Source organism: uncultured Aquabacterium sp. (assembly GCF_947366995.1).
Classification (GTDB): domain Bacteria; phylum Pseudomonadota; class Gammaproteobacteria; order Burkholderiales; family Burkholderiaceae_C; genus Aquabacterium.
The window spans coordinates 1-57,671 of sequence record NZ_CANBCC010000012.1 but is presented as its reverse complement, the minus strand read 5'-3'; the positions used below and the strand labels follow the sequence as shown (position 1 = coordinate 57,671).

At 67.6% G+C, this 57,671-nt stretch carries 43 protein-coding genes and 1 pseudogene (1 of these 44 running past the window's edge); 19 read left to right on the top strand and 25 right to left on the bottom strand.

Translation table 11 applies throughout. The features are described from left to right. On the top strand, positions 1-2,215 hold the 3' portion of the coding sequence (locus tag Q0Z44_RS05555) for an EAL domain-containing protein (RefSeq protein ID WP_298011149.1). The gene continues 134 nt to the left of window position 1, outside the view; only the last 2,215 of its 2,349 coding nucleotides appear in the window; its start codon lies off the left edge, out of view; its stop codon occupies positions 2,213-2,215. 74 nt (positions 2,216-2,289) lie between these two features. Next, positions 2,290-2,988 carry a DUF4197 domain-containing protein gene (locus Q0Z44_RS05550; protein WP_298011148.1) on the top strand — a complete coding sequence of 233 codons (699 nt, stop codon included), beginning with the start codon at positions 2,290-2,292 and terminating at the stop codon, positions 2,986-2,988. 13 nt (positions 2,989-3,001) lie between these two features. On the opposite strand, the gene Q0Z44_RS05545 is transcribed toward Q0Z44_RS05550, so the two are convergent. From Q0Z44_RS05545 to Q0Z44_RS05525, 5 genes are all read right to left on the bottom strand, one after another. Beyond that, on the bottom strand, positions 3,002-4,267 hold the full coding sequence (locus Q0Z44_RS05545; RefSeq protein ID WP_298011147.1) for an MFS transporter: 1,266 nt from the start codon (positions 4,265-4,267) through the stop codon (positions 3,002-3,004). 9 nt (positions 4,268-4,276) lie between these two features. Next, positions 4,277-4,627: a hypothetical protein gene (locus tag Q0Z44_RS05540; protein ID WP_298011146.1), complete on the bottom strand. Its 351-nt coding sequence runs from the start codon at positions 4,625-4,627 to the stop codon at positions 4,277-4,279. A gap of 67 nt (positions 4,628-4,694) precedes the next feature. Further along, on the bottom strand, positions 4,695-6,353 hold the full coding sequence (locus Q0Z44_RS05535) for a response regulator (RefSeq protein WP_298011145.1): 1,659 nt from the start codon (positions 6,351-6,353) through the stop codon (positions 4,695-4,697). 94 nt (positions 6,354-6,447) lie between these two features. After that, complete coding sequence (locus tag Q0Z44_RS05530; RefSeq protein ID WP_298011144.1) at positions 6,448-6,699, bottom strand: 4Fe-4S dicluster domain-containing protein; 252 nt, start codon at positions 6,697-6,699, stop codon at positions 6,448-6,450. 20 nt (positions 6,700-6,719) lie between these two features. Beyond that, positions 6,720-7,061 (bottom strand): zinc ribbon domain-containing protein YjdM, encoded by a 342-nt coding sequence (locus Q0Z44_RS05525; protein WP_298011143.1) that lies wholly within the window; start codon positions 7,059-7,061, stop codon positions 6,720-6,722. Between the two features lie 140 nt (positions 7,062-7,201). Here Q0Z44_RS05525 and Q0Z44_RS05520 point away from each other — a divergent pair, with 140 nt between their 5' ends. From Q0Z44_RS05520 to Q0Z44_RS05505, 4 genes are read left to right on the top strand one after another with little or no spacing between them, the layout of a single operon-like run. Beyond that, positions 7,202-8,032 carry a hypothetical protein gene (locus Q0Z44_RS05520; protein ID WP_298011142.1) on the top strand — a complete coding sequence of 277 codons (831 nt, stop codon included), beginning with the start codon at positions 7,202-7,204 and terminating at the stop codon, positions 8,030-8,032. A gap of 1 nt (position 8,033) precedes the next feature. After that, positions 8,034-9,596, top strand: a complete 1,563-nt coding sequence (locus tag Q0Z44_RS05515) for a hypothetical protein (protein ID WP_298011141.1) — start codon at positions 8,034-8,036, stop codon at positions 9,594-9,596. Beyond that, entirely contained in the window at positions 9,577-10,500 is a 924-nt protein-coding gene (locus tag Q0Z44_RS05510; RefSeq protein ID WP_298011140.1) for a glycerophosphodiester phosphodiesterase family protein, read from the top strand. The genes Q0Z44_RS05515 and Q0Z44_RS05510 overlap by 20 nt, the downstream gene beginning before the upstream one ends. Further along, positions 10,497-12,839: a hypothetical protein gene (locus tag Q0Z44_RS05505; RefSeq protein ID WP_298011139.1), complete on the top strand. Its 2,343-nt coding sequence runs from the start codon at positions 10,497-10,499 to the stop codon at positions 12,837-12,839. Before Q0Z44_RS05510 ends, Q0Z44_RS05505 begins: the two co-directional genes overlap by 4 nt. Before the next feature lie 4 nt (positions 12,840-12,843). On the opposite strand, the gene pbpC is transcribed toward Q0Z44_RS05505, so the two are convergent. Together pbpC and Q0Z44_RS05495 are read right to left on the bottom strand one after the other, a co-directional pair. Beyond that, a complete protein-coding gene (gene pbpC, locus Q0Z44_RS05500) occupies positions 12,844-15,084 on the bottom strand; it encodes a penicillin-binding protein 1C (protein ID WP_298011138.1) in 2,241 nt (746 codons plus the stop codon). Further along, positions 15,081-21,239, bottom strand: a complete 6,159-nt coding sequence (locus tag Q0Z44_RS05495; protein WP_298011137.1) for an MG2 domain-containing protein — start codon at positions 21,237-21,239, stop codon at positions 15,081-15,083. The genes pbpC and Q0Z44_RS05495 overlap by 4 nt, the downstream gene beginning before the upstream one ends. Positions 21,240-21,351: 112 nt before the next feature. Between Q0Z44_RS05495 and Q0Z44_RS05490 the strand changes: the two genes are divergently transcribed. Continuing rightward, positions 21,352-22,722 (top strand): TAXI family TRAP transporter solute-binding subunit, encoded by a 1,371-nt coding sequence (locus tag Q0Z44_RS05490; RefSeq protein WP_298011136.1) that lies wholly within the window; start codon positions 21,352-21,354, stop codon positions 22,720-22,722. A gap of 6 nt (positions 22,723-22,728) precedes the next feature. On the opposite strand, the gene Q0Z44_RS05485 is transcribed toward Q0Z44_RS05490, so the two are convergent. The 4 genes from Q0Z44_RS05485 to Q0Z44_RS05470 form a co-directional block, all read right to left on the bottom strand. Continuing rightward, positions 22,729-24,009 (bottom strand): ubiquitin-like protein, encoded by a 1,281-nt coding sequence (locus tag Q0Z44_RS05485; RefSeq protein WP_298011135.1) that lies wholly within the window; start codon positions 24,007-24,009, stop codon positions 22,729-22,731. An 89-nt stretch (positions 24,010-24,098) separates the two neighbouring features. Then, entirely contained in the window at positions 24,099-24,413 is a 315-nt protein-coding gene (locus Q0Z44_RS05480; RefSeq protein ID WP_298011134.1) for a 3'-5' exonuclease, read from the bottom strand. After that, on the bottom strand, positions 24,414-25,949 hold the full coding sequence (locus tag Q0Z44_RS05475) for an NERD domain-containing protein (RefSeq protein WP_298011133.1): 1,536 nt from the start codon (positions 25,947-25,949) through the stop codon (positions 24,414-24,416). 143 nt (positions 25,950-26,092) lie between these two features. Further along, the gene (locus tag Q0Z44_RS05470) at positions 26,093-27,193 is read right to left on the bottom strand and encodes a 6-carboxytetrahydropterin synthase (protein ID WP_298011132.1); all 1,101 of its coding nucleotides are present in this window, start codon (positions 27,191-27,193) and stop codon (positions 26,093-26,095) included. Between the two features lie 141 nt (positions 27,194-27,334). On the opposite strand from Q0Z44_RS05470, the gene Q0Z44_RS05465 reads away from it, so the two are divergent. Genes Q0Z44_RS05465 through Q0Z44_RS05455 form a run of 3 tightly spaced genes read left to right on the top strand, consistent with a single transcriptional unit; the run spans position 27,335 to position 29,655 of the window. After that, the gene (locus Q0Z44_RS05465; RefSeq protein ID WP_298011131.1) at positions 27,335-27,958 is read left to right on the top strand and encodes a class I SAM-dependent methyltransferase; all 624 of its coding nucleotides are present in this window, start codon (positions 27,335-27,337) and stop codon (positions 27,956-27,958) included. 9 nt (positions 27,959-27,967) lie between these two features. Further along, positions 27,968-28,888 carry a phosphorothioated DNA-binding restriction endonuclease gene (locus Q0Z44_RS05460; RefSeq protein ID WP_298011130.1) on the top strand — a complete coding sequence of 307 codons (921 nt, stop codon included), beginning with the start codon at positions 27,968-27,970 and terminating at the stop codon, positions 28,886-28,888. After that, the gene (locus Q0Z44_RS05455) at positions 28,885-29,655 is read left to right on the top strand and encodes an HNH endonuclease (RefSeq protein ID WP_298011129.1); all 771 of its coding nucleotides are present in this window, start codon (positions 28,885-28,887) and stop codon (positions 29,653-29,655) included. Before Q0Z44_RS05460 ends, Q0Z44_RS05455 begins: the two co-directional genes overlap by 4 nt. Positions 29,656-29,660: 5 nt before the next feature. Here Q0Z44_RS05455 and Q0Z44_RS05450 read toward each other — a convergent pair whose 3' ends face one another. Then, positions 29,661-31,436 carry an EAL domain-containing protein gene (locus Q0Z44_RS05450; protein ID WP_298011128.1) on the bottom strand — a complete coding sequence of 592 codons (1,776 nt, stop codon included), beginning with the start codon at positions 31,434-31,436 and terminating at the stop codon, positions 29,661-29,663. Positions 31,437-31,637: 201 nt separating this feature from the next. Here Q0Z44_RS05450 and Q0Z44_RS05445 point away from each other — a divergent pair, with 201 nt between their 5' ends. From Q0Z44_RS05445 to Q0Z44_RS05430, 4 genes are all read left to right on the top strand, one after another. Next, complete coding sequence (locus Q0Z44_RS05445; RefSeq protein ID WP_298011127.1) at positions 31,638-32,621, top strand: glycosyltransferase; 984 nt, start codon at positions 31,638-31,640, stop codon at positions 32,619-32,621. Positions 32,622-32,634: 13 nt separating this feature from the next. Then, positions 32,635-33,696: a radical SAM protein gene (locus Q0Z44_RS05440; protein WP_298011126.1), complete on the top strand. Its 1,062-nt coding sequence runs from the start codon at positions 32,635-32,637 to the stop codon at positions 33,694-33,696. A gap of 67 nt (positions 33,697-33,763) precedes the next feature. Beyond that, a complete protein-coding gene (locus Q0Z44_RS05435) occupies positions 33,764-34,702 on the top strand; it encodes a class I SAM-dependent methyltransferase (RefSeq protein WP_298011163.1) in 939 nt (312 codons plus the stop codon). Positions 34,703-34,827: 125 nt separating this feature from the next. Continuing rightward, on the top strand, positions 34,828-35,337 hold the full coding sequence (locus tag Q0Z44_RS05430) for a hypothetical protein (protein WP_298011125.1): 510 nt from the start codon (positions 34,828-34,830) through the stop codon (positions 35,335-35,337). Between the two features lie 3 nt (positions 35,338-35,340). Here Q0Z44_RS05430 and Q0Z44_RS05425 read toward each other — a convergent pair whose 3' ends face one another. Beyond that, complete coding sequence (locus tag Q0Z44_RS05425) at positions 35,341-35,805, bottom strand: Lrp/AsnC family transcriptional regulator (protein WP_342755639.1); 465 nt, start codon at positions 35,803-35,805, stop codon at positions 35,341-35,343. 143 nt (positions 35,806-35,948) lie between these two features. On the opposite strand from Q0Z44_RS05425, the gene leuA reads away from it, so the two are divergent. After that, positions 35,949-37,610, top strand: a complete 1,662-nt coding sequence (leuA, locus tag Q0Z44_RS05420; RefSeq protein WP_298011124.1) for a 2-isopropylmalate synthase — start codon at positions 35,949-35,951, stop codon at positions 37,608-37,610. A gap of 4 nt (positions 37,611-37,614) precedes the next feature. Here the strand turns inward: leuA and Q0Z44_RS05415 are convergent, their stop codons facing one another. The 5 genes from Q0Z44_RS05415 to Q0Z44_RS05395 form a co-directional block, all read right to left on the bottom strand. Next, on the bottom strand, positions 37,615-39,816 hold the full coding sequence (locus Q0Z44_RS05415; protein ID WP_298011123.1) for a hypothetical protein: 2,202 nt from the start codon (positions 39,814-39,816) through the stop codon (positions 37,615-37,617). Positions 39,817-39,959: 143 nt separating this feature from the next. Beyond that, positions 39,960-40,409 carry a hypothetical protein gene (locus Q0Z44_RS05410; RefSeq protein WP_298011122.1) on the bottom strand — a complete coding sequence of 150 codons (450 nt, stop codon included), beginning with the start codon at positions 40,407-40,409 and terminating at the stop codon, positions 39,960-39,962. After that, complete coding sequence (locus Q0Z44_RS05405) at positions 40,406-41,233, bottom strand: FAD:protein FMN transferase (RefSeq protein WP_298011121.1); 828 nt, start codon at positions 41,231-41,233, stop codon at positions 40,406-40,408. The genes Q0Z44_RS05410 and Q0Z44_RS05405 overlap by 4 nt, the downstream gene beginning before the upstream one ends. Then, entirely contained in the window at positions 41,230-41,769 is a 540-nt protein-coding gene (locus Q0Z44_RS05400) for an FMN-binding protein (protein WP_298011120.1), read from the bottom strand. The genes Q0Z44_RS05405 and Q0Z44_RS05400 overlap by 4 nt, the downstream gene beginning before the upstream one ends. Before the next feature lie 11 nt (positions 41,770-41,780). Then, the gene (locus Q0Z44_RS05395) at positions 41,781-42,671 is read right to left on the bottom strand and encodes a DUF6662 family protein (protein WP_298011119.1); all 891 of its coding nucleotides are present in this window, start codon (positions 42,669-42,671) and stop codon (positions 41,781-41,783) included. A 138-nt stretch (positions 42,672-42,809) separates the two neighbouring features. On the opposite strand from Q0Z44_RS05395, the gene yccS reads away from it, so the two are divergent. Beyond that, a complete protein-coding gene (yccS, locus tag Q0Z44_RS05390) occupies positions 42,810-44,987 on the top strand; it encodes a YccS family putative transporter (protein WP_298011118.1) in 2,178 nt (725 codons plus the stop codon). On the opposite strand, the gene Q0Z44_RS05385 is transcribed toward yccS, so the two are convergent. Beyond that, positions 44,975-47,173, bottom strand: a complete 2,199-nt coding sequence (locus Q0Z44_RS05385) for an AAA family ATPase (RefSeq protein ID WP_298011117.1) — start codon at positions 47,171-47,173, stop codon at positions 44,975-44,977. The genes yccS and Q0Z44_RS05385 overlap by 13 nt on opposite strands. A 79-nt stretch (positions 47,174-47,252) precedes the next feature. Between Q0Z44_RS05385 and Q0Z44_RS05380 the strand changes: the two genes are divergently transcribed. Genes Q0Z44_RS05380 through Q0Z44_RS05370 form a run of 3 tightly spaced genes read left to right on the top strand, consistent with a single transcriptional unit; the run spans position 47,253 to position 50,395 of the window. Continuing rightward, positions 47,253-47,840, top strand: a complete 588-nt coding sequence (locus tag Q0Z44_RS05380; protein WP_298011116.1) for a hypothetical protein — start codon at positions 47,253-47,255, stop codon at positions 47,838-47,840. 28 nt (positions 47,841-47,868) lie between these two features. Beyond that, complete coding sequence (locus Q0Z44_RS05375; protein WP_298011115.1) at positions 47,869-49,854, top strand: DUF2779 domain-containing protein; 1,986 nt, start codon at positions 47,869-47,871, stop codon at positions 49,852-49,854. Between the two features lie 10 nt (positions 49,855-49,864). Beyond that, positions 49,865-50,395: a hypothetical protein gene (locus Q0Z44_RS05370; RefSeq protein WP_298011114.1), complete on the top strand. Its 531-nt coding sequence runs from the start codon at positions 49,865-49,867 to the stop codon at positions 50,393-50,395. On the opposite strand, the gene Q0Z44_RS05365 is transcribed toward Q0Z44_RS05370, so the two are convergent. The 6 genes and pseudogenes from Q0Z44_RS05365 to Q0Z44_RS05340 form a co-directional block, all read right to left on the bottom strand. Beyond that, complete coding sequence (locus tag Q0Z44_RS05365) at positions 50,387-51,391, bottom strand: WYL domain-containing transcriptional regulator (RefSeq protein WP_298011113.1); 1,005 nt, start codon at positions 51,389-51,391, stop codon at positions 50,387-50,389. The two genes, Q0Z44_RS05370 and Q0Z44_RS05365, sit on opposite strands and share 9 nt — an antisense overlap. A 57-nt stretch (positions 51,392-51,448) precedes the next feature. Continuing rightward, positions 51,449-53,812, bottom strand: coding sequence for an ATP-binding protein (locus tag Q0Z44_RS05360; RefSeq protein ID WP_298011112.1), 2,364 nt, complete (start codon positions 53,810-53,812; stop codon positions 51,449-51,451). Beyond that, positions 53,740-54,069 carry a nucleotidyltransferase domain-containing protein gene (locus tag Q0Z44_RS05355; RefSeq protein WP_298011111.1) on the bottom strand — a complete coding sequence of 110 codons (330 nt, stop codon included), beginning with the start codon at positions 54,067-54,069 and terminating at the stop codon, positions 53,740-53,742. The genes Q0Z44_RS05360 and Q0Z44_RS05355 overlap by 73 nt, the downstream gene beginning before the upstream one ends. After that, positions 54,062-54,490 (bottom strand): nucleotidyltransferase substrate binding protein, encoded by a 429-nt coding sequence (locus Q0Z44_RS05350; RefSeq protein ID WP_298011110.1) that lies wholly within the window; start codon positions 54,488-54,490, stop codon positions 54,062-54,064. The genes Q0Z44_RS05355 and Q0Z44_RS05350 overlap by 8 nt, the downstream gene beginning before the upstream one ends. 173 nt (positions 54,491-54,663) lie before the next feature. Further along, positions 54,664-55,596: a hypothetical protein gene (locus tag Q0Z44_RS05345; protein ID WP_298011109.1), complete on the bottom strand. Its 933-nt coding sequence runs from the start codon at positions 55,594-55,596 to the stop codon at positions 54,664-54,666. Between the two features lie 783 nt (positions 55,597-56,379). Continuing rightward, a pseudogene (locus Q0Z44_RS05340) lies at positions 56,380-56,493 on the bottom strand (transposase domain-containing protein); the annotation flags it as partial. Positions 56,494-57,671 lie beyond the last annotated feature (1,178 nt).

The window sequence follows — 57,671 nt, the reverse complement described above, 5'->3', positions numbered from 1 at the left end:
GGCCCGCGAGCTCGACGCCCGCGCCCGCCTCGACACCACCGAGCGCACCAGCCGTCAGGTGTTCGACCGGCTGCTGGCCGGCAAGACCCTGCTGAGCGCCGTGCCGGTGGCTGCCTCGGGGGCCGCCCGGCCTCCGGAAGGGCTCACCTGGCTGCCGGGCCTGCGCCGTGTCTTCGTCCGCCTGTCGTGGCTGGACGAACACGGCGACACCCGCTGGTCGAGTGACCCGGACTTCGATCTGGGCCAGGCCTGGCAGTTGGCGCAGGCGGGTCCTTACAACCGCGCACCCATCCCCGAGCAGCGCGGTGACGACCGCATCGAGGTGCGGCTGCGGGTGGCCGAGACCGCCGGACAGACGCCGCGCGTGCTGATGGCCGTGAGCCACGGCGGCGTGCTGCGCTGGGTCGGTGAACTGCACGCCGCGCACCTGTGGGCGCCGGTGGTCGACGCGGGGGAGGATGGGCTCTGGCATGTGCGAGATGCCCGCGGCGTGCTGCTGGCCCGGCTGGGCGGTGGCGACGCGCTGGACCAGCCGGCCGCCGAGCGGCTGCATACCCGGAGCCGCCTCTACCTGGGCGCCGAGTTCGGTGCGGGCGACTGGGTGTTCGAGCAGGACAGCCCTCGCCCCGAGGTACGCTGGATGGGCCGGCCCCTCGGCATGTGGCTGGCCCTGGTGGCCGTGGCCACGCTGCTGGCCATTGCGCTGCTCACCCTGTGGCAGCTTCGACGCACGCTGCAACCCCTGGCCGCACTGACGGATGGCGCGCGCCGTCTGGCCGATGGCGCCACCCGCACCCGCGTGGCCATTTCCCGGCACGACGAGATCGGCACCCTCGCCCAGGCCTTCAACCACATGGCCGGTCGCATTGAAGACCGTGAGCAGCAACTCGTGCACCGGGCCGTGCATGACAGCCTGACCGGCCTGGCCAACCGCGACGGACTGCATGACCGGCTGGATGCGCTGCTGAGCGCCCCCGGCGTGGTGGCCAAAGTCGCAGTGCTGTTCCTCGACCTAGACCACTTCAAGGACGTCAACGACAGCCGCGGGCACGCCACTGGCGACATGGTGCTGCGCCTGGTGGCCCAGCGCCTGACGGACGCCATGCCGGTCGACGCCTTCGTGGCTCGCCAGGGCGGCGACGAGTTCGTCATCGTGCTGCCCGACGCCACCGAGCACACGGCCTGCATGGTGGCCGACACGGCGCTGGCTGCGGTCAACCAGCCCTGCGCGCTGCCCGATGGCGAACACCTGCTGGGCGCCAGCGTGGGCATCGCGCTGAGCCCGCAACATGGCCTCATGCGCGAGGAACTGCTGCGCTGCGCCGACATCGCGCTGTATGCCGCGAAGACCGGCGGACGCGGACAGCACAAGGTCTTCCACCGCCTGCTCGACATCGCTGCGCGCGAGCGGGTGCTCCTGCTGGGTCAACTGCGCCAGGCGCTGGTCCGCAACGAATTCGTTCTGCACTATCAGCCGCGCGTGCGCCCGGTCGACGGCGCCATCGACTCGGCCGAGGCGCTGATTCGCTGGCAGCACCCCGAGCACGGCCTGCTCAACCCAGGCGCCTTCATCGAGGCGGCGGAGGCCGGCGGGCTGATCGACGAGATCGGCCTGTGGGTGCTCGACGCCGCGTGCGCCCAGATCGCCGCGTGGCGCCGCCAGGGGCTGGCGCTGGGCCGTGTGTCGGTCAACGTGTCGCCGCGGCAGCTGGCCAGCGGCGAGCTGGTGGCCCACGTGCGCGACGCCCTGGCGCGCCACCAGGTGCCGCCGCAGGCGCTCGAACTGGAGGTGACCGAGAGCCTGCTGGTGGGCGACGCGCGCGCCGCGTGCGCCCAGCTCAGCGAACTGCGTAGCTGGGGCGTCACGGTGGCGCTCGACGACTTCGGCACCGGCTACTCGTCGATGGCCACGCTGCGGCAACTGCCCATCGACGTGATGAAGATCGACCGGGCTTTCGTGACCGACCTGGGCCACGACCCGGGCGCGATGGCCATCGCCTCGGCCATCGTGGCCATGGCGCGGTCGCTGAGGCTCCACCTCGTGGCCGAAGGCATTGAAACCCCGGCCCAGGCGGCCATCCTGCGCGACATGGGATGTGACGAACTGCAAGGCTTCTTCTACAGCCGCCCCCTGCCACCCGAGGCGTTCCACCTGCTGCCCCGGCACCTCGTACCGGAAGCCAGCCCATCCCAATGGGCAGGGCTGGCCCCGTGACCAGGCCATGCCGGCGCCCCCCATCCGGCCCGGCCCGCGCTAGAGTGGGCGGTTGACCCAGGAGGTTTGCCACCATGTCTCGTCGCACCTTTCTCGCCCGATCGGGCGTCGCCCTGCTCGTCCTGGCTGCCACCCGCCAGGCCCAGGCCCTTTCGCTGTCCGACCTGAGCAACCAGGACGCCAGCGCCGGCATCAAGGTTGCGCTAGAGCGCGGGGCCCTGGCCGCCGTGAGCCTGCTCGGCCAGACCGACGGCTTTCTGGGCAACCCCAAGGTCCGCATTCCGCTGCCCGGCTACCTGGAAGACGCCGCCCGGTTGCTGCGCATGACCGGCCAGGGCAAGCGCGTGGACGACCTCGTCACCACAATGAACCGCGCCGCCGAAACTGCCGTGCCGCTGGGCAAGGACCTGCTGGTGGGGGCCGTGAAGTCGATGAGCGTGAGCGACGCCCGGCAGATCCTGCGCGGCGGCGACAACGCCGTCACCACCTTCTTCGCCGAGAAAACGCGCATGCCGCTGGGCGAGAAGTTCCTGCCGGTGGTGACCCAGGCCACCAGCCAGGTGGGCCTGGCCAAGAGCTACAACCGGGTGGCGAGCAAGGTGTCGGCGGCCGGGCTGGTCAAGCCGGAAGAAGCCAGCATCGAGCAATACGTGACAGGCAAGACACTGGACGGCCTCTACACCTTGATCGGCGAAGAGGAACGCAAGATCCGCCAGGACCCGGTGGGCACTGGCAGCGCCCTGCTGCAGAAGGTGTTCGGCGCAACGAAGTGAGCCTGGGGCCCGATCACCACGCCTCGCGCACGCGGGGGGTGAGGGGGCGCACATCGAGCCAGCGCACCAGCGCCAGCAGGCCCAGCACCGACACCGCCCCGCCGGCTGCAAAGGCGGGCGCGTAGCCTGCCAGGTCGCCCACGAGGCCGCCAGCCACGCCGCCCACCGCAGCCAGCGACACCCCGACACTGCCCAGCAAGGTGTAGTCGGTGCCGGGGTGGGCCGGGTCGGCCGCATCCATCATCAGCGAGAACAGCGCCACGGTGACGACCGTGCCGACCACGCCCTCGGCCACCGTGGCCCACCACAACAGCGGCACCCCGCCCGCACCCAGCGCCGCCGCCACATACAGGCCGTACACCGCCGCCTGAAGCAGCCCGCTGCCCAGCAGCGCCGTGCGCCGCCCCACGCGCAGCAGCAGCGCCCCGCCCAGCGCCGCGCCCAACAGGCTGGTGCCCGAGCCAACCGTGCCCTTGAGCAGCGCCAGGTCGGCCTTGCTCAAGCCCTGGTCCAGCAGGAAGGGGGTGATCAGCCCGGCGGCCATCTGGTCACCAAAGCGAAAACAGAAGATCAGCCCCGCCAGTGGCAGCACGCCCGGGCGCAGCGCCCGGTGCAGCCACAGCCACGCCAGCGCGGGGCGCGTCGGCCCGTCAGACAGCAACGCGGGGCGCATCGACGCCGGCGGGGGGGCGTCGGGCGCTGCCACGGCCGCCGGCGGCTCGGCCATGCGCCACACCGGCCAGGTCAGCAGCGCCAGCAGCGCCGCCATGCCGGCAAAGGCCACGGCCCAGCTGGTGCGGGAGAGCACCCACAGCAGCAGCCCCCCGCCCAGAATCATCCCGAAGCGGTAGGCGCCCACCTGGATGCCGTTGGCCAGGCCACGCTCGCCCGCGCTCAGCAGCCGCACAGCCAGCCCGTCGGTGGCCACGTCCTGGGTGGCCGCCAGCAGGTTGAAGACGAACACCGCCACGAACAGCGCGATGCTGCCTTCGTGAAAGCCCAGCACCGCCATGGCCACCGCGAGGGCGCAGGATGCCAGCTGCATCGTCAGCAGCCAGGTGCGCCGCTGGCCGTGGTGGTCGACCACCGGCGCCCACAGGAACTTCAGCGCCCACGGCGCCGCCAGAAACTGCAGAAAGCCCAGGGCCGTCAGCGACCAGCCGGCCTCGCGCATCAGCACCGGCAGCGCCAGCGTGAAGAAACCGAAGGGCAGGCCCTGGGCCGCGTACAGGCAGGCCAGCAGCGGCAGGGGGGACGAGGGCGAGGCGGGCGGGCGCATGCCCGCATGCTAGTCGTTGCGCCGGGCGCCGGTGACCGGGGTGTCGCTGTCGGGCAGCGGATAGGGGTCGGCCACATAGGTCGGCCCCTTCATCAGCATGACGATGCCGCAGCCGATGGCCACGGTCAGCACCAGCGTCCAGTGCAGCAGCACCACGCCGATCAGCACGAAGACCTGACGGAGGGCCTCGGGGTCGTGCGAGGCTGCATCGGTGCCCGGCGCGGTGAGCCACAGCCCCCCCGCAATCACCAAGGGCAGGACCGTGCCAACCAGCAGCACCATGGGCAGGCGCTTCCACACGCGCCATTCCAGCCCGGAAGGCGAGCGCACGGACTGAGGGTGTTTCACGAGCCAGGGCATGTCGGGAGCATACGCCTGCGTCACGGCCCCCCGCGGGATGCCCCATGAAGTCACTGTGGCGTCAGGGTCAGGCAGACGACGGGGTCGGCACGGCCTTTGCCGCCACCGAGCCCGGCATGAGGATGCTGCCCGGTTCGCGCCCGCCGAAGCTCGGGTCCTTGAAAGCCCCGGGCAGCAGCGCCACCCGCAGTTCTTCGATCACCTTCGCCAGCTCCTCGGCCCGCGCAATCTTGGCGCCATGGCGCTTGAGCGAGCCTTCGGCCGTCTCGACGAAGCGGGGGTTGCGCGTCTCCTTGGCGCCGGCGATCAGCGCGCGCACGGCGGCCTCGTGGTGGCCCTCGATGCTCTGCGCCATGGCCGCCTGGATGCGCGCATTCAGCGCCTGCCACGCCCCGCGGATCAGCGTCTGGTGGGCCTCCCCCTCGGCCGCACCCAGCAGCACGTCCAGCGTCACACGGGACGAGCAGTAGCGCGCGGCGATGGAGGCAATGGTGCGGTCGGCGAACTCCTTGTTCGACACCCGCTCGGCGATCAGCCCCAGCAGCCGCACGATGTTGCTGGCCGCCTCGAAATCGCCCGTGGGCGACAGCACGTCCTTGACCATGGCCTCGAGGTGCGCGGCGAGGTCGCTGACCTGCTTGCGGCGACACATCACCAGCGCCTGCGTGATGTCCGAAAAGCGCTTGAGCCGCAGGTTCAGCGGGTCGCGCTCAAAGGCCCGCGTGATGTCGTCGGCACAGCGCTGCAGCCACTTGTCGTCGTCGCCCAGGTACTTGCAGAACGCCAGCACCACGATGGCAATCGGGTCGAACATCTTCGAGCCCAGGCCGATGCGCACCACGCGCTCCATCAGCCGCTCGGCCTCGGCGGTGCGGCCCGTGTAGAGCGCCATCAGGCCCGCCTTCTGCAGCCGCGTGATCGACGATGGCGTGATCTCGCACGCCATGGCATAGGTCTCGTAAGCCGCATCCAGGTCACCCTGGCCGATCTGCACCTTGCCCATCACGTCATACGCGTCGGCATACGAGCGGTGGTCGGCAATCAGGTTTTCGAGCGTGGTGCGCGCTTCACCCAGCAGGCCCTCCGCCCCCTGCACCCGGGCGATGCCGAGCCGGGCCCAGGGCAGCGCCTTTTCGGCCGTCACCACCTCGTACAGGTGGCGGGCCATCTCGATGTTGCCCTGGCTGATCGAGATCTCGGCGCCGATGCGGGCGGTGTAGAGCCAGTACGGGCGGCGGTCCTCGAAGTGCGCCATGCACAGGTCGGCCGCGCGCCCCATGTCGTTGACCTCGATGGCATCGAAGATCTCCTTGAGTTCGCGCTTGCGCGTGCGGGCCGCCGAGATCCGGTAGAACAGGCTGTTGGCGGTGTAGGGCTTGAGCAGGTAGCCGTCGAGTGCGGCCTCGGCGGCCTCGGCCACGCAGGCGTAGCTGGCCTCGCCCGTCACCATCACGAAGGTGGTCGACAGGGGCAGCAGGCCGTTCTGGCGCAGGTCGTCCAGCAGATCGCGGCCGGTGTACTGCGTGCGGTCGAAGTGGTACTCGCACACCACGAGGTCGAAGGTGCCCACCTCCAGCTTCCTGCGGGCGTCCTGCGCGCGGCCCACCTGCTGGATCTGCATGACGCCGAAGTCACGCAGCTGCGAAACCACAATGCTGCGCGACAAGAGGTTGCCGTCCACCACCAGGGCACGGATCGTGTGGCGGTCTGCGTCCGGAGCGATCATGAGACCAGCATACCCCTGGGCGTTCCAGGGCGATCGCCGGAACAACCCCCTTCCCACCCGTCGCGCCGCGGCCACCCATGAAAAACCGCACACTTCATGCCTGGATCTCGCTGCGCCGCACCATGGTGATGGCCCGAAACGGGCACACCACGGCGCACTGCGCACAGCCGGTGCACCGCGGGGCGTCGTGCAGCACCGCCTGCTTGGGGCCCCAACCGCCGGGCGCCTCGGTCTCCAGCCACAGCACCTTGGGCGGGCACTGGGCCACGCAGCGCCCACAGCCGGTGCACCGGGCCGGGTCGACCTCGGGCAGGGCCCGTGCACGGGGCCCGGGGGTGGCGTTCACGCCCATCGACCCGCGCGGGCTCAGGCCTTCTTGATGAACTCGGACTTCAGCTGCATCGGGCCGAAGCCGTCGATCTTGCAGTCGATGTCGTGGTCGCCCTCGATCAGGCGGATGTTCTTCACCTTGGTGCCCACCTTGATCACGGCCGACGAGCCCTTGATCTTGAGGTCCTTGACCAGGGTGACGGTGTCGCCGTCGTTCAGCACGTTGCCGTGCGCGTCCTTCCACACCTTGGCGGCCGGCTCCGTGTCGGCCGGCACACCGGCGCGCCATTCGTGGCCGCATTCGGGGCAGACCAGCTGGGCGCCGTCTTCATAGGTGTAGGCAGAGGCGCACTGAGGGCAGGGCGGCAGGGTGCTCATCGTGAACTTTCAGGATCGTGGGGCAGGCCGCGATCGTACGCCTGCGCTTCGTCCGAGCGGCTGATGCAGGTCGACTCCGGGCGCGTTCGCGTCCTGTAGCATCTGTTTCAATCCCTGACATCGCCCCGCACGACCGACCCATGCCGATCTTGTCCTTGCGCCGCGCCTCGCGGACCGCCCTGCTGCTGTGCTTTGCCTCCTTCATCGGCGGCTGCGCCGTCCAGACCGACCGCCGGGGGCAGTTGCAGTTCCAGGTCGACAACGCCGAGCTGTTCGGCCAGGTCGTTCAGACCTTTGCCCTGCCCGACGGCAGCGAAGCCAAACTGCGCGTGCTGAGCGGACAGTATTCGATCAAGCTGCAAAAGTACCTGCGCGTGATCCCGCTGGAGAACGCCACCGACGTCAAGGTGCGCTCGGCAACGCTGATCGACGGGCGCACCGTCATCGTCATCGACAAGGCCGAGCGCAACTGCGGCTTCAAGATGCACCTGATCTCGGTGAAGGGATCGGAGGTGCTGGCCTGGGATTTCGGGGACTGCCAGACCGCCCCGAACGTGAACCTGTATGCCGACGGCGCCACGTTCGACTTCGCCTACCCGAACAAGACCATCCGCTACACCTACCAGAACGCGCGCCTGGTGCGCAACGATTACGCCGGCCCGCCGCCCGGCCCCCCGGCTGCCAGCGCAGGCCCCATTGCCGCCGGTGCGCCACGCCATGTGCCCGGCCTGCCCAGCGCGCCCAATGGCGAGCGGCCGGCGGGCGGCACGGCCAGCAACGGCAACGGCCCTGCCGCACGGACGGCGACCGCCCCACGCACCACCCCGGTCGCATCCGGCGCCCCAGCGGCGCCACCCCGTCGCACCACCGCGGCGGCCCCCACACCCCGCGCCGCCACGCCAGCCCCCGGCAACACCATGAACTTCCCGTCGCAAGAGCAGAAGCCCGTGCGCATCGTGCTCGACAACTGACATGACCCGCGGACAGACCGTCTTCATCGCGCTGCTCACGGCGCTCTACCTCTGCTTCGAACTCGCCTTCAACGCCCGCCTGCTGGATGTGGTCGGCGGCGCACCCAGTACGGATGCACTCCATCGCATCGAGGTCTTCGGCCGCAGCCTGTCGGGCATCGCGGTCGCGCTGGTCGTGCTGCAGGTGCTGCTCGGCCGACGCCAGCGCTCGGGCCGACGCTCGCCCAGCTTCATGGCCATCGCGTTCTGGTGCGCGCTGTCGGGCGGGGTCGTGTACGGCTCGCTGCAGACGCTGGTCGAAGGCCTTGTGGCCGCCAGCACCCCGGCCTTCCGCCGTGCCAGCCTCAACATCGTGCTGGTGCAGCGCGCCCTGGTCGATGGGCGGGTGCAGCTCGCCGGCCTCGATGACGACGCAGCGCTGTTCAGTCAGCCGGCCGGCAAGGCCTTTCTGGCGCAGTTCCCGGTCATGGCCGCCTCCGTTGACCGGCTCGACGAGAAGATCCACGACGCCAAGCTCACGCTCATCACCCGCCAGGTGGAGCAGGGCTTTGGTGGGCCGGCCGCCTACTACGACCGCTACGCCGAGGCCGTGAAGAAGACGCAGGAGCAATGGCGCCGCTACGCCCGCATGCCGGGCGCGACCGATGTGGACGGCGAGGTGGCCCGCCGACAGGACCAGGCCTGGGGCGACTACCTCTCCGACCTGGGCCGCCGGGGCTGGACCCCGTCGACGGTGCCCGCCAACGCCCAGGACGCCGTGCGCCGCAAGGTGCGTCAGCGTGTGCCCGTGCCCGCCAGCTGGGACCTGGCCGACGAAGCCACATTCCGCGACGCCGTGGCCACGCAGGTGCGCCGCAAGGCGGACCGGGCCGGCGCGCAGGCGCTGACGGTCAAGGGACGCCGCATTCCGCCGGGCCTGGGCTGGCCCGCCTTCTTTGCCCACCCGGGCGTGCAGGCCGAGTTGCGCGACAAGCTGCACCTGCCGGCTGGCGTGGCGCTGCAGCCGGCCTACCGAGATGGCGCCGAGTTCCAGCGCGAGGTGTTCCAGCCGCTGGTGGCCAAGGTGGCGCGCGAAGAGCAGGTGCGCTACGACGCCCCCGCGGAAGATTTCGCCGATGGCCGCCCGCTCGCCGAGCGCGGCGTCGAGGCCGCCCGTGCCGCCATCGTGCCGCCGGTGGCCCTGTTCTTCTCGTTGCTGGGCGCCGTGGGCCACCTGGCCAAGCTGAGCTACCTGCTGCTGTCGCTCGTGGTCTCGGCCGTGCCAGCCTGGCAGGCGCGCACCCGCTTCCTGTGGGCTACGCCGTTTGCCGTGCTCGCCCTGGTGTGGGTGGTGCTGAGCTGGACGGACAACGCCGTCACGCAAAGCCGCCTGTATGGCTACATGCGCGACCAGGTGCGCGACGGCCTCACGCAGCCCGAAGACACCGGCGTGCGCGGCTGGCTGCTGGGCAACGCGCTCCACGTCGTCGCCGTGGGCCAGGGCTACGGCTATCCCGTCAATGAACTCGTTCGCACCCGCCTGCTGGGCGGCCTCACCTATGGCTATGTGCCCCCGACCCGCTGAGCCCCGTCGACTGGCTCACATCCTGATCCTGGCCGCCACGCTGCTGGCCCCCGTGGCCGCGCACGCCACCTGCCAGGGCATGGTGCTGCATGCGCACCGCGGCCACCCCGACGCCCCGGAAAACGCCCAGAGCGCCATCACGCGCGCGGTGGAGGGTGCATGGGATGGCGTCGAAATCGACATCCAGCAACTGGGCGATGCCCACTGGGTGCTGCACCACGACCTGCAGCTTGGCCGCACCACCACGCTCAGCGGCCGCCGCGTGCAGGACCTCACCAGCACCGCCTGGAAGGAGGTGATGCTCAAGGACCGAAACGGCCGTTTCACCCGCGAGAACGCGCCCTTTCTGAGCGCCGTGCTCGACAAGGTGAACGAAGCCGACAAGGACAAGGTGCTCAACGTCGAGATCAAGCAGAGCAACAGCCGTTGCGATGCCGCGCAGCAGGCGGTCTCGACCCTGCACCGCGGCCTGCCGGATGGCAACTGGTTCCTCACCGCCATCGAGCGCGGGCAGTTGCGCTGTGCGCGGCAGGTGGATGCCACCGGCTACCTCGGACAGATCGTGCTTGATCCGCAGGCGCTGGCGCGCCAGAACCCGGCCACGCGCGCCAGCGCCAGCCGCTTCGCCCCGCCGCGGATCGACGAAACCTGGTTGCGACGCCTGCAGCAGGAAGTCGGCAAGCCCGTGGGCGTGCACGTCGACATCAACACGCTGAACGCGAACCCGCGCCTGCTGCCCATGGCGCGCGAGCTGGGCGTGCCGGTGTTCACCTACCACCTCGGCCCCGATGCAGAACACGCCCGCGCCCTGCGCGACGCCCGCCGCCTGACCGGCCTGCTGCCCAGCGGCGCCATCATCGACGGCCAGCCTGCCGCCTTCTGCGACGGAGTGAGCGCACCATGAGCACCGAGCACGCCACGGCCGAGTCAGGCGCCCCGATTGCCACGCCGGCCAGCCCCCCGTACGCCCCGCCGACCGGTCAGGTGCTTGGCGTGGTGGCCGCGCACATCGAGCCCGTCACGCGCTTCGATGCACGCGACCTGACCGAAACCGCGCCCGAAGAAGCCTACGGGCTGCCGGTCGAGCTCACGGTGGATCAGTATGTGAGCTTCTCGGAACGCATTGGCAGCGGCCCCGCCCGTCTGCCGGCCGGGGTTGACAAGGTCGGCAGCCAGCAGGCCTTCCGCCAGGAGCTGGCCGAGCGGCTGGACACCGCCGAGACCGAAGCGCCCCGTGCGCTGCAGGCCTGGGCGAACGGCAACGCAGGCAGCTACCGTCGGCTGATGCCGGGCACGGCCGGCTTTCTGCGCTCGCCGGGCAGCGTGGGCTACGAGCACACCTGCCACCAGTGCCATGGCGCCTGCCACGTCACCTGCCCATCGTGTTCGGGCGTGGGTCACACCAACTGCCACGCGTGCTTCGGTGCAGGCAAGATCAACTGCTATTCCTGCCACGGCAGCAAGCAGCAGACATGCAGCAGCTGCGGCGGCCGCGGCTCATGGACGGAGCAGGTCAGCCAGCAGACCTGGAGCTCCAGCAGCAACAGCTACGTCACCACCTACCAGACCGTCTATCGCAACTGCTCGGCGTGCTCCAGCAGCGGGCGCACCACCTGCTACCACTGCGGCTACGACGGCAAGATCAACTGCAGTGGCTGCTTTGGCAAGGGCCACATCGACTGCGGGCGCTGCGGCACCACCGGCCGCATCGACTGCGCCAGCTGCCTGGCCTCGGGCATCGAGCACGTGCGCGGCACCGTCGTCGCCGAGGTCGTGCACGACGAGACGCTGTCCATCGTCACCCCGGACGAGACCCTGCGCAAGCTGGTCGACACCAAGGTGCCTCGCGAGGACATGCCCCAGCTCGGCGAACTGCTCGACGTGCTGCACACGGTGCAGGGCCACGCGGTCGAAACCCGCCACCGCCTGCGCCTCGACGTGCGCCGCGCCAGCCTGCGCGCACGCGACGACGACTTCGTGCTCTACGGCTTCGGTCCGGAAGCCCGCGTCTTCAGCTTCGACAACATCGCCGGCCACCTGCTGACCGACGACCTGGAAGCACTCGAAGCCCGCGTGGCCACCTCGTCCGCGTGGCGTCGCCACAAGGGCAGCGACCTGCTCGACACCACGGCCGACTTCCTGCGATCCGAGCTCAACATGCTGATCGCCGAGCGCGTGGCCGATGCCAAGGCCAGCCCCGAAGATGCCGCCGCTGCGGTCGAGACGCATTTCAAAGGCCTGGTCGACCAGACTTACGTGGCCCGCGCCACCACCGCGCTGCGCACGGCCCTGGCACGCCTCTATGGCTCGGAATTGACCGAGCCGGCCGCCTATCTGTGCGGGCTCACCGCGCTGGCGGCGGGCGCCCTGTATGGCACCGGCTGGCCTGCGCCCGGGGTGTGGCAACCGGTGCTGTGGAGCGTGGGAGGCGCGGCCCTCGCCTGGCTGGCGCTGGAGTGGGCGACCCGCCGGCGCATCGCGAAGCGCTTCGAAGCCGGTTTCGGCCAGCGCGTGCTCGACCAGCTCAAGGCCAACGGCAGCGTCAAGCGCTGGCGCATCGGCCTGGCGGTGGCCGCGCCCATGGCCGCGGTGCTGGCCATCCAGGGCACCGGCATGCTGCCTTTCGTGCGCAGCCACCACACGCTGCAGCAGGCCCGCGCCGATGCGCAGATGCTGCTGGCGCAGTGGCCGATGCAGTTCGAGCCCGACCTGCGCCTGCGCACCTACCCCGCCGAAGCCGTGCTCGAAGAACAGGCCCAGGCAGGGCAGACGCAGGCCCAGCTCATCCTGGCGTGGCAGAAGCTGCTGGGCGCGGGCGGGGCCACGAAGGACGTGGCCGGTGCCGCCCGCCTGCTGGAGCAGGCCGCCCCGCAGGCCCGTGAAAGCAGCCTGTGGCAGGCCGCCAAGGCCGTGCAGCTGCTCAACCAGGAAGCGCTGCCCGACGACATCCGCGCCGCAGCGCAGGACCTGGACCGCGCCGCCGACAAGGGGCTGGTGGAAGCGCGCTACTGGCAGGCGCGCATCCTGCTGGCCGAGCAGAGCCCGCTGCATGACGCCCGGCAGGGCCTGCGCGTGCTGACGCAGGCCGCCGACAAGGGCCACGCCCATGCGGCGCTGATGCTGGGCAACAAGCTGGCCAAGGGCGAGGACACGCGGCGCGATGTGCGCGCCGCGCGGCGCTATCTGCAGCAGGCAGCCGGCAAGGGGCTCACCGAAGCCAACGAGGCGCTGCAGAAACTCTGAGCGGTCAGCGCCGGGCGGTTGAGGGCGCAGGGGCGCGAACCTGCGCCCCCCGCACCTCGAAGCGGGCGGTGGCGCGCACGGCCTGCCGCTCATCCACCAGCTCGAGCACGTGCTTGCCGGGCCACATCGGCCAGGCCCGGTCGGCCGCCGGGCCCAGGCGGCGGCCATCGAGCCGCCAGGCCCAGCGCGCGGGCAGGCCGTCCACGCCCTTGAACATCAGCTTCTGCGCGTGCAGAGGGATGTCCGGATCGAGCGCGTAAATCGTCCCATCGCCCGGCGACTGGATCAGAGTGTGAGCCACACCCCGCGCACTGGCCAGGCGGATCTCGGCCTGCTCGGTGCCGGCCACGAACCACTCGTTGCGCGCCGCCTCCAGGCCGCCTTCGAAGTGCACGGCCTGCTGCACCAGCCCGGCGGGGGGCGGGGGCGGTCGATGCGCCTGCGGATCGGGATGGCGGCGGTGCAGCTCGTCCATCACCGCGCGCCACACCGGGGCGGCGCCCGTCGTGCCCGACACGCCCCACATCGGCTCGCCATCGGCATTGCCGACCCACACGCCCACCGTGAAGCGCTTCGAAAAGCCCACGCACCAGTTGTCGCGCATGTCCTTGCTGGTGCCCGTCTTGACGGCCGCCCAGTAGCGCGCCGTCAGCGCGTTGGCCAGGCCGAAGGTCGGCACGCGCGCTTCCCGGTCGGCGAGCACGTCGGCCACGATGTAGGCGGCGGTCGCGTCCATCACGCGCACCACGGGCGCGGACACCGGCTTCCCATCGCCCACTCCATCGCCCACGGCGCGCCACGGGCTGTACAGCCCCCCCTGCGCCAGCGCCCGGTAGGCGTTGGTCAGGGACACGAGCGAGACCTCGGCCGAGCCCAGCGCCAGGCTGTAGCCATAGTGGTCGCCGCGGTGCGTCAGCGGCAGGCCGAGCGCCGTCAGCCGCTGGGCGAAGCGCTCGGGCGTGACCAGCACGAGCGCCCGCACCGCCGGCACGTTCAGCGACGAGCCCAGCGCCGTGCGCACCGACACCGGACCCTTGTGCCGGTGGTCGTAGTTCTGCGGGATGTAGAGCCCCGCGCCGGTGTTGAGGCCCACGGGCGAGTCGTCCAGCACCGAGGCGGCGGTCAGCCAGCGTTGCTCGATCGCCTGGCCATAGAGAAAGGGCTTGAGCGTGGAGCCGGCCTGGCGCAAGGCGCTCGCGCCATCCACCTCGGCCGCCTGCGACAGCCCGCCACCGCTCGACCCCACCCAGGCGCGCACCTCGCCCGTGGCGTTGTCCAGCACCACCACCGCGCCGTCCTCGACGTGCCGGTTGCGCAGCTCGCGCAGCCGCAGGCGCAGCGTGTCGCGGGCAAAGCGCTGCAAGCCGGCGTCCAGCGTGGTCCTCACGCGCGCGGGCGGCGTGGGGCCGGCGATGCCCGCCAGCACCCGCCGCGCCAGGTGCGGGGCCAGTTGCGCGTCGGCGTCCAGGCGTTCGCTGTGGCGCAGCGCCAGCCGCTGCGCGGTGTAGGTGGCCAGTGCGCTGCAATCGGGCGCCAGCTTCTGCTCGCGCAGCAGCGCACAGGCGCGGTCGGCCACCCGCCGCGCCGGGGCGTTCGGCGCGCGCACCAGCGCCGCCACGATGGCCGCCTCGTCGTGGTTCAGGCCCGAGGGGTATTTCTGGAACAGCCGCGCCGACAGCGCACCGATGCCCACCACCTCGCCCCGAAAGCCCACCAGGTTCAGGTAGGCCTCCAGGATCTGGTCCTTGCGCCACTGGCGCTCCAGCCGCAGCGCGGTGGCCGCCTGGCCCAGCTTGGCCACACCCGAGCGCGACTGCCGGCCGCCACCGGGCATGGCCAGGTCCTCGTCCAGCAGCCCGGCCAGCTGCATGGTCACGGTGGAGGCGCCGCGCGTGCGGCTGTTCCACAGGTTGCCCCAGGCCGCCGCACCCACGGCCTGCCAGTCGACGCCGGCGTGCTCGTAGAAGCGCCGGTCTTCGGACAGCAGCAGGGCGGTGCGCAAGGCCGGCGACACCTCGGTCAACGGCACCCACGCGCCGCGAAGCTGCGTGCGGTCGGTGCGCACGGCCTGCAGCGGCACGCCACGGCGGTCTTCCACCACCGTGTCCGAGGCGCGGTAGGCGGCCTTGACCTCGTCAAAGCGGGGCAGGGCCTGCACGGGCAGGGCGCACAGCGCGCCGCACAGGGCCGCCCAGCGCCCCGCCTGCCGCGCGCACCGCCCCCACCGCGGCCCGCGGTGGGTCATGGCTTCACCACCACCGGCGCGTTGGGCGCCTCGCCGAACATCTCGGGCGCGTACATGGCTTCCATCCGCGTCTGCGGCAGGCCGAAGGTGCCCGGGTTGTTGAGGCGCACCGTGTACTCGACCTGGAAGCGGCCCTTCGGCAGGTAGCGGTAGTAAGCGCGGTAGGCCTCGAAGCTGCGCTCCTTGTAGGCCAGCCAGCCGCGGTCGTCTTCCTGCTCGCTGGCGGTGTCGATGGCGCTGTCGCGGCCCAGGCCGCTGCCCAGAATCGTCGCCCCGCCCGGCACCGGGTCGTTGAGCACCACCCAGGTCGCATCGGCCTGCACGTCGATGTCGAGCCGCACGCGCAGCACGTCGCCACGGCTGTACTGGCCTTTCACCTTCTGCTCCACCGGCGTCACCGTCTTGGTGAGGCGGTAGCCCGAGCTGAACGGCACCTGCACGGGCACCGCGGCCTTGCTGGTGAAGGTCACCCACGGCTTGCCCGTGCCGTCGTGCGACACGCGCACGGTGGTGTCGGCCTTGTTGCCGCCCACCGCAAAGCCGCGCGGCCAGCCCAGCGCCAGCGTGCCACCCGCCGCCTGGCCAGACCAGTTCAGCACACGGGCTTCGCCGCTGGGCACCGGCGCGCCACCTGCCACCGGCATCTCGAACAGCGCGCGGGTGCTGCCGGTCACGGGCTCCTTCTCGAAGCGCTTCGAGAAGGCCTCGACCGCCACGCTGCCCCAGGCATTGGCCACCGTGGTCGACCAGTGCCCGCGCTGCTGGCGTTGCAGCGTGCCGATCATCAGGCGCGGCATGTCGTCGGCCCAGCCCGGGCGGTCCATCGCGCCCAGCAGCATGCGCACGCTGTTGACGTCGCCGTTGGCCATCAGCCACCACCAGCTGTCGTCGCGCTCGGTCGAGAAGCCCAGCCGCGTGCCCTGCACGTTCAGGCGCGCACGCAGGATCTGCTCGGCCTCGGCCAGCCGCTTGTCGCGCTCGGGGATGTCCTTCACGCGCTGCAGCACCATCAGCCAGTCGATCACCGCGCCGGTCGGCCACTGGTTGGGCAGGATCTGGATCGAGCCCAGCATGCGCGGCAGCACGCGGCCCGTGCGGCTCAGGGCTTCGAGCGCCGCCAGCTTGCGCACGTCCAGGTCGCCGTTCTTCAGGAAGGCGGGCGCCCAGAAATCACGCTTGATCTGCCCTTCGACAAAGGCGATCAGGCCGCGCTCCATCTTCTCGCGCGTGTCGGCCGGGATGCGGAAGTCGTAGCCCAGCCGGCTGGCCTCGTCGGTGATGGCCAGCAGGTAGGCGGTCAGGCTGTCGCTGCCGGTGCGTGGCATGCCGGACGAGGGCGGGAAGTAGTTCGCCAGGCCATCTTCATCGAGGTACAGCGGGATCTGGCTGGCGATGCTCTGCCAGTAGGCCGCGTCACGCAGGCCGATGGCCACCGAGGTGCGCTGCTCCAGGCAGCTCCAGGGGTAGCGAGCGAAGAACTCGCGCACGCCGGGCAGGCCATCGGCCAGCCGCGGCTTGAGCGCCACCTCGATGCCGCCGCGCAGCGCGCCGTTGCCATCGGGCAGGGCTTTCAGCGGCGGCGCGATCGGGATGCCCGCTGCCTTGTCGAGCTGCATCAGCGTGGCCTGCTGCACCGTGACCGGCACGGCAGGCACCACCTTCTGCGTGAAGGCCATGCGGTCCTGCGCCCCGGTGCTGCCCGTGGCCTTCGCACTCACCTGCCAGGCCAGCTGCGCCACGTTGTAGGGCACGGTGAGGTCCCAGCCCGCCTCGGCCGCGGCGTTGGGCTCGATGCGCAGGCGCTGCTCGGGCAGCGGCCCGCCGGCCTGGCCCTGCAGCACCACGTCCATGGCCTGGGCCGTCGTGTTCCGCAGCGTAAACATGGCGCGGTACTGGTCGCCCTCGCGCACCAGCGGCGGCACCCCCGACAGGATCTGCAGGTCCTGCGTGGCGCGGATCTGCGCCTGCCCCTTGCCGAACAGCGCGGCGTTGTCGCCCTGCACGGCATCGGCCACCACGACGATGCGGAAGCTCGTGAGCGCATCGTTCAGCGGCACCTTGACCAGGGCCTCACCGCGGGCGTCGAGCACCACGCGCGGGTTCCACAGCAGCAGCGTGTCGAACAGCTCGCGGGTGGGGAAGTCGCCACCGCCCCCGCCGGTGGGCACGGCCTTGCGGCCATAGTGCCGCTTGCCGATGATCTGCATCTGCGCCGTGGCGGTCTCGACACCATAGGCCCGGGGCTGGATCATGGCCTTCATCAGGTCCCAGCTGTCGTTGGGCTGCAGCTCCAGCAGGGCCTCGTCCACGGCGGCCAGCGCCACCTCGGTGCCGGCAGGCACGGGCTTGCCATCGGGCAGCGTCACCTTCACGCGGACCAGGCTGGTGCCGCGCACCGGGTAGCTCGGCTTGTCGGGCTGCACGTCCACCTTCAGCGTGTGCGCCTTGTGGCCCACCTCGATCTCGGCAATGCCGTACTTGAAGGCGGGCTTGGAGAGGTCGACCATCGCGGTCGGCTCCTGGTACTGCTGGCCTTCGTTGCGCCACGCCTGCCACCACTCGCTGGGCGCGCGCCAGCCCCAGGTGAAGAAGGAATACCAGGGCACCTCGCGGATGCGGCCGCGCACGGCCAGCACCGACACGTACACATTGGGCGCCCACTCGGCCTTCACCGGCACCTCGATCGTCGGGTCCTGCCCGTTCAACTGCACCGTGAAGGTTTCGAGGATGCCATTGCGCTCGATGGCGACCAGCGCGGTGGCCTGGCGGAAGGGGCTGCGCACCTGGAACTTCGCGACCTGCCCGGCCTCGTACTGCCGGCGCTCGGGAATCAGGTCCATGCGGTCCTGGTTGTCGCCGCCGAACCAGACTTCGCCCTGCCGCGTGACCCACACCGACGCGGCCGAGCGTGCCAGGTGGCCGCCCGCGTCCTTGGCTTCGGCGATCAGTTCGATCTCGCCGGCCTGCTTCATCTCCACCTCGCACAGCACCAGGCCGCGGGCGTCGCTCGTGCCACGGCAGACCGTACCCAGGTCCTCGTCGGCGTTCTGGTTGTCGTAGGCGTAGAAGCCGCCCACCAGCCGCTTGCGGGTGGAGCTCGTCCGGTGAGCCACCGCCTTCACGGCCACGCTCACGCCAGCCTGCGGCACGCCGTTGGTGTCCAGCGCCAGCACCTGCGTGGCCACCTTCTGCTTGACCGACACCCACGAATCCGTGCGCACGCCCAGCACCACGGCGGAAGGCCACACTGGCAGCGACTGGCTCAATGTCTGCACCTCGCCGTTCGGGTCGGCGTAGGTGGCCTGCACCAGCAGCTGCTGCGGCCGCGTCACGGCGGGCAGGCCGGGCAGCGTCACCTTGCCGGCGCCCTTGGCGTCCAGCGTGACGGCCAGCTTGTCGGCCACCAGCCGTGCGCTGCCGTCGCGCGGGTGCAGGGCGTTCTCCTCGTCGTCCTCGTCGACCCGGTCATCCGAGAAGAAGCTGCGTTCTGCCTGCGAGCGCGGCTCGCGCGGCGGCTCGAAGCGGAAGCCCGGGAAGCGCTGCGTGCGCAAGGCCGCCTGCACGTCGGTGTCGCCCAGCTGGGCCGACACGCGCACCGGCAGGCCGCTGGCGCCGCCGCCGTTGCCATAGTTGATCTGCAGGCCCAGCGGCACGTCGCGCGGCTGCACCAGCGCGCCCTTCGGCCCCATCAGGCGCCCGGTCATCACGGGCAGGCGGAATTCTTCGACGCGGAACGACCCGGTCTGCACATACCCGCCATGCGGCCCGTGCGGCATCTGCACGGCATACACGCCCAGCTTGGCGTCCTCCGGAATGGCGAAGGTGGTTTCGGCATGGCGCCGGCCGCGCCAGTTCAGTGTGAAACTGAACTCCTGGCCCGAGCCCTCATGCACGATGCGGCCTTCCGAGGGCAGCTCGTCCGCCATCGGCAGGCGCAGGCCGCGCAGCCGCTCGGCCCGCGCATGGTGCTGCATCGACACGGTCTGCCCGGCACGCAGCAGGGTGCGGTCCATCACCGTGTGATAGCGCACGGGCTCAACCTCTTCGCTGTAGTCCTGGTTCACGTGGAAGCGCCAGGCCTCGATGCCCTCGTTCCAGGTCGACCACACGAATGCCATGTCGGTACGGCCCTGGGCGTCGGTCTTGCGCGCACTGACGAAGTAGCCCACTTCGCGGCCTGTCTCGCCGGCATCGCACGACGACCAGTCCATGCGGGGCAGCGCCTCGTTCACCAGCGCAAAGCCCTGGTGGTCGGTCCGGCCGCGCCACACCACCCGGCCCAGGCAGTCCGAGACCTGCACGGCGGCGTCCGACACCGGCTGGGCCTTGTCGAGCGTGGTCACCCACACGCCCGAGTTGGCCGCCCCCCACTTGAAGTGCACGCCCAGGTTGGTCACCAGCACGCTGGTGCGCACGTACATGGGCGCGTTGCGGTCCAGCAAGGCCTGGCCCAGGCGCGGCGAGGCGATCTCGACCACGTGGAAGCCCGGCTGCGGCATCGGAATGCCGATCACCTCGAAGGGGTGCGGCTCGGTGCGCTGCGAGGTGGGCAGCTTCAGGCTGGTGGCCGCCTTCTCGCGCGCCAGCAGGCTCACGGTGCGGGTCTGCACCCAGTTCGGGTCGTCCTCGCGGCGGTCGTCTTCCCAGCCCTCGGCGTCGTCCCGGCGCTTCACCGGGCGCTTGGCTTTCGGCTGGGGCGGCGGCGGCAGGCGCACGCCCAGTTCGGCCTCCACGTCCTTGCGCTGCAGGCGGCGCTCGTCGTAGCGCTTGACGCGCGCCAGCCACGCGATGATGGCCGCGTCGTCCGCCACCTTCAGGTCGCGCACGCCGGCCTGCAGGCCCTTGATGGCCAGGTCGCCCTCGACATGGCGCACCGTCACCGGCAACGTGGGCTCGGCATTGAGCTCCAGCACGCCGAAGGTCGCCTTCGGGAACTTGGCCAGCGGCGGCGCATCGGCCGTGCGCGTCTGCAGCGGAAAGGCCGAGGCATTGCCCAGCGTGCGGCCGGCATCGTCCTTGAAGCCTGCCGGCAGCTCGATGCGCACGGCGGCGTTCTCGGGGAAGCCCGGCTGGAAGACCACCGCGCTCACGCCGCTTTCATCCGGGTCGATGCCGGTGCTGCCCTTGTTGCGCGTGAAGAAGTAGAACCAACGGCGCAGGCCGCCGCTGTCGGCGCTCACCAGGCGCTCCTGCACCTCACCCCGGTGTTGCTCGACCACCGGCTTGCGCTCGCCGTCCGGCGTTTTCAGCACGATGCGTTCGGCCAGCTTGCGCGGCACGGGCGACGAGAACTCGATGCGCATCGGCCGGATGGGCAGGCAGTCACTGCGGGCGTTCACCCGCTCGCAGGTGAAGCTGGCCGTGAACGGCGGGCGCACGCGGTAGCTCAGCACCCGGTCGGCCGAGCTGCCCACGCCCGACGGCGTGGCAATGCCCTTGGCCCACACCAGCTTCACCTGGGCGTCCGGCGGCAGCGGGCGGCCGCACTGCACCGTCACCACGCGGGCCTGCTGCGCGGTCAGGTCCACCGCTTTCAGGATGTCGTTGCGCACCGCGCCGTCCACCACCTTGACGGGCAGGCGCTCGGCCACGCCGCTGACCTCGCAATAGGCACGCTGCTCGATGCTGGCCCGCGTGGCGGCGCCATTGAGCAGCAGCGCAAAGACCTGTTCCTCTTCGATCTCGTTGCCGCTGTCGGCGCTGGGGTAGGCGCGCACGATGGCCGGCCCGCCGGTGCTGAAGGCAAAGGCCTTGCTGCCGGTCACGGCCTGCCCGGCCAGCGAGGCCAGGCCGGTGTTCAGGCTGACGTCGCACCGCGTGCCGGCCGGCACGTCCTGCGTGAAGTCGTACACCCAGGTCCGGTCGTCCACCCAGCGGCCGCTGCCCGTCAGGGGGCTCTCGTTGCGGCAACGCACCTGGGCCGGCGCCGGCAGACGCGGGTCGCCGAACTTCACCATCGGGTCCGAAAAGGTGACCCGGGCCTGGCGCACCTTGGCCACCTCGCCCTGGGGCGACATGGTCTGCACCGTGGTGGCCAGCACCTGGGTGGCCACCACCACCGAGACCACGCCCAGTGCTGCCAGCACCGCCGTCCACGCCCGCCCCTGCACGGCCCCGGCCCATCGGCCGCCCCTGGTCTGCCATGACCCGCGCATCTGACTTCCTTCCTGATCGTGTTTGTTGTGTGCCGCACTATATCGGCGGGGACGCCCACCGGCCGCGCGCTACCTAGAATGAGCAGCCCCCGATCTGCACGCACCACCGTCCATGGCCGACATCCGCCCCCCTGTGACCCAACGCCTGCGGCTCACCATCCGCCTGTGGGTGCTGTCCGTCCGCGACATGCTGGCCTCGGCGGGCCCGGTGATGCTGCTGGCCGGCGCGCTGCTGGCCGCCGCCTACTGGTGGCTGGATCCGCAACCGCCACGCACCGTCACGCTGGCCACCGGCCCGGCCGGCAGTGCCTACGCCGAGTTCGGCCAGCGCTATGCCCGTGCCCTCGAACGCGACGGCATCCACGTGCAGTTGCTCACCACCGAAGGCACGGCCGGCAACCTGCTGGCCCTGCGAGAGGGCCGCGCCGACGTGGCCTTTGTGCGCGGCGGCAGCGATGACACCGCAGCCGATGCAGACGCCGGGCTCATGTCCCTGGGGGCACTGTTCTACGAACCCGTGTGGTTGTTCTATCGCCCCGCGGCGCTGCAACGACCCGGCCGCCGCGGGCCGCCGCCCGCGTTCACCTCGCTGACCCAGCTGCGCGGCCTGCGCGTCAACATCGACCAAGCAGGCAGCGGTGTGCCCGAACTGGTGCGTCGCCTTCTGCAGGCCAACGGGCTCGACACCGGCGCGCTCACACAGCGCCAGTTCGCGCCCGAGGTGGCGGCCCAGGCACTGCTGTCCGGCAAGCTGGATGCGCTGGTGCTCGTCACCGCGCCCGAATCGCCGGTGGTGCAGCGCCTGTTGCAACAACCCGGCATCGCGCTGGCCGACCTGCCACAGGCCGATGCCCTGGCACGGCGCTTCCCCTTCCTGCAGACCGTCACGCTGCCGCGCGGCATGGTCGACCTCGCCCGCGACCTGCCCCGGCAGGACATCGGCCTGCTGGCCGCCACCACCGCGCTGCTGACCCGCGAAGACACCCACCCCGCGCTGCGCCAGCTGTTCGCGCAGACCGCGCAGCAGCTGCACGGCGGCGCCGGCTGGTTCAACCGCGCGCGCGACTTCCCCAACACCCGCACCAGCGAACTGCCCGTCAGCCCCGAAGGCGACCGCGCCATCAACGGCACCCCGCCGTTCTGGCAGCGCTTTCTGCCCTTCTGGGCCAGCAACCTGCTCGAACGCATGTGGCTGGTCATCGGCGGTCTGATCGTGCTGCTGCTGCCGCTGTCGCGCGTGGTACCGCCGCTCTACACCTACCGCGTGCGCCAGCGCGTGTTCCGCTGGTATGCGCGGCTGCGGGAGGTCGAAGCGCGCATGGAAGCGCAACCCGTCCCGGTTCAGGAACTGCTCGACGAGCTCGACGAACTCGACCGCGTGGCCAGCCAGATCAACATCCCCCTGGCCCATGCCGACGAGCTCTACACCCTGCGCAGCAACATCGAGAAGACCCGGCGCCGCCTGCTGAGCCACACGCACTGAGCGGGCTCAGAACGCCATCGAGGCCCCCAGCCGCACCGCCTGCGATCGGTACTGGTCGGCGCCGCCGGCCTGCACCCACTGCAATTGCGCCATCACGGCCGGCCCCACCTGCCAGCGCAGTCCGGCGGTCGCAGACCAGTTCTCGCGCGGCAGGCCCTGCACCACCAGCGTGGCATCGGTGCTGCCGTCGGTCGCGTCGGCGTAGCGCACCCCCTGCCTGAGGTCGCGCTGGTTCTGGCGCCCGTACTGCAGAGCCAGCGACGGCCGCAACACCCCGACAGCCACCGGCACATCGGTGAACAGCTGGATGCCGACCGAGGCCCCCTGGCTGCTGAAGCGGCTGCGCTCGTAGGCCACGGCCTGTGCAGAGCCCACCTCGGTGGCGGCCCCCAGCGTGGTCTCGGTGGCCATCAGCTTCACATTCGGCTGCCACCCCAACCGGCCCCAGAGGGCGGTCTGGCTGAACTGCACGGCGGCCACATTGACCCGGCCCGATCGCCGCGCCGTCTGCGTCACATCCGACACGCGCTCGCTCTTGAACGTCGACACGCCATGGCCCACCAGCACATCGATCTGCAGCTGACCGGGCACCCCGTGGCGCACGTACGCCATCCCTGTCGTCTGCCGGGCATCGAGCGCCGAGCCCTGCGCATCCGTGTCGACCCGGTCCAGCCCGAGGCCCACGGCCAGCCCCACGCGCCACGACCGGGCCCACGCCTGCACAGGGCGGTCCACGCCCCAGGTGAGGCCCTGTGTATGGAACGCCGGATCGCGTCCCTCACCGCGCGTGCGCCCATGCCCCGCGCTGCCGGCCATCCAGGTGCCCGATCCGCCCGCTGCTGCATCCAACCGCTGCCACACATGACCGAGCTGCGTCAGCGTGAAACGATGGCTCGCCTGGACCTGGGCGGCCAGCAGCTGACGGACCGACACGCTGTCGGTGAGCGGCGTGCGAGGCGCCACGCGCAACACCAGGTGCAGGGTCGACTCCTTCTGGATGTTGTAGTCCGCCAGCGTGCGCCCGTCCTCCAGCACCTTGCCGGCAAAGATCAGCCGCTGCTGATCAGGCGGGATGCCTTCCTTGTCCTGGATCTGCGCCTTGACGTTTTCGATCGTCTCGTTCGCCTCGACCTCCAGCGCAATCGTCTTGCCGGTGAGCGTCTTCACGAAGACCTGCATGGCCCACGCACCGGTCGAGGCCAGCGACAGGCAGAACGCCAACAACCCGGTGGCCCACATGGAACGGGCCGAAGGCCGGGAGCGGGCGGGTAGATCGCGTGTCGTCATGTGCAGTCCGGATTGATGGGCGAGGCGCGCGGGTCATCCACGTGCTCCGTGGGATATCGGCAGAAGGGCGATGTGACTGAAAGAGGCGGCTACGCTTCGGCCTCCATCGCCGACGCCACCCGATCCACCATCACCGAGCGCCCCGCTGCCGACAGGGTCAGCGTCTGCGTCGCCCGCGTCATCCCCACGTACAGCAGCCGCACCTCTTCCTCCAGGCTTTCGCCCTTGTAGGGCAGGGCCTGCAGACCCACCACGAACACGTGCGCAAACTCCAGCCCCTTGGCGCTGTGCAGCGTGATGAGCCGCACCGCCGGCTTGCGCCAGTTGAAGCGCCTGAAGCCCTCTTCGTTCATCGACTGCATCGGGACCCTGGCCGCGCGCAGGGCCCGCTCGATGGGGGCCATCTACTGCCGGGTGCGGCACAACACCACCACCTCGTCCGGTGCCACCCCCTCGGCCAGCAGACCCACGATGCGCTGCGCAATCAGCTCGGCCTCTTCCAGCGGTGAACGCGCCCGCACCAGCACCGGCGGCGGCCCAGAGCGGCCGGCCGAGGTGGGCGTCACCGTCGCGGTATCGCTCGTCTCGTCTTCCGAACGCAGCAAGGCATCCGCGCACCGCACCGCCAGATTCAGCACCTCACGCGTGTTGCGGTAGTTCAGCTTCAGCACCTGCGTGCGCCGCCCCTGCGCCTCGATGCCCACACCGGCAAACGTGAACCGGCTGCGCCGCTTCTTCTGGTAGATCGACTGGGCATCGTCGTACATCACCAGCAGGCTGCGCGTCAGCGGGTCGACCAGCTGCGTGCACAGGCGCAGCCACGACTCCTCGAAGTCGTGCGCCTCGTCCACCAGCAGCGCCAGGTACTGCCCCGAGGGCACCAGGCCCGTTTCGAGCGCCCGCTCTACCGCGCCCACCAGGGCCGCGTAGTAAGCGTTGTCGCGCGTCTTCACGCCGGGCACATTCACCTGGTAGGTGTCCACCATGTCCTGGCACCAGGCATGGAAGGTGCGCACCTGCACGCGCTCGTCCACGCCGCGCTCGCGCAGCACCGCCTCGATGCGCCCGGCCAGCGAGCGGTTGTAGCAAAGGATGAGGATGGGCTTGCCCGGCTGCGCCGCCGCCGCCAGCTGCTGCGCGCGGTAGATCAGGATCATGGTCTTGCCCGAGCCCGCAGGGCCGTGGATGACCCGGTGGCCCGCCCCCAGCGTGCGCGCAATCTGCTCCTGCTGCAGGTCCATCACCTGAAGCAGATCGGGCAGGTCCCCCGCCGATGACCCCGGCTCATCGACCGGCAGCAGCGAGGGCTGCGCCGACTGCATCCGGATCTCGGGGAACAGATGCCAGCGGATGCGGTCCCGTTGCGGCAGCGTCAGCGTGTAGGGGTAGTTCACCGTGAACATGCCCCACAGCCGCATCTGGAAGTCGCCCGGGTCCACGTCTTCTTCCAGGTCGTCGCGCAGCAGGGTCTTGAACTCGGGAAAGACCTCGTGGAAGTCTTCGCCGGCCGCCGCCTTCGTGATGCCCGAGAAGACCACGCCCCAGCCATACGGAAACAACAACTTGCCCTGAAACGGCCCATCCGCGTGCACAAGCTGCGGATCGGCCTGCATCAGGTTCACCAACTCCATCGTGTAGTCCCGCACCTGGCGCATGGGGCTACCGTCGGTCACGCGCCCGTGCGGCGTCTGCAACTCGACCTGATCGACATTCGCCTTGATCAGGGTCTGCCGCTTCCAGTCCTTCACCTCCAGCAGCAGCACACCCCAGCGCGGGCTGAGGATCACGAAGTCGGGCTGGCGGGCCTTGGGGCCGATGGGAATGTCGTGCCAGACGATGTAATCGTCTTCCAGGCAACGCTTGAGCTGATGCAGAACACGGCGCTCGCCGGTGTTGCAGCGCTTGTCGACGCGGGTCAGGCCTTGCGGAAAGATCGCCATGCTGAAAAGGGCTCGCGTGGATCAACAAACTCGAACAAACAAGATCAACGAGCTTAGAACACGGCACAGAACGCAGGTGGCCCGTTCAGCGGGTTCAACATGGTCCAAATGTCCGATGTCAAGCGCCAGGGCGGCTCACAACTTCAGACAGGCAACGCCGGGCCATCGCCGTCCATCAATGCGATGGCCCCACACCCACGGGTCTCATACATGTCGACACGGTCGATCTGCGGCAACGCCCGTCGCCCCTCTGCAAGAACCCAGCGTGCCAATGAGCCCGCATCGCAGTCTTCCAGCCCGGGCAGCTCGTGCAGAGGGTGGTGGTCCAGTGCCTTGAAGATGGGGTTGAAGCGCTCTTTCACGTCCCCAAAGTCCACCGTCCAGCCCAGCACCTGGTCCAGCGGCGCCGAGAGGTGCAGGCGCATCGTGTACGTGTGGCCATGGATGTGCGACAGCGGGTCATCGGCAGGCGCATTGCGCAGAAAGAGGGCGCTGTCGAGCGTCATCTCTTTCCAGATGCGGTAATCGTGGCCGTTGAAGTTGGCACCGCACGAGCCCGTCTCATACACCGTCACCCAGGACAGCTCCGGCAGCACCGCTTTCAGGCGCTGCCACAGCCAACCGGCGATAACCTCGCTGGTCGGGTTCTCCAGGCCTTCGATGGCGTTGAGGTACTTGTGATGGAGCTGGTAATGGAACGGCGCCCAGAGCGCGTCCAGGTGATCGTAGTCGATCGACAGGTCTCGGCCGCCTGCATCCTGGTTGGCATGGAGGATGACCTCGAAGCCGTGCCCGTGCAGGCGCCCGCACTTGTGCCCGAAAGGCACGTTCGGCAGCTTGTGGGCCGACTGAAAGCGGTAGCGTCGCCAGATGTGCGCGTGGTCGTTCGCATCTAGATCAACGCCCTGGTCCGAGGTCGACTGAATGCCGACCTGCTCCAGGCCAGGCACCGACACCTGCAGTTGATCTCGCACCCAGCGGGCCAGGTTCTCGTCCGTCGGCACCGGCAGCAGCTCGTTCAGATGCCGGTAGTCCAGTTGGGCGGTACAGGCGCCGAGCAAGCCGGCCAGTTCGCTCACATCCCCACCGGGCCAGGGCGCCCATCCCGGCTCCAGCGCGGCCCGCACCTTGGCGGTGAAGCTGTGCCCATGCAGGCGGCGTGCGGGGTGATCGGCATGCAGCACCGCCACCTGCCGGGCCGATTCGAAGGTCGAAGAGGCAGCGAAAAGCGTGGCGATGGACATGGTGGAGAGCCCGATTAAACCTTCGTCGGAAGGCGTATGAAACCCGTCAAGTATCCCTGCAAAGGGTATTCGGGCGGTGCATTGCCCTTGCCTAGAATGCGTGAAGGGAGGGGCGCGCACCGATGTGCGTGGCCGTGTTCGATGAGCCAGACCAGCCAGTACTACAACGACCACGCGACGACATTCTTTGAAGCGACCGTGGGGGTCGACATGGGGCCGCTGCACGCGCGGTTTCTGCACAACATCCCGGCAGGCGGGCACATTCTGGATGCGGGGTGTGGCTCGGGGCGTGATGCCCGGGCGTTCAAGGATCGGGGTTATCAGGTCACGGCGTTCGATGCCAGCCCCGAACTGGCACGCCTCGCAGCCGAACACAGCGGCCTGCAGGTCCAGGTCGCTCACTTTCTGAGCCTGTCGGACGCCGCTCAGCTGGGGCTGCCCGCTGGTACCCTGTTCGATGGCATATGGGCCTGCGCCAGCCTGCTGCATGTGGCCAGGCGTGATCAGCCAGAAGCGTGGTCTCGCCTGTGGCGACTGCTCAAGCCGGGCGGGTTCGTGTACGCCAGCTACAAACACCGCAACGCCGGTCAACCGATCGAACGCATGGACGCATTGGGCCGCCCCTTCACCGACTGCGACGAGGCGCTACTGCCCGAATGGCTGAAGCCCTTGCCCCATGTATCGAGTGTCGAGACCTGGCTCACGACCGATCAGCGTCCGGGCGGGGCGCAGACATGGTTGAATGCACTGGTGTGCCGAGCCTGAACGCTTCACATGAGCCTGAGCAGTCAAGACGTCCTCAAAGCCTTCGAGCGCATCCGCGTGTTCCAGCGCGGCTCGCAACGCGCCGTCCACAAGCCCTTGCTGATCCTGCTGGCCCTGGCCCGCATTGCGCAAGGACTTCCACGCACCATGCACTTTGGTGAGGTTGAAGGCACGCTGCGCCAGTTGTTGACCGAGTTCGGCCCCAGCAGCGCGCCCAAGACGCCGCACAACCCCTTCTGGCATCTGCAGACCGACGGTCTGTGGCGACTCGATGGCCCAAGCAGCCTGTTGAACCGGGCCCCCGCCGCCACGCCGAATCTGGCCGAAATGCGCGAACCGAGCGTGACGGCCGGCTTTGCCCCCGAGGTGGACGCTGCGCTGCGCCAGGACCCGGCTCTGCGCGCCCAACTGGCTCACCAGCTGCTCGACGCCCACTTCCCCGACACGCTGCACGGCGACATCCTTCAAGCGCTGGGGCTGGATCTCAGTGTGCCGGTGGAAGACGGCAGCACCTCACAACGCAAGATCGCGAGGCGCGACCCGGCCTTCCGGGAACGTGTGCTGCGCGCCTATGAGTACCGCTGCTGCGTGTGCGGCTTCGACCTGCGCATCGGCAACGTGTCGGCCGGGCTGGAGGCTGCGCACATCCAGTGGTTCCAGGCGCAAGGCCCCGACATCGAGCCCAACGGCCTGGCCCTGTGCGCGCTGCATCATAAGGTGTTCGACCTGGGCGCGTTCACCATCCTGCCCGACACCTACAGCCTGGTGTTCAGCCAGCACGCCGTGGCCGGTGAGGCGTCACGCAGCATGCTGCTGGGGTTCCATGGCGCGGGGATCATCCTGCCTCAGAGCAAGGACTACTACCCGAAAGCGGAGTTCTTGAAGTGGCATGAGGGGCAGGTGTTCAAGAGGCCGGGGAGAAGCTTGTGAGGAGGGACTGGACACGCGATGAGGTACTGGCTGCGCTGCATCTGTACACGCAACTGAGCTTTGGTCAGCTGCACAAAGGCAATGCCGACATCAAAGCCTTGGCCGCGAAGATGGGGCGCACACCGAGTTCTGTGGCCATGAAGCTCACCAACTTGGCAAGCCTGGACCCTCAGATCACCGCCAGTGGCCGCAAAGGTCTGCCAGGCGCCTCGTCGCTGGATCGCGCGGTGTGGAGCGACCTGAAAGGTGATTGGGACACCACAGCCATGGCCGCGCAAGACTGCTACGCGAGACTGATGGGCGATCTGTCAACAGCGGAGCAGAACGAGGAGCCGGAAGCCTGGACACACTTGGAGGGACGAACCCGAACGGCCCTGGTGCGCGTTCGAGCCAATCAACACCTGTTCAGGCGTGCGGTGCTGAACAGCTATCACGGCGCGTGCTGCATCAGCGGACTGTCTGAAGAACGCTTGCTAATAGCCAGCCACATCGTCCCCTGGAGCGAAGATCACAACAACCGCTTGAACCCACAGAACGGCTTGTGCTTGTCTGCACTGCATGACCGAGCGTTTGACCAAGGGTTGATCGCGGTATCGCCGGATTACCGCGTGCTGATTTCGCCGACGCTAAAAGCCGCCGCCAGAAATGCATTCATGGAGTCCAGCTTGTTTGCCTATGAAGGCATGACGATCGCCATGCCCGAGCGGTTTAAGCCAGATCCAGGGTTCTTGAAGTGGCATTGCGACCAGTTCGGCTTCCGCTATTGACCCCCTCACTGAATCAACACACCCACCCCATCCCGCTTGGCCGCCCGCTTGGCCTCTGCCGCCGCCGACGCCACCTGCTCCGCCCGCGTGAACTGCCCCCGTCGCACGCGCTTCACGCCGATCGACATCGTGGTGAGCGGAAAGAACCGCAGCTCGCCATGCCGGTCTTCCGCCTCGAAGCCGCCCGCGCGCAGGTCCGCCTCGTCGTACAGCGTCTGCACCGTGTCGTTGAACTGCGCCACGATGCCCTCGCAACGGTGCAGCCAGTCCTCGCTCTGGAACAGCACCACGAAGTCATCGCCGCCGACATGGCCCACAAAGTCGCGCCGCGGGTCGCAATGGGCCACCACGGCGCGCGCAGCCAGCTGGATCACCTCGTCCCCGCGCCAGTAGCCATACTGGTCATTGAAGGGCTTGAAGTTGTTCAGGTCCACATAGGCCGCCACGAACTCCACACCATGCGCCAGCAGGCGGTCCACGTGTTCGGTGATGGGGATGTTGCCCGGCAGGAAGGTGAGCGGGTTGGCATGCCGTGCGGCCTCCACCCGGATCTCGGTCACAGAGCGCACCAGCATGTCGCCAGTGCCCACGCCGATGTACCGGCCCTGCTCGGTCACGATGAAACCGTCGCGCAGGTAGCGCTGGTCTTCCGAGGTCAGCACGTCGGTCAGCTGCGCGATGCCGGTGTGCTTGTCCAGCACCAGCGGTGCGGTGTTGGCCACCACGATGCACGACTTGCGCCCGTACAGTTCCCTGAAGAAGGGCTTGCCGTACTGGTCCATGAAGTTGCTGCGGTGAATCAGCCCCACGGGCCGCTCCTCTTCCACGATGGCCAGGTTTTGCAACGTGGGGTCGGCGCGGAAGCAGCGCTCCACATCCAGGTGGGTGGCGCTCACGTCCAGCGCAGGCTGCCGCAGCGTGATGCGCTCGACCGTGAAGTCGCTGCGCACCGATCTCGGCCGGTGCGGCAACACGGCCACGCTGGCCCGCCCGAAATCGCGCTGGGCCTCCTCGGCCACCACGGCCACCGGCTCGGCAGCCGGCCGCCCGAAGAAGTAGCCCTGGCCCAGGTGGATGCCCAGGTCACGCGCCACGCGGGCATCGTCCACGGTCTCGAGGCCTTCGGCCACCAGCTGTGTGCCAAAGGTTTCGGCGATGCGGGCCAGCGCCTGCATGGTCTGCACCTTCTCCGCACGGTGTGACAGGCCGTTGGAAAAGTACTTGTCGATCTTGACGTAGTCCGGGTGCAGCTCGGACCACAGACGCAGGCTGGAGCGCCCGTCGCCGAAGTCGTCCAGCGCGATCTGGATGCCGTGCGAGCGCAGGTCGTTCACTGCGCCCACCAGCCGGCCGACGTCGGACACGCGTTCATGCTCGGTGATCTCGAGCACCAGCGCCGCCGCCGGCACGCCGAGCACCTGCATGGCGGCCAACCGCTCCTGCAAGGCGGTGTGCTGCAGGCAGCTCACCATGGCGTCGGCGCTGACATTGACGAACAGCTTGCCGCCCACCGCATGGGCAGACCAGCACTTCAGCGCCACGGCCACGCACGCGTTTTCCAGCCTCAGCGTCTGTCCTTCCTCGGCAGCGGCCTTGAACAGCGCATCCGCCTGCTGCAGCGGCGTGCCCACCGGCCCGCGCACCAGCGCCTCGTGTGCGAACACCACACCGTCTGCCAGCCGCACGATGGGCTGGAAGTGCGCGCGCAGTGAGCGGTCCGCCAGCAGCGACGCCACCACGCCGTGCTCATTGGCTGCGCAGCAGGCAGCGGGAGGGTTCATGAGCGCGCCGAAGGGGGACAACATCGTTTCTGCAAAAAAGGGACTACAGCGGGGCGCGATGGTGGAGCGGCCGTGTGTCGCGGTGATGACGACGCCGGCATGACACGCGCATGGCCCGTGTGGCTCATGCGGTGTGACACATCTGCTGCACGGCACACCGCTTGCCCACCTTGGCGACCCTGCGTTCACAAGGAGCCCTCGATGGACGACCGCCACGACCCCGCGCCCGCGCGCCCCCGCGTGAGCATCGTCGTGCTCACCCACAACCGTCCCACCGAGCTCGCGCGCATGCTTCAGCATCTGGCCGCGCTGCCCGAGCAGCCGCCCGTCATCGTGGTCGACAACGCCTCCAGCCCGGCAGTCGATCCCACCCGCATCCCCGGTTGGGGCCAGGCCCGGCTGGTGCTCTGCCCGCGCAACGAAGGCGCCGCTGGCCGCAACCGCGGCGTGGCCGAGGTCACCACGCCCTACGTGGCCTTCTGCGACGACGACACCTGGTGGGAGCCCGGCGCCCTCGCCACCGCCACCGCCGTGCTCGATGCCGACCCGCGCGTGGTCGCCCTGTCGGCCCGCGTGCTGGTGGGGCCCGACAACCGCTTCGACCCGGCCTGCGAGGCCATGGCCCGCAGCCCCGTCACGCCGCCGCCCGGGCCGCCCTTGCCTGGCCCCGCGCTGGTCAGCTTCATGGCCGGCGCGGTGGTGATGCGCACTGACGCGTTTCGCGCGGTGGGCGGCTACGAACCCCGCTTCTTCCTCGGCGCCGAAGAGGTGCTGATGGCGCTCGACCTCGCCGCCCGCGGCGGCTGGATCGCGTATGCGCCGCAGGTGGTCACGCACCACCACCCATCGGCCGCACGCGATGCGAGCCACCGGCGCCTCGTCACACTGCGCAACCGGCTGTGGATCCCTTGGCTGCGCCTGCCGTGGCGCTGGGCGCTCAGCGAGTCGCGCCAGATCCTGCGCGAGGCGCGGGCCGCCGGCCTCATCGGCGCGGTGCTGCGCGAGGCCCTGCGCGCGCTGCCCTGGGTGCTGGCCGAGCGCCGCCCCGTGCCGCCCGATGTGCTGCGGCGCTGGCTCGAGGTCTATCGCCCGCATGCGCTGCAGCCCGCGCCCGCCTGTCTGGACGACGAGCACGCCGTGTCGTCCACGCCGATGCCGCATCCCCTGAACAACCGCCCCCGCTGAGCAAGGAACCACGATGACGCTGACGATGACCCGGCCTGCGCACACCGCCACGCCCGACGTGCCGGCCGCCATCCCGCCCGGGCCCCCGCCGCCCGACTTCGCGCAGATCGAACCCATCGGCCGCTGCAATCTGGCCTGCCGCATGTGCACCGTCAACGACCGCGGTGACGTGGTGACCGAGATGCCGCTGGCGCAGTTCACCGCCATCCTCGACCAGCTGCCCACGCTCAAGCGCCTGCACCTGCAGGGCCTGGGCGAGCCCATGCTGCACCCCCAGTTCTTCGACATGGTCGAGCTGGCGGCCCAGCGCGGCATCGAGGTCTCCACCAACTCCAACCTCACGCTGCTTACCGAGGCCCGCGCCTGGCGCTGCGTGACCAGCGGGCTGGCTTCGCTGTCGGTCTCGCTCGATGGCGCCACCGCGCCGGTGTACGAGGCCGTTCGCCGCGGCGCTTCGTTCGACAAGGTAATGCGCAACCTCGACCGCCTGGTGGCCGCCCGCAACGCCACGGCCAGCCCGCTGCACGTGCGGGGCGTGATGGTGCTGATGCGCGCCAACCTGCCCGAACTGCCGGCCTTGATCCGCCTGCTGCATGGCCACGGCGTGCGCGAGCTGTTGGTGCAGCGCCTCTCGAGCGACCTGACCCAGCCCGATCTGCCCGCCCGCTACATTCCCATCCGCCAGTACTGCGACACCGCCGAGCTCACGCCCGACGACCTGCCGCGCGCTGACGCCGTGTTCGCGCAAGCCCGGGCGCTCGCCGCCTCGCTCGGCTTCACGCTCCACCTGCCGCGGCTCACGCCTCCGCCCGCACAGCCCAACGGGCCGAAGTGCAACTGGCCCTCCGAGCAGCTCTACCTCACCGCAGCCGGCGAGATGCTGCCGTGCTGCATGGTGGCCACCGCCGACCGCGCCACGCTGGGCAATGTGTTCGGCACACCTGCGGGCCCCGGCGCGCCCGATGTGCCCGGTGTGTGGGCCGGCCCGGTGGCCACCGCCTTCCGCACTGCGCTGGCCAGCGACACGCCGCCCGCCGTGTGCCAGTCGTGCGCGCTGTACCGCGGCACCTTCTAGCCCGCCACGCGATGCGAGGACAATCGGCGGCTTCCTGTGCCGCCCTTGCTTCGCCGTGCCCACCCCTCTGCAGCCCCTGCTTGACGCCATCGCCGCCCTGCCGGCCACCCCCACCGAGGCCCAGCGCCTGTTCCACGGCCGCGGCGGCGCCCACCCCGGGTGCGAACAGTGGGCGCTCGACGCCTACCCGCCGGTCTTCCTGCTGACCAGCTACCAGCCCGCCACCGACGACGAACTGGCCACGCTGCAGGCCGCGCTGGCCGCACGCTGGGCCGCCATCGCCCCGGGCGAGCCGCTCAACCTGGTCTTCCAGCACCGCGACGAGGTGCGCGCCGACACGCGCCTGCTGTGCGGCACGGTGCCCGATCCCCACGTGGTGACGGAGCAGGGCGCGCGCTTCAAGGTGCACCTGCTGCGCGCCATGAACCACGGTCTCTTCCTCGACATGGCAGAGGGCCGCCGCTGGGTGCGCGAGCACGTGGCCCAGGCGGTCGCCACCCGGCCGCGCTTCAAGGTGCTCAACCTGTTTGCCTACACGTGTGCGTTCTCGGTGGTGGCGCTGCAGGCGGGCGCGGCGCAGGTGGTCAACGTCGACATGGCCGCCGGGGCGCTCAACACCGGCAAGCAGAACCACCAGCTCAACGGGCTGGGCAAGGACGCGAGCTTTCTGCCGCACGACATCTTCAGCTCGTGGGGCAAGATCGGCCGCGGGGGCCCGTACGACCTCATCGTGCTCGACCCGCCCACCTACCAGAAGGGCAGCTTCGTGGCCGAAAAGGACTACGCCCGCCTGGTGCGCCGCCTGCCCGATCTGCTGATGCCGGGGGGCCACGCCATGCTGTGCCTGAACTCGCCCAAGCTGGGCCCCGCGTTTCTGCAGGACCTCGTGGCCGCCGAGGCACCCGAGCTGATCTTCGAGGGCCGGCTGCCGAATCCGCCCGCTTTCGTGGACGTGGCGCCCGACCGGGCACTGAAAGTGCTCCTCTATCGCAGCCCCACAGCGTAGCCCAAGCCGGCCGGTTCGTGACAAAAAGCCCTGCGCGGCCACTGACGCAAATTAGTTGCAGCGCCGCGGCCCCGGTTTGGGCATGATGGAAGCGGGTTTCCTGAGCAGCAGACAAGGAAGGCGCCATGATCCGGTTCAGCAATGTTTCGACGGACAGTGATCAACCCATCGCCCCGGCCCGGTTGTACGAAGGGCACTGGCGGCATCAGCTTCATCCCTACGGGGACGAGTTGCTGTGCCGGGTGGTCTTCGACATCGCGGAGCCCCGCGTGGTCGCGGCCCAGGTGATCGAGCACAGCCTGCCCGAAGACCTCGGCATGACGGCCCTGGAAGACCTGACCACCCGCCTGGTCGAGGCCGAGGTGCACCGCCAGCCCGCCGCCTGGGGCCTCGCCCCGTGCGACACCATGCCCACCTGGGCCACGCCCACCTTCAGCGAAAGCCAGATCGACGAATTGCAGCGTCTGGAGGGCTACCTCATCGAGGCCTCGGAAGAGACCATCGACGACATCCTCGAGCTGCGCGACGAGTTCCTGCGGGCCATCGGCATGACGCCGCACGACGCCTGCAAGGCCCTGCGCGAAGCCAAGAACGCGCACGGCCCGCGCAAGAACGGGCGTTATCTGGTGAGTTGACGCTCACACCGGCAGCGCCGTGCGGTCGACCACGCGGCGCAGCACGAAACTGGTGTGCACCCCGGTCACGCCCTCGATGCGCGTGATCTGGTTGAGCAGCAGGTGCTGGTACGCGTCCATGTCGCGCACCACCACCTTGAGCTGGTAATCCGCCTGCTGCCCTGTGATCAGCAGGCACTCCAGCACCTCCGGGATGTCTCGGATCACCGCCTCGAGCGACTGGAATCGCTCGGGCGTGTGCTTGTCCATCGAGATCCCGATGAGCGCCATCAGCGTCAGGCCCAGCTTGCGCGCATCCACCATGGCGCGGTAGCCGGTGATCAGCCCGGCTTCCTCCAGCATCCGCACCCGCCGCAGGCAGGGCGACGGCGACAGGCCGATGCGCTCGGCCAGGTCCTGGTTGCTGATGCGCCCTTCCGTCTGCAGGATGGCGAGGATCTGCCGGTCGTGGCGGGTCAGTTCGGTGATCATGCCGTTTCTCCGTTTGATGGCGCAATTTTCTGCCAAAACCAGGGCGAAGAGGGCACGAAATAGGCAGCCTATTCCAAGGCAGGCCACATAAGATTCTTCCCATCGACGAACGCCCCTCGCATCAGAACAAAGGCCCCGCCATGCTCGCCCACCCGCAGACCAAGTACACCCCGTTCAAGCCCGTCGGCTTGACCGACCGCACCTGGCCGAACCAGGTCATCAGCAAACCGCCGATCTGGATGAGCACCGACCTGCGCGACGGCAACCAGTCGCTCTTCGAGCCGATGAACGGCGAGAAGAAGCTGCGCATGTTCCAGACCTTGTGCGCCATCGGCCTCAAGGAGATCGAGGTGGCCTTCCCCTCGGCCTCGGACACCGATTTCAACTTCGTGCGCAAGCTCATCGAAGAGCAGCTCATCCCGGAAGACGTCACCATTGAGGTGTTGACCCAGGCGCGCGAGCACCTGATCCGCCGCACGATGGAATCGGTGCGCGGCGCGAAGAAGGCCATCGTCCACGTCTACAACGCCACCTCCAAGCCCTTCCGCGACATCGTGTTCAACATGACGCGCGACGAGGTGCGCGAGATGGCCGTGGTCGGCGTGAAGCTGGTGCGCGAGATCGCGGCCACCATGCCCGAGACCGAGATCCAGCTCGAGTACAGCCCCGAAACCTTCACCGGCACCGAACTCGACTTCGCCCTCGAAGTGTGTGACGCCGTGACCGAGGCCTGGGGCGCCACACCGGCTCGCAAGGTGATCCTCAACCTGCCGACCACGGTGGAGCTCACCACGCCCAACGTGTACGCCGACCAGATCGAGTGGATGCACCGCCACCTGGCCCGCCGCGACAGCGTGATCCTGAGCCTGCACCCGCACAACGACCGCGGCACCGCCGTGGCCGCCGCCGAACTCGGCCTGATGGCCGGCGCCGATCGCGTCGAAGGTTGCCTCTTCGGCAATGGCGAGCGCACCGGCAACGTCGACCTCGTGACCCTCGCCCTGAACCTCTACACCCAGGGCGTGCACCCGGGGCTGGATTTCTCCGACATCCAGTCCGTGGTGCGCACCGCCGAGCACTGTACCCAGCTGCCCGTTCACCCACGGCACCCTTACGCGGGTGACCTGGTCTTCACAGCCTTCTCGGGGTCCCACCAGGACGCGATCAAGAAGGGGTTCGCCGCTCAAAAGGCTGGCGCGTTGTGGAACGTTCCTTACCTCCCGATTGACCCGGCCGACCTCGGGCGCAGCTACGACTCGGTGATCCGCGTCAACAGCCAATCGGGCAAGGGTGGGGTGGCCTATTTGCTGGAAACCGACCACGGCGTGGTGATGTCGCGCCGCATGCAGATCGAGTTCTCGGCCGTGGTGCAGGAGGTCGCCGACCAGCAGGGTGGCGAGCTGAGCTCGGCCGACATCTGGCAGCTCTTTGGCCGGACCTACCTCGGTGAAGGCACGCACCCGGTGCGCTACATCGGCCACCGCGTGGCCGAGCAGGATGGCGGCGAGACCATCGAGCTGACCGTGCAGATCGACGGTCAGGAACGGCGCCTGACCGGCCACGGCAACGGCCCGATCCACGCGGCGGTGCAGGCCTTCAAGTCGGCCGGCATCGACGTGGAGGTGCACGGCTTCGAGGAACGCGCCATGGCCTCGGCCCACGACGACGGCAGCGCCCGCGCCTGCGCGATCATCGAAGTGGGAGTGGGTGGCCGCTCGACCTTCGGGGCCGGCGTGGACGCCAACACCACCAAGGCGTCGATCCAGGCGCTGTGCAACGGGGTGGGGCGCGCACGGCGCTGATCAATCAGGCCTTGGGCGCCGACGCCGCCGGGGCGCTCAGAGGCTGCAGCAGCTCGTGCACCTTCTCGGGCGCGGTGGCATAGGCAGTGATCCAGCCGAGCACCAGCAGCGCCAGCACGATCCAGGGCCAGCGGCTCTTCTTGTCGGCATACGGGTCCATCAGCGCGCGGTCGGCACCGTCGGGCAGACGGGCCGTCTGCGTCAGCGCTGTGCCGAATGCGATGTTGATGCGCGCACGGGTGTTGATGGCCCAGCCGTTGGCATCCAGGATGGGGCCCAGGTTGCGGTTGCGCAGCTTGAAGTAGGCCATGGCCATGGCCGGACCCGAAATCAGCAGCACCAGGCCCAGCAGCGCCAGCGGCATCTGCCAGGGCTTGAGGCCGATGAAGCCCGTGACCACCGAAGCCAGCGCCGTGCCGATGGCACCCACCGCCAGGCCCAGGGCCGCAAAGATGCCGGCGAACTTGGCCACATCGAAGGCCGCGGGCGGCTGGTTGGGTGCTGGCGCAGCCGCGGGCACGGTGGTGACCTTGTCACCGGCCTTGATCACGGATTGCGTGGCCAGGTCATCGGCGGCCTTGGCCTTGGCGGCCGCGAACTTCTGAGCCTGCTCGGCAATCAGGCGCACCACCTTCTTGTAGGGAGACCAGAAGGCCTGGCGGATGCTGATCGGGTGGTCCACGATCTTGGTGATGGTGGCATCCCAGTCGCGGCCCTCGCGGTCGTAGAACACGCCGTTGCGGCCGACCATGAGCTGGTCCGAATCGCCTGCCGTGACGGCCGCGGCAATGCTGACCTTCTGGCCCGCACGGGTGCAGTCCACATAGACCAGGTAGACGCCCGACAACGTGGCCAGCGCAGCATGTCGGGCCGGGTCGAGCACCTTCACGCACAGGTCGCAGCTGCGGCCGTCGATGTAGAGCGTGCCGGCCTGGAAGCTGGCCTTGTCGCGCCGGGTGTAGAAGTCGGTGAAGGACACGAAGTTGTTGGCCAGGCGGGCCAGGTCGCGCACGTAGCGCACCAGGCGCTCCACATCGGCGATCAGCGCGGCCTGCTCGGCGGCGGCCTCGTCCTGATCCAGCAGGGCGCTGAGGCGAGCGTGCACGTCACCGGCCACGAGCGCGGCCAGGGCGTCGGCATCGACGGCTTCCAGCGCGGTGGCCGGCTTGGCGGCCAGCCAGGCTTCGCGCGGCGCAAACCGGGCCTTGAGTTGCGCCCAGTCGGCTTCGCTCAGTTCGGTGCGGGCACCCAGCAGCGGGACCACCACGTGGTCATGCATGGCGGCCACAGCATCCGCCCAGGCGGGGTTCAGGCCACCGGCCAGCGGCACGGTGGCACCGCTTTGCACGTAGGCCAGGGGCAGGGCCGCCACGTCGGCGTCGCTGGCGCCAGCCAGCACCTGGGTGCCAATGCGCTTGAGGTCGTCTTCGCTGCCATTGAGCAGGCCACCGGCGCGTGGGTCGAAGGCCGCCAGGCGGCAGCGCATGAAGAAGTCGTCGACCTTGGCGCGCACAGCCTGCAGCGCGGCCAGCGCGGCTTCGGTGTCGGCGCCCAGGGGCTGCAGTTCGGCCTTGGCCACGGGCTCGGCACGCCAGGCGACCAGCGCACGGGCTTCGTCGAAGAAGCGGGTGAGGGCGTCGCGGTCGATGCCGGCCTCGCCACTGCGGTCGGGCTTGCTGCCCACTTGCGCCACGATGGTGCCGATGGCGGCGGCCAGCGTCTCGTCCTGCCCGGCGGCTGTCACCACACCATCGCCGTTGAAGGCCATGCCGCCATAGATGCGGGCCACGTCGGCACAGTCGTCCACGGTCAGGGTGGTCGCGTCGGCCTTGCCGAGGCTGGCCAGGATGCCGCGCGCCGAGGCCAGCAGCTTGCGGCCGTCATCGTGGCTGTCGTCGATGTCGTTCAGCTTCAGCGCACCGCCCTGAACCAGCGTGTCGGCCGACTTCAGGCGGGTGGCAGCCCAGTCGATGGCGCCGATCAGTTCGGGCGCGCGCACGTGCCCGTCGTGGTCTGCGTCGATGAGCGCCAGCGTGCGTGGGTCGAACTCGACGCCCTGGGTCGGGCACGACAGCGCCACCCACAGCTTCTGGTCGAGCTGGGCCAGGTTCAGAAGGTCGGCACCGGTGTCCAGGCGGACTTGGTCGAAGCCGCCGGCACGAAAGAAACGCCAGCGGTGCAGGGTGGTCTTGGAGGGCAACAGCATGTAAGTCAGCCTACCATGGGCCCCGGAGGGTCGACACCCTGTGGCGGCCGCCCGGACGGGGGTGGCAGATCAGCCAGCGTGGCAAGGCGAGCACCAGGGCCCCCGGAAGGCGCACCGCCGATCATGGCCGCGGACGATCCGGCTCAGCGCGTGAACGCCATCTTCGCCAGGTAGTGACGGCCGACGACGAGGTGCAGGGGAAAGGCCGCCACCGCCGCCAGCCCGATCGCCCAGTGCACGAGCACGGTGGTGTCGCGCGCTTCCTCGCTCCCGTAGTACAGCAGCAGGCCCGTCGCCATGAGCACCACCATCACGGCCAGCATCAGCACGCCGGTGGCCCGGTTGCGCCGGGCGTTCCAGGCACCCCGCACATGGCCGGGCAACACCGATCCCAGCACCACCAGCGCGAGCGCCGAACTCACACCGTGCCAGACCAGCATGCTGTGGGCCGACACCTCGCCCAGATCCAGGCCAACCTCACGCTTCAGCAAAAAGCCGAGCCCCGACACGGCGCACACGGTGAAGACAAGGTGGGCGGACAGTCGCTGCCAGCGGGGCAGCAAGCCGATGCGGCTGCGTTTGGAATGGCTCATGTCAGACAGGGAACAGGTGACAGCACGACCCACTGCGCGCCGTAGGCGGCGAGGCAGGGATGGCCCGCCTCGCCCGCCACGGCCAGTACCTTGGTGAGTGCATCGGCCACAGCGCAGCGCGGCGCGACGACGGTGTAGCTCTGGCGCGTGCGCACGGCCGCACCGGTACGCGGATCGACAAGGGCCGAGACTTCGTCCCCGTCCACGCTGCAGCGCGAGTAATATGTGGCCGACGTGGCACATGCCCCGTCGCGCAGCGTGCCGGCGTGGCGCAGTTGCTCGGGCTCGGCCGGGTCACGCAGCCAGATGTCTTCCTCGGCCTCGCCGAACACACGCAGGTCACCGCCCGCATTCACCACGCCTCCCTTCACACCCGCCGTCTGCAGCGCCGTCACGGCCTGGTCCACCGCGTAGCCCTTGGCGATGCCGCCCAGGTCGATGCACAACGGGGCGCGCGTGCGCACACGGTGGCCTGCCAGAAGTTCGAGGCTGGCGATGGAAGACGCCGACACCGCAGCGACCGCGGATGGCAGCATGCCCCAGCGGGCCAGGTGTGGTGCCACACCACAATCGAACAGCCCGCCCGACGCACGGTGCACCTCGCAAGCGAGGCTCAGCACCTCGTGGGTCCACGGGTCGACCTCGATCGTCTCGCCCGGGTGCAGGCGGTTGATGCGGCTCACGTCCGAATCGGCATCGAACACCGACATGCAGCGCCGCACCCGCTCGATGTGCGCGAAAGCCGCGGACAGCGCCACGTCAGAGGCCCCCTCGCCCAACCGGATCTCGACGTAGGTGCCAAGGTAAGGCCGGCAGGCCTTCACTTCAGACCCTTGAGCACCAGATCGTGCATGACGATCAGGCGCTTGACGCCATCGGTCAGGTGCTTGCACGACAGCGTCGCGCCCGAGATGTTCTGGATGTCCTTGTTGAGCTTCAGGGTCGACGCACCGGTCTTGCCGACGAACTGGTTGCGCCAGCTGGCCTCGCCCACCTCGTAGCCGTAGGACTCGACGTACTCCATGATCTCGATGCCCTTGATGGTGCCGTCGGCGTGGATGGCCAGCGCGTACTTCACCATCTCGTGCTTGCCCACCACCTCGTCGACGATGAACCAGTCGCCCTTGGCCGTGCGCCACACGCGCTCGCCGCGGAAGGGTTCGCGCACCGACGACAGCTCGCGCATGCGTTCACGCTGCGCTTCGGTCAGCGCGATCGGGGTCTGCACCAGCTTCTCGCCGGGATACAGACGCTTCTGCGTGTCCTCCACGCTCACGTAGATCTTGGCGTGCGCGATGGCGGGTGCCATGATCGCTGCCACGGGGATCAGCGCCAGCGTGGCGGCCGGTTTCCATTGCATGATGGCCCTCCTCAGAACGGCATGCCGAACTTGACGATGAACTCGTTGCGAGTGTGGCTGTCCCACACGCGACGGCCTGAACACTCGCCGTCGTTCGGCGCCCAGCACTTGCCGCCGGTCGGCTGGTAGCGCCACGCGGCCGTGACCCACCAGTCCTTCTGCGCGTAATGCACGTTCGGGCCGACGAACCAGGCGCGCTGCGTGTGCGTCTGGTAACGGTAGCCGTAGTAGTCGTTGTGATAGCGGGCTTCCATGCCTGCCGTCCAGTTGTTCGCGAAGCGGTAGGTGGCGCCGAACAGCAGGTCGAACATGCTCTCGGGGCCGGTCTCGCCGTCGACGAACTTGATCTTCTCGACCGCGGCCACGAGGTTGGTGGCCAGCACCAGCTTGTCATCCAGGAAGTTCGATTGCAGCAGCAGGCGGGCTTCGAACTCGTCCTTGACGGTGCCCAGCGTGACCTCGCCATACAGGCCCACGCCCACCGGGTCGATCACCGGGTTGGTCAGGCGGTAGATGCCCTCAAGCGACACGCCCTCGACACGCCACTTGCGATAGCGCCCTTCACCCGGATAGGCCACACCCCAGCCACCGGTCTCGCCGTTGGGGAACTCGTCCGTGGCCGGGTAGTTGCGGTAGGCGTTGGTGTAGCTGGTGTTGAGGTAGCCAGCAAGCTGGAAGTTTTCGTTGACCCCGTATTCGACCTCGGTGCGCGCCTGCCAGAAGTCGTAAGTGCCGCCCGCCTGGCCACGGTTGTACTGCAGGCGTTGCTCGAACTCCCACGTGCCCTTGGGCTGCAGGTCGAGGGTGTAAAGCCAGCCGAATGTGCCTTCGCCGGCGTGAAGCGAGCCCATGGAGGCCAGCAGTGTGAAGGCGCACGCGGCCTTCTGAATGGAACGGTGCATCGAGACTCCCTGTTTTGACCAGCCGGCCTGCAACGCACCTTGAGCGCGCAACGCAAGACCAGTACGGCCGATTCTGTAATGAGAATTATTATCATTCATTGAGACGGATCAAATTGTGGCGTGTGGCAGGATTCATCCGTGCGCCTCGAACACCTCACCTCCGACTGGAACCAACTCTGGAAACAAGCCCGCCAACATGAGGGCGTCATGCACGGCGTGCGGGCCATGCTCGCGCTCAGCGTGGTGCTGCTGGTGGGTTGGCAGGGCGACTGGTCTTGGCAGGTGATGCCGGTGATGCTGGGCGTGGTGGCCAGCGCGCTGACTGAAACCGACGACAACTGGAAGGGCCGCCTGCGCACCCAGCTGATCGCCGTGGCCGTGTTTGCCGTGATCGCCGGCCTGGTGAGCCTGGCCCAGCCATGGCCGGCCCTGCTGGCTGGTGCCCTGGCGCTCAGCGCCTTCGTGCTCACCATGGTGGGCGCCGTGGGCGAGCGCTACCGCGCCATAGCCTTTGCGTCGCTGGTGTTCTTCAGCTACGTGGCGCTGTCGATGCAATCGAGCCGCATGGCCGCGCGGCAGCTCACGCCGTATCTGTTCGGTGGCGTCGCCTGGTATGGCTTCGTCTCGGTGATCTGGGCCGGTGCCGTGGCCCGCCCACCGGTGCGACACCGCCTGGCGCAGCTGTACGCGCTGCTGGGCGAATACCTGAAGCTCAAATCGAGGCTGCTGGAGCCCATCCGCGATGTCGACATCGAACAGCGCCGCATGGCCCTGGCGCTCTACAACGGCCTGGTGGTCGACGCGCTGGGCGCCGCCAAGGAAGCGCTGTTCTGCAGATTGGGCCGGCGCACGCCGCCAGGCTGGCTGCAACAGGCCCTGCACCAGTACCTCGCCGCGCAGGACATCCACGAGCGCACCTCGTCGTCGCACGCCAATTACGAGACCCTGGCGGACGCCTTCTTCCGCTCGGATGCGCTTTACCGCTGCCAGCGCGTGCTGGCACTGCAGGGCGAGCAGTGCCTGAAGCTGTCGGCCGCCATCGCGCGCCGGCAACCGCCCCAGCACAAGGGCGCCACGGCCCGCGCCATCGAGGACATGCAGGGTGCCATTGCCGTGGCCCGGCAGACCCTGCCGCCTGGCTCGGCGTTGCAGGCCTTGCAGGCGCTCGGCGCCAACCTGACGGAACAGGCCGCGGTGCTGGCCCAAGTGCTCGACCCGGCGCCCACCCCAACCGAACGCACGCTCGTCAACAGCCATCCTACGACCTTGAAGGAAGCGTGGCATCGGGTGAAGGCACAGCTGCGCGTGCAGTCGCCGCTGTTCCGCCACGCGGTGCGGCTGACGCTGGCGTTGCTCGCCGGCTTCGCCCTGATGATGGCCACCAACGACAAGCACGGCTACTGGATCGTGCTGACCATCACCTTCGTCAGCCAACCGCACTACGCCGCCACGCTCAAGCGCCTGAGCCAGCGCCTGACTGGCACGTTGATCGGCCTGGCTCTGGGCTGGGCGCTGATCCGCCTGTTCCCGGGCGACCTGGCCGGCAGCGTGCTGATTGCTGTGAGCGGCGCGATCTTTCTGGGCGCACGCCGCACGCATTACACGGTGGGCACCGGTGCGATCACGACGCTGCTGCTGCTTGCCTTCCACCAACTGGGCATGACCGACGGCGTGATCGTGGGCCGCCTGCTGGACACCATCGCCGGCGGCTCGATTGCCGCGCTGGCCGCCTGGCTGATCCTGCCCAACTGGCAGGCGCGGCAATGGCACGGGCTGGCTGCGGCCACCCTGCGCCGGCAGGCGCAGTATCTCGACGAAGTGCTGCGGCAGTATCAGGCGGGCAAACAGGACCACCTGGCCTACCGCACGGCGCGGCGCAACATGCACAAAGCCGATGCGGCGCTGTCGAACTCGCTCGCAGCCATGCTGAAGGAGCCGACCCGCGTGCGACTGAACACCGACCGCTGCGGACAGTTTCTGCTGCGGTCGCACACGCTGCTGAACTACCTCTCAGCGCTGGGCGCACACCGGGGGGAGCCGGGTGCCAGAGAGCTGGATGCGGCCACGCTGGAGACCGCGACGGCCTTGCGCGACGCCTTGCGGCGGCTGGCCACTGCCATCGAGGCGGCACGTTCACAGCGCCCCGAAGACTGGCGATTCGAGTTGGGCGCGGTGGAGGCGCCGGGATTCGATGTCGCGCCCGAGGCGCCGCTGCAGCAACTGGTGCGGGCGCAGTTGGGGCTGGCGATCGGGGTGTTAGGGCAGCTGGTAGGTGTCGTGCCGGAGTTTCGGGGGGAGCGGGCTCAGCAGCGCTGAGAGGAAGAGGGGAGCGCGATGCCCAGTGACTCTAGGCTTGTGGAGGCCTTCGCTTGGTGCTCTGAAGTCAGTTCACTAAGCCACCGGCGCCAGTCTACCTGCCGGTGCCGGAGTCGAGCCTGCACATTGAAGAAATCACCGGGCGTCAGCCGGTCGAGTGGCAGCAGGGCCTGCCTGACCTCGCGTGGCACCGCCTCACCGACGCCGTGGGTCACCAGCCGAGCAAACAGAGTACAACGCTGCGAAGCCGTCAGAGGCAACAGCATCAGCCTGTAGGTGAAACGCCGGATCAACGCCGGAGGAGGATCGAAGGACGCGCAGGCGGTCGCCACCAGCACACCGCCGAACGTGTCCAAGCCATGTCGCAAGGCCCCCGCCACGGCGTCGTCATCGCCCATGAAGGCATCCAGGTCGTCCAGCAGCAACACGGAGTGCGTTGCGCCGTGGCGTTGCAGCCACCTCAGCAGCTGGCGGCCTGACTCGCCGCGGTAGGGCCTGAGGAAGTCCCCTGCAAAAGCCCGCACCATGTCGCGCCCCAGCTGACGAGCCAGCTCGAACGCGAGACTCGTCTTGCCCACGCCCGACACGCCGCTCAACAGAACCGTGCCCTCACCGTCGGCTTCGATCGACCGAAGCACCTCCGTCACATTCGTGGCTCCTGCCACGTGCGCAAACTCGAGGTCGAACCGACGCACACGTGCCAGATGGTCGTGAGGCAACTTGTTTCCTTCCGGAGCGCCCAGCTGGCCTTGCGAGAAGGCTTGCAGCGCCGTGTCGGCGGTGACGTCACCACCAGCGCCCAACGACACAAAACGCCTGGCACCGTCGACGATTCCGATTGTCGTCTGGGGATTGCCAGCGAAGACATCGATCTGCGGGGCAGAACAGCCCGATTCACGCAGCACGGTATGACACCACATCCGACGCACAGCCAAGGGTGGATCCGGCAGCGCCACACTGCAGGTGAACCGGGTGATGTACGACGAATCAATTTGCCGGACGTCCTCTGCCAGCCACACAACGGGTTGACGAGACTGTCTCAACACATCCTTCATCGCTCCCCGGGAGGGTGGCCCGAAGCCCGGAGTAAAAAGCATGGATTCGGCGTCTTCGACCACCAGGACGGCGCCGCATTGCCGATCGACAAAGCGACGCGACAGTGTCAGGTCTGCCAACAGCTCGGCCCGTGTCGGCTCACAGGCCGCGCGCCGGCGGTCTGACATGCGGTAGCCCCGCAAACCGGCCAGGTCCAGAAGCGCCAAGACGAACGCCATGTGGCCACTGCCTGGCTCGCCGTGAATCAGGATGTGGACGCCTGCATCCGCGCCCGAGGCCGCACGGGAAAGCACGGTCCGCAGCAGCTGCAGGGTGTCCTCCAGATGAGGCCATGTCAACGTCCCCCGAGGACCGAGGGGCTCCAGCACCTCCGCTGCAAGGACGGCCTCGTCTGCATCCGGCAAGCTGAGCAGCCGCGTCCCGGAGACCGACAGCTGAAACAGCTCCTCCAGCCCTTCAGGAAAATCGCCCGGGTCGGAACACGTCAGCAACCCGCTGCGCCATACCGCGCGGGACATGTCCATCAGATCGAGAGCCTCGCGTTCCGAGCACCCCAGCAACGCTGACAAGACACGTCCGCGATGAGACCGTACACCGATGGGCACAAATACGCTCTGAGCGATGGTCCCGAAACAGAAGGAACCAGCGAGCGCCAGATAGCGAACCTCCACATCGGAAAGTTCGAACACATCGGCGAGGAGGCTCACGTTGTGATCCAGTGGATGAGCCTCCCGATTGATGAAAGCGACAAAACACCGCTCCGCCTCGTTGAACACTTCAGCGAAAGCTGGATCCTCTTTCAACAGGGCATTGCCCAAAAAAGTGCGTCCTCTGCGCGTGTCAAGCAAAGCCGAACCGCTTGCATCCAGGCGGATCGCTTCCAGGCTGGCCCGGACACAGGGATCGGACAGAACCCGCTGGAGACCCGTCTCTCCGTGCTTCAGGGCTGGCCGAAGATGCCAGACCAGCTCGTCTGCTGCACCCGCATGCCAGAAATGGGGCCATCGCCTTGCACATCGCAGCAGTGCCAGGGCGATGCGGGCGTTCGCTCCCGCAGTGAGGAAGTCGTCTTCGAGCGTCCACGAGACCAGATCCGACAGCGGCATGGTGGGGTACCGATAAAGCATCATCACTGTGTTCCACATGTGCGACAGAACCCGTCGCACAAAGCGCGCACAGTGTCCTTCCCTGAAATGCAAGGAGAAGACCTTGAGCGAGCCTCGGACCCTGATTGCGTTGCTTGACTCGGAAAGCACGGGCCTCGATCCGCGCCGTGATGAGCCGATTGCGGTGGCACTGCAACTCTGGGAAATCCATCCCCGGCGCGGCACAGCCTGTCAGCTGGTGGATCGCTATGACGGCTTGAGGCAGCCGCAATGCATCTACCCAACCGTCGTCCAGCACGTCACTCGGTTGCCTGCAGCTGCCCTCGTTGGCACCAAGTTCGATCTGACGCGGATTACCCGACTGTTGTCTTCCGCCTGTCTGGTGGTGGCTCACAACGCGTCATTCGAGCGCGAGCTGCTCGGCCGCCACATCCCGGCGCTGGAGTCCACGCCGTGGGCCTGCGCCATGCGTGACATCGACTGGCGCCGTGAGGCGGGTGCCCCTTCATCTTCGCTGGACGCGTTGTGCAGGCACTTTCATGTGACGCCGTCGACGGGCTCCCCTGCGAACGACTGCAGCACGCTGGCCACCTTGCTGTCGATGACCTTGCCCGTACGGGGTGGCACCGGGTTTCAGCGTCTGCTGATGGGGCGAAATCCACGGCATTCGTTCACGCATCACACCTCATGAAACGCCCTCTTTCCGCCGAAGTAGAAGAATGCTCTCCAACAGCCCACCCCGCCGCCGGTACCTGACGAAGTCGCGTTTCAAGCTGGCCTTGAGCTGTCCCACCAAACTGTTCTACGCTGGCAAACCGACGCAGTTTGCAGACACTCAGGCAGACAGTACGTTCATGCAGGCCCTGGCCGACGGCGGATTTCAGGTGGGCGAACTGGCCAAGCTGATGCACCCGGGGGGCGTGGAGGTCACCGCAGAGGCAAATGCCGATGCGCTCGCACAGACGCGGGCCTTGTTGCAGGCCGACACCGTGACCTTGTTCGAAGCTGCGATCTCGCATGGAGACTGCCTGGTTCGCGTGGACATCCTGCGCAAGGTCGGCAACGTCATCGACCTGATCGAGGTGAAGGCCAAGTCGTTCGACTCTCGAGACGCGCATGCGTTTCGCGGCAAACAGGGGCAACTGGATGCCGGCATGCTGCCCTACCTTCAGGATGTCGCCTTCCAGAAGCACGTCCTCGCCATGGCGCACCCAGAATGGGAGGTGCGAAGCCACCTCATGCTCGCCGACACGGCACGCCGCTGCAGCGTCAGCGGCCTCAACCAGCGTTTCAAGATCACCCGCCAGCCAGGTGGTCGGCACCAGGTCCTGGTGGCACCGGGCACCGCGCCGAGCAGCGTGGGCGATTCGCTTCTCAGCGTCGTCTGTGTGGACGAATGGGTCGATGAGATCCTGGCGGGCACACTGAACACCGATGTAGGCGAGTTGCTCTTCGCTCAGGCGGTTCAGCACTGGGCGGCCCATGTCGTTACTGACACCCGCATCCCGGGACACATTGGCGCTCGGTGCGCCAAATGCGAATTTCGCTGTGACGGCGGCCCGCTGGAGAGCGGCTTCCATCTCTGCTGGCAAGAAGCGGAGGGCTGGACACGTGAAGAGGTCGACCGCGGCACGGTGCTGGACCTGTGGAACTTCCAACGCAAGCAGGCCTTGATCGAACAGGGCGTGCTGCGCCTGCAGGATGTCACGCCCGTACACCTGAACCTGCGCGCGGAAGGGCCCGGACTTAGCAACAGCCAGCGCCAATGGATGCAGGTCTCCGGAACATGGCCGGAAGGTGGCGAATACCACCTAGACAAGGTCCTCCTGCACGACGCCATGCGCGATTGGCGCTACCCGCTGCACTTCATCGACTTCGAAACCGCCAGGGTGGCCATCCCGTTCTTTGCGGGACAACGCCCCTATGCAAACGTGGCATTCCAGTTCTCGCACCACGTGGTGGAGGCGTCGGGAGCCGTTCGGCATGCCGACCAGTTCCTGTGCCTCACGCCCGGCGTGAACCCGAATGTCGCGTTCGTTCGGGCGCTCAAATCGGCGCTGGAGAAAGATGAAGGCACGGTTTTCATGTGGAGCCCGCATGAAAACACCACGCTGCTCGACCTGCTGCGAGAGATTGAATCCGACGGCGACCGCGTGGAAGATGCTCCGGCATTGGCGGCATTCATCCGCACCCTCACGGTGGAAAAAGAGAAAGGCCGCATTGTGCGGGCGGGCGAGCGCGCCATGGTCGACCTGTGTGTGCTCGCACGCAAGGCCTATTTCCATCCACAAACCAAAGGCTCATGCTCCATCAAGAAGGTGCTCCCTGCCGTCATGGGTTCCTCTCCGTTCTTGCGCGCTCAATACGGACGGCCGGTTTATGGCGCCGAAAGCGGGATTCCGAGCCTCAACTTCACGGACTGGACCTGGTGGCAAGCCGAAGGCGGCGGCGCCCGAAACCCGTATGAATTGCTGCCCCCGCTGTTCGACGACATCAGCAAAGAAGAGCAGAACAGGCTCGAAGCGGAAGATGGCGCCCTGCTCGCGGACGGCGGTGCGGCCACCATGGCGTGGGCCAGGATGCAGTTTGAAGAGGTACCGTCTTGGAAGCGGGATGCTGTTGAAAAGGCGCTGCTCCGATATTGTGAACTTGATACTTTAGCGATGGTGATCGTGGCAACTGGGTGGTATACCCACCTGCTTTGAAAGGAAGGAAATGGCTTTTATCCCAGGAACAGAAAAAGAAGTAGAACTAATAATTCATCAAGTGGCCAGCATGATAAAAATCTTCAGAGAGGCTGACAGAAGCGGAAACAAGAGGTTAAAACAATGGGCAAAGTCGACTGTAGATCATGCATGCAGACAGCTTGAGATCTTCATCTCTCCGGAAGTATCGGTGAAAGCTGCGAAGCTAGCCAGTGACCGCGGATACTCTTTGAAGGCCATGCGTTGGCCATTTCAAGACTACGCTTTTATTGAGGGGGAGAAGAAGAAAAAACAACTCCATTGGGAACACGTCCTTCCTATATCTTGCCTTCGGTCTCGCCTAATGGAAGTTCAAGATTTGGAGAACTTTGAGCTTATCAAAAAGGTATTCTTGGCATATGACATCGCATGGATTACAAAAGAAGAAAATGAGGCCCTGGATCGCAACAAATATAGAAAGCAAAGGCCAGAAAATCCATGGGAAGCATATAAAAATGTTGGAATAGATATAGTTGGAAAGAGTTGGGGTACATCAACGTAAGTCGCATTGGTGATATCTATGGCCTTGGACAAAGAGCTCGCTCTCTATCTCGGCCCTAAGACTTGTTGGGTGCTCAACGGTGCAATTTTTCCCCAACCCCAACAACCACCTCTCTAACTGCACCGTCTGGATCACAGTGACCTCCAGACGGTGCACCCCCGGCGCCTCTTCCACGACAACCTGGTCTGGCCCCAGCGGCGTCTCCTTCAGCCGCTCTCCCATGCCATCAAACAGTCGGAGGACGAGGCGGATCCGCTCCTGCCCTCCAAAGCCCATGCCCCCGGCTTCCAGCCAGGCGTCCAAGTCGAAATGTTCAATGCCAGAGGGTTCATCTAGCAACTCCGCCCTCAGCATGCGGTGGAGCTTGAGCGTCCGCACATCACCATGTCCGTCGAACGTGGCCGGCACGTAGAACACCACGCCAAACTGCACCAGCCCGAGCGGTGAAACCACATATCGCTTCGCCCTCTGGCGGTCGAAAGCGCGGTACTCGATGGCCAGCTTGCACCCCATCAGGACCGCCTCCGTCACCGTGGCGTGCAACGGCCTGGGCACCTTCGGCGCAACGAAGCCCGGCCCCGGGGGAATGATCCGGACCCGTTCCGGCCATCGCTTGAGTGGCATGCCGGGCACATGCTGGGCGAGCTTGCGCCGAGCCTCTTCGACGTACGGCCGCAAGGTATCCATCACACTGTCCGGCAGGATGCCATGCAGGTAGGTCGACAGCAGCTGAAAACTCACCGCTTCCGACCAATCCATGGCCGGTAAGGACAGGTGCGGCGCCCCCGCAGCCCAGCCCCAGCCGAAAGGCTTCGACCGGATGTCGCACTCGATCGGGTAGGCGGTGGCCAGTTCTTCCAGGTCTCGCTGTACGGTGCGCGCCGACACGTCGTGACCACGGGCCCGCAGGCGTTGATGCAGTTGAGGCGTCGACAGCTTGCCGTGACGGGGTACCAGGGTCAGCAGGTCGAGCAGGCGGGTGAAGTTTCGGTCCATGGCCCCCAGTATCGGTCTGCGCCAGATCGTGTCGCAAGCCCCCGAGCCGTCACCCCCTCACACGAACCCGATCTGGCGGTGGCCGCCCCCCGGCTTGGCGACTTGCTCGGCCTCCAACTCCGACAGCCAACGAGCCTCATCGGGCTGCGCGTGGCGAAGACGCCGACGGACGTTGGCAAAGTCCCCGGGCGTAAGGCGATCCAGTGTGTCGAGTTTCCTGCACGCCGCTTCGCCCAACGGCGCCTTGGGATCCCCCATCACCAGTTCGGCAAACAGAGCGCGACGCTGTTCTGCGTGCAGGGGCAGGAAAGTCAGCCGGTGCGTAAAGCGCCGGATCAAGGCCGAGTCCAGCAATCCCGCATGGTTGGTTGCACACACGAAGATGCCCTCGAACTGCTCCAGCCAACGGAGGAATTCTGCTGTCACACCGCGGTCCACTCGTTGCTCGGATCGCCCCCGATCCGACAGCAACACATCCCCTTCATCCAGAAAGAGCAATTCTTCCTGCGGATCGCAATCCCGGAACATGGTCGCCACATTGCGCTCCGATTCGCCATACCACTTCGACAGGATGTCCGAGGCCGTTTTGACCACCAGCTTGCGTTCCAGCTGCTGGGCCAGTTCAGCCGCAAACTGGGTTTTGCCGGTGCCGGGGGGGCCAGCAAACAAGGCCGTCCCACGCCCTTCGGCCTTCAGCCAGGAGACGAGTTCGTCCGCTGACATGGGTCCGGCCACGTTCACGTAGCGCATGTCAAAGCGCAGCGCCGTCTGACGCGGGCGCACCGGTGTGTGGTCGCCCAGCGTGACAAGATGACCTTGGACCTGGGTCTGGGCAGCCGCGTCCGGCGTCAACCCACTGCCTTCACTCAGCGACACGAAACGGGCCGCCGCACCGATCAGGGCCGGCGTCGCGTGATCCAGGCTTGCAATGGCTTCCATCATGCCTGCCGAACACCCCAGCGCTTCCAGCCGGCTTCGGACCATCGACTGCCGCAAGGTCAGCGGCGGCCGGGGAAACGCCAGACAGTAAGTGAACCGCCGGAGATAGGCCGGGTCCATGTGATGCACCCTGTTGCTGATCCAGACCACCGGCTGCGGCGCACGCTCCAGAATGTCATTCATCCATGCCTTGCTCTGCTCCCGAGAACGGAACAAGGCGGCCAGCGGGTGATGGTGGTCGCCCACGAAGATGTCATCCGCTTCGTCCACGACGAGCACGGCGCCCTCTCGCGTACCGGCGAAAGTCCGGCTCAGACGAAGGTGAGCAAGACGATCAGCCCGCGTGGCTTCGTTGCCTTCTCGGTCCACATGCGCGATCGAAAATGCCTGCAGCCCCACTTGTGCCACCAATTGGCGCACGAACTCGGTCTTGCCGGTGCCCGGCTCACCATGAATCAGGATGTTGATGCCGACTTCGGCGCGTCGGGTGGCATTGCTCAGCAAGGTCTGCATGAGCTGCCATGGTTGCTGCACATGGCGCCAGTCGAATGGCTCGCTGCTGCCGGTGTCCATCGGCTGCAGCACCGCGCTGGCCATCGCCGAGGCATCCGCATAGGGCTGCCCCAGCAGGCGCTGCCCGATCGCGGAAAGCGCAAACAGGTCATCGAGGTCAGTCGCTTCGCGGCTGCCCTGACTGAACCTGAACAGACCGCTGCACCAGAGCGGCGTTCCAAGGCGAAACAGCTCATCGGCCTCCTGCACGCTGCACTCACCCACCACCGCCACCGCTTTCAACGCACGCGCGTGCGTCTCCACAAACATGAACACACCGGTCTGCAGGGTGCCATGACAGAAAGCGGCCGCCAGGCGGAGAAAGCGGACCGCGGGCGCGGGCAACGACAGCATGGAGACCAGCATGTCCACATTGCGATCCAGCGGATGAGGCCGAGAGGCAATGAACCGCTCGAGCAACCTTTCTGTGCTATCGAAAAGCGCCTTGAACGCGGGGGCACCAGACACGAGCGCCTCACCCAGCATTCGCTGTACACCGCGGTCGCGCAGCAGATCGGGCAACTCGGCATCCGCCAACTCCGCGCTGAGCCGTGCCATCACCTTGGGCGAACGCAGCGTCCGCAGCAAGGCAGCAGGCTGCTGGATCAGCGCGGGCATCACCTCCAGCGCAATGTCATCGTGGAAGCGGTCCGCCACGCCGCCAGCCAGACGACGAGCGCAGCGCATGACTGCCAGAGCGATGCGCGCATTGGCCCCCGCGATCACGAAGTCATCGTCAAAGGACCAGTTCAACTTCAGGTTGGGACGACGCATCGGCTTCTCCATCTCGTTCACGTTCGAACTGTGATGGCGTAGCGCGACAGGTTCTGTCGCACCACGAGCGGAGCGGGAAAACCTCAGCGCCCTTGCTGAAGCACCACTGTGTGCTGCTGGATCAATTCCCGGAACGCCTCGCTCGTGGTCGCCCAATCGACCACATCCACGCGCCACGGCAGATCCGATTCCGCAAACGCGTCATTCAGCCGAGCCTGGGTCGCAATGTCGAGCGCGACATCTCCCATCACCACCAGGTCGAGATCGGAGTGCGGCTTGGCCGAGGCCTTCACCCGCGACCCGAAAGCGCGGACCTCCCGGTCCGGTACCTCTTGCATCAGGATCGCCTGGATGATGTTCCAGTGGCGGGGTTCGACGTTCAGCCCCCGTGGCACCCCAGGCTGATCAGCCATGGCGCGCTTCAAGACGCGCCAGCAGGTCACGCGCGTGCGTCAGAAAACCTTGCGTGGCGGCATACACCTGCTGGGCCTTGGTGTGGTCATAGGTGTGGGCCGTGATGTTGCGCATCTGTCGAAAGCCGAACCAGGCTTCGACATCGTCGATCAGCCCCTTCTCTGCCGCGATGCGCAGCAGCTCCCGAAAGCTGGCCTGGTCGACATCGACCGGGCTGTCGGCTTCCAGTTCCAGTTGTCGGCGCAGCATCTTCATGCTGATTTCGTAGACGAACTCGAAGTTCTGGATCACGCCGGCAACCAGGGTATTGCGCACCTTGGCATCTTGCCCATTGAACCAGGCAGCATCACTGACCACAGCAAGCCCATCGTCCAGCGAGGTGATCGCCGAGCGCAGGGCCGTGAGGTCGAGTACCGCCATGGTTCGCTCCCCTCAACGCATCTGTAGGTTCTCATTGATTCTGCAAAGCGCACGCCTTGCAGATCAACGACTTTCGCAACTTCAACGAGAACACCACTTGCCGCCTTTCTCAGAGATTTGCGAAGATCCTACAGCACTACGACCCAGCGATGATCGCTGTCGTGGTCAGTGCGTCATGCGGCCGACTCAGGATGAATAGCTGTCAGCGTGTACCTGAGTCTAGGGGATCGCCCCCGCGCTCGCACTTCACGCACCTTGCATTCAATCGATACGCGTTGATACATTGGGTTGCGCCCCTCTTGAGTCACAGCTTCCACGACCTGGGGGGCAATCTCGCCTTGGATCACCGCTTGCTCAGGTGTCAGCAACTCAAAGCGCCTAGAGTACTGTGTCCAGCCGACGATCAGCCCGTCGAGGGTTGCTGTACGGTCCTCAATCGTTAGCGCTTCCACACGGCCTCGTGCTCTGCCAATCGCCCGTTGGTCTAACTCGAAATCGCGTTCGCCCTCGACGAGCCTGAGGCTGGCACCTTCGTCATCTAACAGCTTAAAGAATTCGCGAAGCGTGCCCAACTGTCGGTCATCCAGCACGGATGCCGCCTCATCAGACAAAGTCTCTTCAGCTGCCGCCAGCTTTGACAACGTGTCAGCCACCTCATCAACAACTGACTTCAGAGAGGTTCCACTTTCGGTGGCATCTCCTTGGGCTTGCAACACAAAGCCGAAGGAGCCACGCACGACATCGGTGACCAGCAGCTGAGTGTCGTCAGCCATGGGCACGCGGCCATGGCGTGAAAGTGGGCCTTGTTCGTCCGCAGCAAAGCGCTGACTGACCAGCTTCTGAAAGCAATTCACAGCTCGTGTGCTGAAGGTGGCCTTGATGCCCTGGGAGCCTACCACCGGCTTCCCTCCGAAGAACATTGCGACTCCGGCAGGCGCTGAGATCAGCTCAGTTGCCAGCTCGGCCAAGCGAGACTCAAGCGCACTTGCCCGCTGGGAAAACTGGAAATGCTCAATGGGATCGTCGGCAGGGGACATGTCGCGCAGCAACGCGTGCACCTGGGCCAGATCGGCCTGCAAGAACTCGCGTTCAAGTTGCGGCAGCATGTGTATCCCCTCCTGCCAGATCACTCAAGTAAGACAAAGCCGCATCATCATCCGACTGAAGTGGCATGGCTAGCAACCCCTTCCAGACGTTGTCGGATCGCCGATGCGAAAACAACCCGAAATAATACGCTGCTCGGCGAACCAGTCGACCAGGAGATCCATCCAGCCGCAGCAAGTAGGCATCACAGCCGTAGCGGGCCTTGGCGCGATTCAGATCAAACAAGTCCGGGTACATCTTAGGCAAGGCCTCCACTTGTGCTGGTGACATGCCTTGGGGCGTCATTGCGAAGGTCACCACGTCAATGTCGCCGGGCGCCCTTGCCTGAGATCGCTCCACGTCCTCGACAAAGCTGCCGTCCAGCCACTGAAAGCCTTCCGAAAATCCTAGCGACCGCAGGTCGCCCCTGTACCTGAAGAGCCCCTCCAGGAGCCTTCTTCGGGCATCAGTGTGCCCAAGCCTCTGAACCAACTCAAGCGGTGTGGTTTCGTATGGTGAACCTTGCGCGGCCTGAATCGGAGAGTCCCCAATGTACGGGGGAAGCACATGGCTGTGGTTGAAGGCAGGAATCACCTGGCGTGCTCACTGTTCGTGCCGCCGCGTTTGCCGCAGCAAGTTGTTCTTGACTGGCTCAGTACTGCGGGCGGGATGATAGCTTGAGCCATCCGTTGTCCGTTAGGGCTGCGGAGCTGGTCGAGCGATGGCGATGCAACTCGCACGTAAGCGTTTGGCGAACGCATCTTGACGTCCCGCCAACCGGACGGAATCAGGCTGAGGCAGAGGCCCCATCGATGCGGCAACAACTCGCCGAGCTGACTGGCCTTGTGCGTGGGCAATCGCCGAAGCTCATCTCGCAGGTAGGCATGCGAATCGAGCCCATTGAGCTTGGGCACCTCAACGAAAGCACCGGATGGCGGGCCAGCGACGGCCACTGCACTCGTCGCCCTTGGATCGTCTCGAAGCCAGCGGCAAACCAGGTTGGCATTGAGGCCATGGGCCAGCGCCAAACCGGCCACAGACGCACCCGGTTGTTGACAGGCCAGAACGACCTGGTGCTTGAGTTCTGGCACATGGTTGCGCCGGGTGCGCTTCGTTGGAGTGCTCTGTATAGTGTCCACTTGTTGTCTCGGTGGACACCCTCCTCAAGGTTCAGGCTGGGGCGCTCAAGACGCCTTCACCGGACGCATACACTTGCACAAGTACCGCGCCTGATGGAGGGTATGTTGCCGCTTGAGGCCAGGAGCCTAGGCCGCCCCCGTAACATTCTCTGTCCTCGCGGCAAGTGCGGGCTGCGCTACGCGAATGGCATGCCTCGTCGTGCTGCTCGGACTTCGACAACACTCTTCAAGATGACGTCGCGGTGCCGTACGCATTCACAACTCGCCAACGGAGTTCACCGAAGCCTCTGCGCTGTAGAAAACCCGAGGAAAAGGCTCTCAATCTGCATTTGATGGCCAGGCTCCTTGTCTGGCCACAGCGTCGCCTTCAGCGCCTGCGCAATCACCAAGGCTGCAGACGCACTAGCCACAAATGGCACGGATGGCCGGAAGCCATCTTCCCGTTGGAGCCCGAACGCCTTCTGTGTCGCGTCGCCGTCCAGTTGGGCACAAATAGCCTTGCGTTGCGCGTAGAGTTGCCGCTCGGCCTCAGAGTATTCCGCGAGCTTTCTTGGCGGCTCCGGGAAAGTGTCATATCCGCGGCGAACGGGTGAGTCAGCCTCAGCAAGGTTGAAGCCATGAGGCGGAGGTAAGGTCCTTTCTGGAGTAAACCACCTGCCTGCAGTTGCCCAAGCTTGGGCCTGCAACAGGCTCGATACCGTCCGCCCGCAATGCTTGGACAACGGCTTTGGGCGACTGACCTCTCGACGCCGCCAAAGAAGAGGCAAGAACGTACGCTTCATTGAAGCGCTGGAGGGACAGCTCGCTAATGACGGCAGTCCTTCTGCGGCCGCACCATCCTTGTTCCGCGACGAGTAGACCTGCCTTGATCAGCGCGTATGCCACCTGCGGCTTGACCTCAAGCCTGTTGAATCACGAGCAAAACTGAGCCAGGCGTCACGTCCAAAACTGAGCCACTA

Excerpts from the sequence above, each read along its gene's own strand:
- Q0Z44_RS05550 (WP_298011148.1), top strand. The coding sequence starts at position 2,290 with ATGTCTCGTCGCACCTTTCTCGCCCGATCGGGCGTCGCCCTGCTCGTC.
- Q0Z44_RS05545 (WP_298011147.1), bottom strand. The coding sequence starts at position 4,267 with ATGCGCCCGCCCGCCTCGCCCTCGTCCCCCCTGCCGCTGCTGGCCTGC.
- Q0Z44_RS05540 (WP_298011146.1), bottom strand. The coding sequence starts at position 4,627 with ATGCCCTGGCTCGTGAAACACCCTCAGTCCGTGCGCTCGCCTTCCGGG.
- Q0Z44_RS05535 (WP_298011145.1), bottom strand. The coding sequence starts at position 6,353 with ATGATCGCTCCGGACGCAGACCGCCACACGATCCGTGCCCTGGTGGTG.
- Q0Z44_RS05525 (WP_298011143.1), bottom strand. The coding sequence starts at position 7,061 with ATGAGCACCCTGCCGCCCTGCCCTCAGTGCGCCTCTGCCTACACCTAT.
- Q0Z44_RS05520 (WP_298011142.1), top strand. The coding sequence starts at position 7,202 with ATGCCGATCTTGTCCTTGCGCCGCGCCTCGCGGACCGCCCTGCTGCTG.
- Q0Z44_RS05515 (WP_298011141.1), top strand. The coding sequence starts at position 8,034 with ATGACCCGCGGACAGACCGTCTTCATCGCGCTGCTCACGGCGCTCTAC.
- Q0Z44_RS05510 (WP_298011140.1), top strand. The coding sequence starts at position 9,577 with ATGTGCCCCCGACCCGCTGAGCCCCGTCGACTGGCTCACATCCTGATC.
- Q0Z44_RS05505 (WP_298011139.1), top strand. The coding sequence starts at position 10,497 with ATGAGCACCGAGCACGCCACGGCCGAGTCAGGCGCCCCGATTGCCACG.
- pbpC (WP_298011138.1), bottom strand. The coding sequence starts at position 15,084 with ATGACCCACCGCGGGCCGCGGTGGGGGCGGTGCGCGCGGCAGGCGGGG.
- Q0Z44_RS05495 (WP_298011137.1), bottom strand. The coding sequence starts at position 21,239 with ATGCGCGGGTCATGGCAGACCAGGGGCGGCCGATGGGCCGGGGCCGTG.
- Q0Z44_RS05490 (WP_298011136.1), top strand. The coding sequence starts at position 21,352 with ATGGCCGACATCCGCCCCCCTGTGACCCAACGCCTGCGGCTCACCATC.
- Q0Z44_RS05485 (WP_298011135.1), bottom strand. The coding sequence starts at position 24,009 with ATGACGACACGCGATCTACCCGCCCGCTCCCGGCCTTCGGCCCGTTCC.
- Q0Z44_RS05480 (WP_298011134.1), bottom strand. The coding sequence starts at position 24,413 with ATGGCCCCCATCGAGCGGGCCCTGCGCGCGGCCAGGGTCCCGATGCAG.
- Q0Z44_RS05475 (WP_298011133.1), bottom strand. The coding sequence starts at position 25,949 with ATGGCGATCTTTCCGCAAGGCCTGACCCGCGTCGACAAGCGCTGCAAC.
- Q0Z44_RS05470 (WP_298011132.1), bottom strand. The coding sequence starts at position 27,193 with ATGTCCATCGCCACGCTTTTCGCTGCCTCTTCGACCTTCGAATCGGCC.
- Q0Z44_RS05465 (WP_298011131.1), top strand. The coding sequence starts at position 27,335 with ATGAGCCAGACCAGCCAGTACTACAACGACCACGCGACGACATTCTTT.
- Q0Z44_RS05460 (WP_298011130.1), top strand. The coding sequence starts at position 27,968 with ATGAGCCTGAGCAGTCAAGACGTCCTCAAAGCCTTCGAGCGCATCCGC.
- Q0Z44_RS05450 (WP_298011128.1), bottom strand. The coding sequence starts at position 31,436 with ATGAACCCTCCCGCTGCCTGCTGCGCAGCCAATGAGCACGGCGTGGTG.
- Q0Z44_RS05445 (WP_298011127.1), top strand. The coding sequence starts at position 31,638 with ATGGACGACCGCCACGACCCCGCGCCCGCGCGCCCCCGCGTGAGCATC.
- Q0Z44_RS05440 (WP_298011126.1), top strand. The coding sequence starts at position 32,635 with ATGACGCTGACGATGACCCGGCCTGCGCACACCGCCACGCCCGACGTG.
- Q0Z44_RS05430 (WP_298011125.1), top strand. The coding sequence starts at position 34,828 with ATGATCCGGTTCAGCAATGTTTCGACGGACAGTGATCAACCCATCGCC.
- leuA (WP_298011124.1), top strand. The coding sequence starts at position 35,949 with ATGCTCGCCCACCCGCAGACCAAGTACACCCCGTTCAAGCCCGTCGGC.
- Q0Z44_RS05415 (WP_298011123.1), bottom strand. The coding sequence starts at position 39,816 with ATGCTGTTGCCCTCCAAGACCACCCTGCACCGCTGGCGTTTCTTTCGT.
- Q0Z44_RS05410 (WP_298011122.1), bottom strand. The coding sequence starts at position 40,409 with ATGAGCCATTCCAAACGCAGCCGCATCGGCTTGCTGCCCCGCTGGCAG.
- Q0Z44_RS05400 (WP_298011120.1), bottom strand. The coding sequence starts at position 41,769 with ATGCAATGGAAACCGGCCGCCACGCTGGCGCTGATCCCCGTGGCAGCG.
- Q0Z44_RS05395 (WP_298011119.1), bottom strand. The coding sequence starts at position 42,671 with ATGCACCGTTCCATTCAGAAGGCCGCGTGCGCCTTCACACTGCTGGCC.
- Q0Z44_RS05385 (WP_298011117.1), bottom strand. The coding sequence starts at position 47,173 with ATGATGCTTTATCGGTACCCCACCATGCCGCTGTCGGATCTGGTCTCG.
- Q0Z44_RS05375 (WP_298011115.1), top strand. The coding sequence starts at position 47,869 with ATGCTCTCCAACAGCCCACCCCGCCGCCGGTACCTGACGAAGTCGCGT.
- Q0Z44_RS05370 (WP_298011114.1), top strand. The coding sequence starts at position 49,865 with ATGGCTTTTATCCCAGGAACAGAAAAAGAAGTAGAACTAATAATTCAT.
- Q0Z44_RS05365 (WP_298011113.1), bottom strand. The coding sequence starts at position 51,391 with ATGGACCGAAACTTCACCCGCCTGCTCGACCTGCTGACCCTGGTACCC.
- Q0Z44_RS05355 (WP_298011111.1), bottom strand. The coding sequence starts at position 54,069 with ATGGCTGATCAGCCTGGGGTGCCACGGGGGCTGAACGTCGAACCCCGC.
- Q0Z44_RS05350 (WP_298011110.1), bottom strand. The coding sequence starts at position 54,490 with ATGGCGGTACTCGACCTCACGGCCCTGCGCTCGGCGATCACCTCGCTG.
- Q0Z44_RS05345 (WP_298011109.1), bottom strand. The coding sequence starts at position 55,596 with ATGCTGCCGCAACTTGAACGCGAGTTCTTGCAGGCCGATCTGGCCCAG.